The sequence below is a fragment of the Pseudonocardia sp. Ae150A_Ps1 genome, assembly GCF_001932315.1.
In the GTDB taxonomy this organism is placed as follows: domain Bacteria; phylum Actinomycetota; class Actinomycetes; order Mycobacteriales; family Pseudonocardiaceae; genus Pseudonocardia.
In genome coordinates this window covers 126,700-182,113 of the sequence record NZ_MCIJ01000001.1, presented here as the reverse complement: position 1 = coordinate 182,113, position 55,414 = coordinate 126,700, and the positions used below count along the sequence as shown (strand labels likewise).

The following is a 55,414-nucleotide window of genomic DNA, read 5'->3' as shown; positions in this document are numbered from 1 at the left end:
GCGGTAGAGGAACTGCTCGATCGCGTTCTGGGTGATGAGCGTGCTCGGACGCTCCGTGGTGGGGGTGGTCATCTCGGGCTCCTTCGACCGGGTGCGGCGGGGGTCAGCTCTGCGGCGACTCGGCGTCGATCGCGCGGCGCATCACGTCGCGCCAGTAGCCGTGCTGGACCGGGTAGAGGCCCTCGTCCTCGTTCTTGACCCCGGCCGAGATCACGCCGTTCATGTCCAGGGCCTTCGCGACGTCGTCGGGGCCGGTCAGCCAGTGCTGCGCGCCGCGCGACATGTCGTTCCACGGGGCCGCGGTCGCCTCGAAGGTCAGCTGGCAGGCCCGGAACTCCTCCAGGTCGTCCGGGGTGGCCATGCCGGAGGCGTTGAAGAAGTCCTCGTACTGCCGGATCCGGTGGGCGCGGGCCGCGTCGCTCTCCCCCTTCGGCGCGATGCAGTGGATCGTCACCTCGGTCCTGTCCGGCGCGATCGGCCGGAAGTGCCGGATCTGGGTGGAGAACTGGTCCATCAGGTAGACGTTCGGGTAGAGGCACAGGTTCCGGGAGCCCTTGACCATGAACTCGCCCTTGGCGTCGCCGAACTCCTCCTTGAGCGCCTCGAGCGAGCTCCACAACGGACGGTCCTCGGGGTTCGCCGCCCAGATCCACAGGCAGAGGTGGCCGTTCGGGTAGGACCAGTAGCCGCCGCCGGACTTCCCCCACCCACCGGCGTCGAGCGCCTTGGTGTCGTTCGCCGACTCGCCGGAGCCCCGCCGCGAGGTGGTGGCCGCGTAGTTCCAGTGCAGCGCGGAGACGTGGTAGCCGTCGGCGCCGTTCTCGGCCTGCACCTTCCAGTTGCCGTCGTAGGTGTAGGTCGACGAGCCGCGCAGCACCTCCAGCCCCTCCGGGGACTGGTCGACGAGCATGTCGATGACCTTCGTCGTGTCGCCGAGGTGCTCGTCCAGCGACAGCACGTCCGGGTTCAGCGACCCGAACAGGAACCCGCGGTACTCGTCGAACCGGGCGACCCGGGTGAGGTCGTGCGAGCCGTCCTTGCCGAAGCCCTCCGGGTAGCCGGCGCCGTCCGGGTCCTTGACCTTGAGCAGCGTGCCGTCGTTGCGGAAGGTCCAGCCGTGGAACGGGCAGGTGAGGGTCATCCGGTTGTCGGTCTTGCGGCGGCACAGCATCGATCCGCGGTGCGCGCAGGCGTTGATGAGGCAGTGCAGCTCGCCGTCGCGGTCCCGCGTGATCATCACCGGCTGCCTGCCGATGTAGGTGGTCACGTAGTCGCCGGGCTCCGGGAGCTGGCTGGTGTGGGCGAGGTAGACCCAGTTGCCCTCGAAGATGTGCTTCATCTCGAGCTCGAAGACGTCGGCGTCGGTGAAGATCCGCCGGTTGGCGCGGTAGACACCGGCCTCGGGGTCCTCGACGACGGCGTCGTCGAGCACGCGGCGGATGTGGGTGGAGTGGGCGACGGCGGTCATCGACGTCCTCCTGGGTCGTGGTCCGGGAACGCCGCTCACTGTCGCGGCCGGCCGCCGTCCGGCGCCCCGGGCAGGTACCCAGTCCTGACCCAGGGTGGGTCGAGACGTACAGCGTCCTGATCGCGCGCTACTCGGTCTTTGTGGCTCTGACCGGAGCGGTTCTACGCTGCTCGACGTCTGGACGACCCGGCTCGCAGGGAGGGGGCAGGAGATGGATCTGCGACAGCTCCGCTACTTCGTCGCCGTCGCCGAGACCCGGCACTTCGGCCGGGCCGCGGAGCGGCTGCACATGGCGCAGTCGCCGCTGTCCCAGGCCATCCGGCAGCTGGAGAGCCAGGTCGGGGCGACGCTGTTCGAGCGCACCACGCGCCGGGTCGACCTGACCCCGGCCGGGGAGTCGCTGCTCTCCGACGCCTACCGGATCCTCGCCTCGGTCGACGACGCCCGCCGCCGCGTCGAGCGGGTCGCCGCGGGCGCCGACGCCGTCGTCACCGTCGGGGCGACCGACCTCGCCGCCTACCGGCTGCTGCCCCGGCTCGCCCGGGTCGTCTCCCGCCGGATGCCCGCCGTGACCCTGCGCTTCCGTGCCGGGCTGCTCACCAGCGCCCAGGAGGACGCGCTCGACGAGCGGCGCATCGACATCGGCGTGCTGCGGCCGCCGGTCGTGCGGACCGAGCTGTCCACCCGCACGGTCGCCCGCGAACGCCTGGTCGCCGCCCTGCCCGCCGGGCACCGGCTGGCCGCCCGGACGTCGGTGTCGCTCACCGAGCTGCGCGGCGACGACTTCGTCGCCTACGGCGCCCCGGGCTCGGTCGTCGACTCCGTCGCGGTGCAGGGCTGCCTCGGCGCGGGCTTCCTCCCGCGCCGGCACGCCGAGGCCCGCGACACCCCGATCCTGCTGACCCACGTCGCCGCCGGTGAGGGCGTCGCGCTGCTGCCCGAGTCGGTGCGCGCGCTCGGCACCGAGGGCGTGACCTACACCGACCTCGAGGAGGAGCTGCGGGTGGACCTCGCGCTGGCCTGGCGCACCGAGGACCGTTCCCCCGCTCTCGTCCGGCTGCTCGACGTCCTCGCCGACCACGCCCGCGAGCTCGACCCGGCCACCGCACCCACCCCCCTGCTCGGAGGACTCCCGTGAAGATCGTCGCCGTCGAGGCGATCCCGTTCGCCGTCCAGTACCGGAAGCCGCTGCGGTTCGCCAGCGGCGAGGTGCACACCGCCGACCACGTGCTGGTGCGGGTCCACGCCGAGGACGGGATCGTCGGCGTCGCGGAGGCACCGCCGCGGCCCTACACCTACGGCGAGACCCAGGCCGGCATCCGCGCCGTCGTCGACACCGTGTTCGCCCCCGAACTCGTCGGGCTGTCGGTGTTCGAGCGGGAGAAGATCCATGCGGTCCTGGACCGCACGGTCGGCAACCCGGCCGCGAAGGCCGCCGTCGACATGGCGGTCTGGGACGTCATCGGCCGGCGGCTGGACGTGCCCGTCACCGAGCTGCTCGGCGGGTGGACCGACCGGATGCGGGTCGCGCACATGGTCGGCTTCGCCCCCGACGACGTCATGGTCGCCGAGGCGCTCCGGATGCGCGACGAGCACGGCGTCACCACCTTCAAGGTCAAGGTCGGCCGCCGCCCGGTCGCGCTGGACACCGGCGCCTGCCGGGCCCTGCGCGAGGCGCTGGGCCCGGACGCCGAGCTCTACGTCGACGGCAACCGCGGCTGGACCGCCTCCGAGGCGGCCCGGGCCCTGGACGAGATGGCCGATCTCGGGCTGACCCTGTCCGAGGAGCTCATGCCGGCCGACCAGGTGCTCGGCCGGCGCTGGCTGACCGGGCGCACCTCGGTCCCGACGGTCGCCGACGAGTCCGCCACCCGGCCCGGCGAGGTGACCCGCGAGCTCCTCGACGGCGCGGCGACGATGATCAGCATCAAGACCGCGCGGACCGGGTTCACCGGCTCGCAGCGGGTGCTGCACCTGTGCGAGGGCCTCGGTGCCGAGGTCGTGCTGGGCAACCAGATCGACGGCCAGGTCGGCAGCGCCTGCTCGGTCGCCTTCGGCGCCGCGCACCGGCACACGAGTGCGCGGGCCGGTGAGCTCTCGAACTTCCTCGACATGGCCGACGACCTGCTCGCCGAGCCACTGGTGATCACCGGCGGGGAGCTGCGCGTCCCCGCCGGGCCCGGGATCGGCATCGCGATCGACCCGGACAAGCTCGCGCACTACCGCACCGACACCTAGGACATCCGACACCGCAGTCTGGAGACGCACCATGACCACCACAGAGCCGAGCACGGGGTCCGCGACCGCCGCCGGATCCGGCGCCAACGCCACCGCGACCTTCGCGAAGAAGGAGCGCACCGGGGCGCAGGCCGACCCGGCCCGCGTGTCCGCGATCGCCGCCGACACCCTCGCCGCCCTGCACGACGTCATCCGCAGGCACCAGGTCACCTACGCCGAGTACGACGCCCTGAAGTCCTGGCTGATCCGGGTCGGCGAGGACGGCGAGTGGCCGCTGTTCCTCGACGTGTTCGTCGAGCACGTCGTCAAGGAGGTCGCCAACGCCGACCGCAAGGGCGCCGTCGGCACCATCGAGGGCCCGTACTACGTGCCGGGCGCCCCGGAGTTCGAGTCCACGGCCACGGTGCCCATGCGCGAGGACGAGAAGGGCACCCCGCTGCTGTTCCAGGGCACCGTCACCGACCTCGACGGCAACCCGGTCGCCGGGGCGACGGTCGACCTCTGGCACGCCGACGACGACGGCTACTACTCGCAGTTCGCGCCCGGCATCCCGGAGTGGAACCTGCGCGCCGTGATCACCACCGGCGCCGACGGCCACTACGCCTTCCGCACCATGCAGCCCGCGCCCTACCAGATCCCGACCGACGGCTCGACCGGCGCGTTCATCGGTGCGGCCGGCTGGCACCCGTGGCGTCCCGCGCACCTGCACCTCAAGGTCTCCGCGCCCGGCAAGGACCTGGTCACCACCCAGCTGTACTTCGACGGCGGCGACTACGTCGCCGACGACGTCGCCCAGGCCGTGAAGCCGGAGCTGATCCTGCGTCCGGGCCCGGCCGCCGACGGCCACGGCAACGAGGTCACCTACGACTTCGCGCTGGACCCCGCCTGATGGCGCGGTTCGCGGTCCGGATGGAGGTCGCCCTCCCGCAGGACATGGACCCCGCGGCCAAGGCCGACCTGCTGGCCCGGGAGAAGGCCTACTCGCAGGACTGGCAGCGCTCCGGTGAGTGGGTGAGCATCTGGCGCTGCGTCGGCGAGTACGCCAACCTGTCGATCTTCGACGTCAAGGACAACGAGCAGCTGCACGAGATCCTGTGGGGGCTGCCGCTGTTCCCGTACATGACGATGCAGGTCACGGCACTGGCCACGCACCCGTCGGACATCGACGCCTGAGACCGCGGGAACCGGCCCGCGCCCGGGTCCTCGGAGGACCGGGCGCGGGTCAGTTCTCGCAGATCAGCCCGAACAACGCCCCCGACGGGTCCTGCGCGCAGCTCGACGGTCCACCGGCCGGTGTCGCGGCCGACGAGCCGGCGCCGGGTTCGGCCGGGGCCATCGTCAGCAGCAGGGCGGCGACGGCGACCAGCAGCGCCGACAGCGCCGCGGCGAGACCGACCGCGCCGCCGAACGTCCCCTCGCCGCTCCGTCCCGAAGCGCCTCGCACCGCGTCCCCGCCCACGTGGTCCCCCTCCGTCGCCGGACACATACTCCCATGGGGAGTACTCCCTTGGGGAGTATGGGAAGGTCACCGGATGCCCCGGGGCCAGACGCCGACGACGACGTCCTACGCGATGCTGGGGCTGCTGGCCGTCCGGCCGTGGAGCACCTACGAGCTGACCAACCAGATCCGGCGCAGCCTCGCCCGGTTCTGGCCCCGCGCCTCCAGCAAGCTCTACGAGGAACCCCGCAAGCTCGTCGCACTCGGCTACGCCACCGCCGAGTCGCAGAACCAGGGCCGCCGCCGGCGCACCGTCTACACGATCACCGAGGACGGCCGCCGGGCGCTCGCCGCCTGGCTGACCGAGCCCGGATCGCCCCCCCCCCCCGCACTGGAGTCCGAGCAGCTCCTGCGGGTGTTCCTCGCCGACAACGGCACCAAGGGGGACCTGCTGCGCACCATCGAGGCGACCCGGCGGTGGGCACGCGAGACCGCCGCGGTCGACGCCGCGATCGCCCGGTCCTACCTGGAGGGCGACGCGCCGTTCCCCGACCGCGCCGGGCTGAACACGCTGGTGGGGCGCTATCTCTCGGACATGTCGGCGGCCACCGAGCGGTGGGCCGACTGGGCGGGCGAGGTCGTCGCGTCCTGGCCGGACGACCTCTCCGACCTGCCGGTGGAGACCGAGGCGCTGCGCGACGTCGTCGCGCGCGACCCCCGCGACCGCTAGCCGCCGGGCATGGCGCCGGCCGGTACCGGATGCCTAGCGTGACCGGAGTCCACGACGCGAGAGGCGGCTGCGATGGCGACGATCGGCGAGGCCGGCTGGCAGGTGCTGCACGGCCACGGCATCGACACCGTGTTCGGCAACCCGGGGTCCAACGAGCTGCCGTTCCTGGCGGCGATGCCCGACGGCACCCGCTACGTGCTCGGCCTGCACGAGGGCGTGGTCGTCGGCATGGCCGACGGGTACGCCCAGGCGACCGGCCGCCCGGCGCTGGTCAACCTGCACGCGGCGTCCGGCTCCGGGAACGCGATGGGCGCGCTGACCAACGCGGTCTACTCGCACTCGCCGCTGGTGCTGACCGCCGGGCAGCAGGTCCGCTCCACCGTCGGCCAGGAGGTGATGCTCACCAACGTCGACGCGGCGGCGCTCCCGCGCCCGCTCGTGAAGTGGTCAGCCGAGCCGGTCGACGCACAGGACGTGCCCCGGGCGCTGTCCCAGGCCGTGCACACCGCCTGCCTGGAACCGCGCGGCCCGGTCTACCTCTCGGTCCCCTACGACGACTGGGCCGCCCCCGCCGGCCCGCACACCGCGCACCTGCCCGGCAGGCGCACCGTGTCCGCGGCGGCACTCGACCCCGCACACACGGCGACGATCGCCGGCACGCTCGCGTCGGCACGGAACCCGGTCCTGGTGCTCGGCCCGCAGGTCGACGCGGACCGTGCCGCCGCCGACGCCGTCGCCCTCGCAGAGCGGCTGGCGTGCCCGGTGTGGGTGGCGCCGTCGGCGTCGCGGTGCCCGTTCCCGACCCGGCACCCGTCGTTCCGCGGGGTGCTCCCGGCGTCGGTGCGGGACGTGACCGAGCGGCTGGCCGGGCACGACGTCGTGCTGGTCGCGGGGGCCCCGGTGTTCCGCTACCACCAGTTCCTGCCCGGTGACCTGCTCCCCGAGGGGGCCCGGCTGCTGCACCTGACCGCCGACCCGGCCGAGGCCGCGCGGGCCCCGATGGGCGACGCCTGGGTGGCTCCGGTCGGTGCGGCGCTCGCCGCGCTGGCCGCGGCCGTGCCGGACTCCGGCCGCGACCCGCTCCCGCCCCGACCGGCCTTCGCGACCCCGGCGGGCGCCGACGACCACGTCCCCCCGGAGCAGCTGTTCGCGCTGCTCCGCGAGGCGGCACCGGCCGGGACGGTGCACGTCTGCGAGTCGACGTCGACGATCGACGCGTTCTTCGCCCAGGCCGACCTGACCGAGCCGGGCAGCTACCTGTTCCCCGCGTCGGGCGGCCTCGGGTTCGGGCTGCCCGCCGCCGTCGGCGCGCAGCTGGCGCACACCGACGAGGGCGGGGCCGCCGGGCGCCGGGTCGTGGCGCTCGTCGGCGACGGCTCGGCCAACTACGGGATCACCGCACTCTGGACCGCCGCGCAGTACCGGGTCCCGGTCGTCTTCGTGATCCTCAAGAACGGCACCTACGGCGCGCTGCGCGGGTTCGCCGGGCTGCTGGGCACCGGGGAGACCCCGGGGCTGGACGTGCCAGGGCTGGACTTCGTGCGGATCGCCGAGGGCTACGGGGTGCCTGCCGTGTCGGCCCGGGACGCCGGGTCCGTGGCCGCCGCGCTGAAGGAGGCGTTCGACGACGACGGGCCCCGGCTGGTCGAGGTCGTCACCGCGCCCGGGATCGGCTGACCCGCACGACCGCCCGCACCGACAGCCCGGCGGCCAGGACGACCACCCCGGTCAGCACCGGCACCGGCCGCCGCCGGTGCCGGGTGTCCTCGTCAGTACGGACGAGACGCGAAGAGGATCCGGGAGTCCGGTGGTACACCGCGCGGTATGGACGTGTCCGAGAACGACCGCACCATCACGCTCACCGTGGGCCACGCGGAGCTCGTGATCCGGCGTCGGTACGAGCTGGTCAGCATCAGCAACGACGTCCTCATCGGCATCTGGTTCCTGATCGGCAGCATCCTGTTCCTGCACGAGGCGACGACCTACGCCGGGACGTGGATGTTCATCGCGGGGTCCATCGAGATGCTGGTCCGGCCGGTGATCCGGCTGAGCCGCCGGGTGCACCTCCAGCACATATCGGGGAACCCGGCGGAGGCCGATCACGACTTCTGAACGGCCCCCACCAGATCGGGCAGCGCCGCCACCCCGGCGACGACGTGGGTCGGCCCGGCCGCGGTCAGCTCGTCCCGGGTCTGGCCGCCGGTGAGGACACCGACGACCCAGCCGGCTCCGGCCCGCCGCCCGGCCTCGACGTCGAGCACGGTGTCGCCCGCGGCGAGCACCCGGGCCGGGTCGGTGACGGCGGTCAGCGCCATCGCCCGGTGGATCATCGCCGGGTCGGGGCGGCCGGCGCCGACCTCCTCGGCGCACACGACGCCGTCGAGCTCCCCGGTGAACTCCGGGGGCAGCGACGCGAGCAGCGGGTCGGTGACCTGCCGGTCGAAGCCGGTGGTGAGCACGACCGACGTCCCGGTCGTGCGCAGCGCGGCGAGTGCCGCGGGTACCCCGGGGAGCGGGCGCGGCGGGGTCGCGGCGTAGGCGGCGGCGAGGCGGGCGACGAACGTGTCGTGCAGGTCCTCGATCCGGTCGCGGCCGGTGAGCGCGGCGAGCGCCTCCCGCTTGTCGGCACCCATCCACCGGCGGATGTCGGCGGCGGAGGCGGGGTGCCCGGCGTCGGCGACGACGTCGGCGAGCACCCGGTAGACGGCGCCGCCCTCGTCCACCGTGGTCCCGGCGACGTCGAGGACGGCCAGGTGCGGGGTCGGCTGGGGGGTCATGCGGCACTCCCGAGGCGGCGGCGGACCAGCGCGGACAGCTGGTCGACGGCGACGATCAGCACGAGGACGACGAGGATGTGGGTCAGCATCTCGTCGAACCGGAACAGCTGGATCGACTGGTTGATCAGGAACCCGATGCCGCCGGCGCCGACCAGGCCGAGCACCAGCGACGAGCGGACGTTGACGTCGAAGCGGTAGAGGAGCAGGCCCACCAGCTGCGGGGTGACCGTCGGCAGCAGGGCGTGCGCGGCGACCTGCAGCCGTCCGGCGCCCGCCGAGCGCAGCGCGGTGGCGGGGCCCGGGTCGGCGTCCTCGATCGTCTCGGCCCACAGCTTGCCCATCACGCCGACGTTGTGGAACACGAGCGCGAGCACACCGGGGAACGGGCCGAGGCCCACCGCGGTCACGAACACCAGTGCGAAGACGACGTCGGGGACGGCACGCAGGAACGACAGCAGCCCGCGGGCGGCCTGGTAGACGACCGGGCCGGGCGCGGTGCCGCGGGCCGCGGCGAGCGCGAGCAGCAGCGCGAACGGGATCGACAGCGTGGTGCCGAGCAGCCCGATCCACAGCGTGACGAGCGCACCCTCCAGGCTCGGCCCGAGCACCTCCCACGAGACGTCGGGCGGGATCGACTCGGCCAGGAACTCCCCCATGCCGCCCGCGCCGTCGAGCAGCGACGCGAACGACATCTCGGTGGTGCGCCAGGCGATCACGTGCACCACGAGCAGCACGGCGACGATCCCGGCGCCGAGGGCGAGCGTGCGCGGCTCGCGCCGCCGGGGCGGTACCGCGACGCGGCGGATCTCCGGTTCGGTGACGGTCACGACGCGGTCTCCAGTGCGGTGTCCAGCGGGGTGTCCAGTGCGGTGTCCGGTGCGGTGTCGCCTGCCGGGTGGCCGGCCCGCTCCGCGGCCGGGTAGAGCGCGCCGACGTCCGTGCCGGGCGGCCCGTCGAGTGCGACGCGGCCGTCCTTCAGCCCGACGACGCGGTCGGCGTAGCGCGCGGCGAGCCCGGGCTGGTGCAGGACGGCGAGCACCGCGAGCCGCTCGGTGTGCGCCAGCTCGGCCAGCAGGCCCAGCACCTGCTCGGCCGCCGCCGGGTCCAGCGCCGACACCGGCTCGTCGGCGAGCAGCACCCGGGCCCGCTGGCACAGCGCCCGGGCCACGGCGACCCGCTGCTGCTGCCCGCCGGACAGCGAACCGGCCCGGTCGTGGGCGCGGTCGGCGAGCCCGACCCGATCCAGGCAGCCCATGGCCTCCTCCCGGACGGCGCGCGGGAACAGCGCCGGGACCAGCGACGAGCGCAGCGGCAGCCGCCCGAGGGCACCGGCGCAGACGTTCTCCAGCACGGTCCGCCGCTGCACGAGGTGGATCCGCTGGAAGACCAGGGCGACGTCGAGGCGGTCGCGCGGCTCCCCGCCGACCCGCACCTCGCCGCCCGCCCGTACGTCGCCCCCGTCGGTGACGAGCCCGGCGGCGGCCCGGAGCAGGGTGGACTTGCCCGAGCCGTTGGCGCCGAGCACGGCGAGCAGCTCCCCGGCCTCGACGTGCACGTCGACGTCGTGCAGGACCTCGCGGTCGCCGTAGCGGACCCGCGCACCGGTGACCCGGAGCATCGGCGTCGTCGTCATTCGACGTCCTCCTCAGTCAGGCCGAGCTTCTGCGCCAGCTCGAACAGGGGGGCGTAGGTCTCGTGGGTGACGGGCACGAGCTTCCCGGGCGGGTCGACGTCGAGCAGGGCACCGATCTCGCCGACGGCCTGCGCGTCGAGGTTCAGCAGGGCGTCGGTGACCGCGGCCTTGAACTCCGGCGAGGTGTTCCCGCGGACGGTGACCGGGTCGTTCGGGATCGGCGCGGACGTCCAGATCTGCCGGAACCGCGACGGGTCGAAGATCCCCGACTCGACCGCGGACGCGAGCTGCTGGGTGTTGATCTCCGCGGCGTCGACCTTGCCGTTGGTCAGCGCGAGGAGCGCCTCGGGGTGCCCGCCCGCGTAGTCGACGCGGACGTCACCCTCGCGCAGCCCGGCGTCGAGCAGGGCCTGGCGGGGCAGTGCGTCGCCCGAGGTGGAGCCGACGGCGCCGAGCGCCAGGGTGCGGTCGCGCAGCTGCGCGACCTCGCGGACGTCGGAGTCCGCGGGCACCCAGAGCCCGGCCGTGTAGGTCGACAGCGCACCGTCCGCGGTCCCGAACGACGCGACCGCCTCGGCACCGGCCCGCTGCTCGGCGAAGACGAAGCCGAGCGGGCCGAAGATCCCCAGCTCCAGCTCGTCGTTGCGCATGGCCAGGACCTCGGCCGAGTAGTCGTCGGTGACCTGCACCTCGACCGGGCAGCCCAGCCGGCGCTCCAGGGCGTCACCGAGCACCTCGGCGGCGGGGATCAGCTTCTGCGGGTCCTCGAAGGGTTCGACGCCCATCCGGATCCGGCCGTCCGCGCAGGTGGGCGAGGCGGCGGCGGAGTCCTCTCCGGACGGGCCGCCGCAGGCGGTGAGGCCGAGTGTCGCTGCCAGCAGCACGCCGGCGAGCAGTCGGGGTCGCATCAGGGCTCCTCGGTGGAACGGGTGGCGGGGACGGCGGGGTGGTGCCGGTCCCGGAGGCTGTCGAGCACGGCCGGGGCGAGACCGAACGCGGTGGTCATGCCGATCCCGGAGGTGACGGACACGGCCGTCGTCGCGGGCCCGGCCGGGCGGACGAGGAACTCGCCGGGGGCGTCGGCGTAGACGCCCTGCCAGCGACGGGTGACGCGCACGTCGGTCCCGAGCAGCGCCCGGGTCTCGGCGAGCAGCAGCTCGTCGAGGGACTCGTCGCCCCACGGTGCGGGTGTGCGGTCGTAGGCGTGGGTGTCCCCGACGACGAGGTCGCCGCCGGGCAGCTGGGTGAGCATGTGGTTGACGACGGCGTCGAGCAGCTCGGGCCGCTCGGTGCTCCACCGTGCGCGCAGCGCGGCCGCGCCCGCCGTCCCGGAGAGGGCCGGGTAGCGGAGCATCGAGCTGCCGGTGAGGACCGCGGGTCCGACCGTGACGGGCCTGGCCGTCCGGACCTGCAGCATCTGCAGGGTGCACCGGCGCAGGTCTGCCTCGTCGGCCAGGTCCGGGAGGAGGCGGTCCAGGTCGTGACCGACGCACAGGAGGACCTGCCGGGCGCGGACGTCCCCGCGGCCGGTGCGGACGACGACGGGGCCGTCGTCGTCGGTGCCGGTGGACCCGATGCCGGTGGACCCGGCACCACCGTCGATGCCGAGCAGCGGGGTCCCGAACCGGATCTCGGCCCCCGGCTGCTCCGCCAGCCAGGCGGCGACCGCACCGACCGCCCGGCGCTGCTCGACCCGCAGGTCCCGGGGCAGGAACGCGCCCCCGTGCAGGCCGTCGGGGGCGACCGGGACGCGGGCGGTGACCCCGGCCGGGTCCAGCAGTTCGACGTCGTCGCCGCGCACGGACGCGAGCTCCTCCAGTGCCGCACGCTCCTCGCCGGACCGGGCGACCACGACGGTGCCGCACTCCGCGACGCCGAACCCGGCCTCCTTCCCGAGCCGCAACCAGGTGTCCCGGCCGCGGGTGGCGTAGGCGAGCGCGTCGCCGGTCTGCGCGGTGAGGCAGCCGTGGCCGAAGTTCCGCACCGAGGCGCCGACGGCACGCTCGTCGCGCTCCAGCACGGTGACGGTCAGGCCACGCGCCACGGCCTCCACCGCATGGGCGAGGCCGACGACGCCGGCCCCGACGATCACGAGATCACTCGTCCGGGTCACGGCACCGACCGTGCCAGCGCCGCCGGGACTGGGCAACGACTTGTCGATACAAGTCGACGACTGTTCACCTGCCATATCCGTGGAAGCCGTGCTCGGAGGCTGCGCACTTGTAGAGTCGGGCTCGTGGGTACACCGTTGCACCGGACCCTGGCCGACGAGCTCCGCGCGCGGATCCGCGGCGGCACGCTCGCCGTCGGGGAGATGCTGCCGTCGGAGGCGGAGCTGTGCCGGGAGTTCGAGACCTCGCGCGGCCCCGTCCGGCAGGCGCTGGCCGCGCTGCGCGACGAGGGGTTGATCGGCGGCGGGCAGGGCAGGCGGCCGGTGGTGCTCGACGCCGTGCCGGCGCAGCCCTTCGAGTCGTTCCTGTCCTTCACCCGGCGCGCGGAGCTGACCGGGCACATGCCGGGCCAGCGGCTGCAGGAGATCGCCCTGCGTCACCCGGGCCCCGCGGTCGCCGCCGCCCTGCACCTCGACCCGGACGACTACGCGGTCCAGCTGATCCGCCTCCGGCTCCTCGACGACCGGCCCGCGATGCTCGAGCGGATGACCTACGTGGAGAAGGTCGGCCGCCCCCTGCTCGACGCGGACCTGAACGCGGGCTCGATCTACGCGCTGCTCACGGCGACCGGCGTCGACCTGCACGCCGCCCGCCACACCTTCGACGCGGTCGCCGCCGACGACCTGGACGCCGAGCTGCTCGGCGTCGAGGCCGGGCACCCGCTGCTGCGCGAGCGCCGCCTGACCTGGAACTCCGCCGGCGAGATCCTGGAGTGGTCCGAGGACCGCTACCGCCCGGACGTCGCGACGGTGACGATCACGAACATGCGGCACGGACGGGGCGCCGTGACCAGGGAGTAGCCCGGCCACGACTCACCGCGTGACCGCCGCCGACACCCCCGGTTCCGGCGGATCGCCCGCCGAGCAGCGGCGCCGGCACCGTCCGCCGCCCCGCTGCGGCTCACGACAGGCTCGGACCGAACGTGGCATTCTGTCCACGAGGCCCCCCGACCGCGGACGTCCGCCGCCCCGAGGATCCGGGAATCGCTTCCTCGCGCAGCGATCTCAGCCGACCCACTGCCGACAGCACCTCACGACCGGACCGGCTCGCACGAGCCCGGCGCCCTGTCCGGAGAGTCGCTGCCTCACGCAGCGATTCCCGCCGACCCCCGGAACCCGGAACCCGGCACCCGGCACCCGGCCCACCCTTCCGTCCGACCGGCCGGCCGGCCCTCCAGGCTCTCCCTCCGGAGAATCGCCTACCCGAGCAGCGATCTCCGCGAGGACCCGACCTCACCGCACGAGCGGTCGTCGAGCCCGGCTCCCACCGAGCCGGCCGCTCAGGGCCGCACGCCCTGTCGCGGTGCCGCACCGGGTTCCCCGGCGGCGGCGAAGGCGGCGTCGATGTCGTCGAGGTCCCACGGACCGCCGGTGAGCTCGGCGAACGGGAACCGGGCATGCTCGGCGGCGAGGAACCCGACGGCCGTGGCGAGGTGCCGGGGCGCGTAGTTGTGCACGCCGACGACGGTGTGCAGCCCACGGACGACGCGCTCGGGATCCAGCGCGACCGCGGGGCCGGGCGACACCGACCCGGCGAGGACGACGGTCCCGCCCACGTCCAGGTTGTCGAGACAGGCCTGCACGGCCGACGGAGCCCCCGACAGTTCGAGCGCCACGTCGACGCGATCGAAGCCCGGCGCGGCGGGAGCGCCCGGTGAGCCCGGTGAGCCCGGTGCGGCCGGCGGTCCCGGCACCGCGGCCACCGCGCCGAACCGCAGGGCGCGGTCACGGCGGTCGGCGTGCGGGTCCACGACGACGTCCGCGCCGGCCCGGGAGGCCATCGCCGCGGCGGTCACGCCGAGCATGCCTGCCCCGGTGACGAGCACCCGCAGCCCGGCGGCGGACGGGCCGAGCCCGGCCGCGTCGAGCACCGCGGCGACCGTGGCGGTCGCGCAGGAGGCGGGCGCGGCGACGGTGTCGGGCACCGCGTCCGGGACGACGACGGTCGCCGTCCCCGGCCCGAGCACGCAGTGGCTGGCGAACCCGCCGGTGAGGGGCCGGGTCTCGTCGAGCGGCTCGTGGCCGTACTTGTGCAGGTCGGTGCACTTCTGCGGGATCCCGCGGCGGCACCGGCCGCAGGACCCGCAGGACGCGGCGACCGACCAGACGACCCGGTCGCCGACCCGGACCAGGCTGCCGTCGACGTGCCGGGCCGTCGCGCCCGGGCCGAGGGCCAGTACCCGTCCGACCTGCTCGTGGCCGAGCACCCCGGGCGCGGGCGAGGGCCGCCGTCCGCGGGTGGTGTGCAGGTCCGAGCCGCAGACGGTCGCGAGATCGATCGCCACGAGGAGCTCGCCGGGTCCGGGCGTCTCCGGGAGCGGTGTGCCGACGACGCGGAACGGCTCCCCGACGCCGTCCCAGCGGGCGTAGCGGGCGGTGGGTTCGGTGACCGTCATGCACGGATGCTCGCACCGGTCCACGCGCGGAACGACGAACTTGTCTTTACAGGTTGGTGAACGGTCCGGCGTGGTTCCGCGGGCGGCGGGGCGGGTACGCCCGGACCGACCCCGTCCTCGACCCCGATACGTGCGAGGTTCTCGTGACCGACCAGGCGACCCTGAGCAAGGAGCCGACGCCCGACACCGCCGAGCACGAGGCGTACTTCCCGTCGCCGTACTCGCTGGATGCCTACACCGCGCCGCGCACCGACTTCGACGGTCTCGCGACGGAGCGCCACGCGTGGACCGGTGGGCGCTGGAAGATCCTCGTCCTCGCCACCGACGAGCGCTACCTCCTCATGGGGAACGGCACCATGTTCTCCACCGGCAACCACCCGGTGGAGACGCTGCTGCCGCTGCACCATGTGCTCGGGGCCGGCTTCGGCGTCGAGATCGCCACGCTGACCGGCAACCCGGCGAAGTTCGAGTGGTGGGCCTACCCAAGCGAGGACGAGGCCGTGCGCAGCACCCGCGACGCCCTGCTGCCGCAGTGGCGGAAGCCGAAGTCGCTGGCCGACGTCGTCGAGCACGAGCTGGGCCCGGACTCGGACTACCTCGGGGTCTTCGTCCCCGGCGGTCACGGCGCCCTGTCCGGCCTGCCGTTCAGCACGGACGTGCGCGACACCCTGGAGTGGGCGACGGGCGCCGGTCGGCTCGTCGTGTCGCTGTGCCACGGCCCGGCCGCGTTCCTGTCGACCCGCATCGGCCGGGAGCGGTCGCTGTTCGAGGGCTACGAGATGTGCGTGTTTCCCGACGCGCTCGACGCCGGTGCGAACGTCGACATCGGCTACCTGCCCGGCCCGATGCCGTGGATGCTGGGCAGGGCCCTGCAGGACGACGGCGTCCGCGTCGTCAACGACGACATGTCCGGCCGCTGCACCACCGACCGTGACGTGATCACCGGGGACAGCCCGCTCGCGGCGAACGAGCTCGGCAGGCTCACCGCCACCGCGATGCTCGCGAAGGCACGCGAACTCGGCTGACCCGGCTACCCCTCGGCAGCACCGGCCGCCAGCCGCCACACCCGGTCCCGGGTGAACGGCTGGTGGTACGGCCGCACCCCCAGCGCGCGCCGGATCGCGTTCCCGATCGCGGGCGCCACGGGGTTGTAGGGGGCCTCGCTCATCGACTTGGCGCCGAACGTGCCGAGCGCGTCCGAGGTCGCGGCGAACAGCACCTCGACCGGCGGCACGTCGGCCATCTGCGGGACCCGGTAGGTGCGGAACGCAGGGTTGAGCAGCCGGCCGTCGTCGCCGACGTACACCTCCTCGTACAGCGCGCTGCCGAGCCCCATCGCGGCGCCGCCCTCGACCTGCCCGCGCAGCTGCTCGGGGTTGAGGACGGTGCCGGCGTCGACGGCCTGCACCGACCGCAGCACCCGCACCTCGCCCGTCTCGACGTTCACCGCGACCCGGACGCCGTGCACGTTCGCCGTGATCGCCCGCTCCTCCCCCGGCTCGGTGCCCTCGCAGGTCAGCCCGCCGGGCGAGCCGGCCAGCAGCTCGTCGAAGCCGATCGGGCCGTCCGGCGTGCGGACGCCGTCGGCGTGCAGCTCCGCACCGGGACCGGCGAGGGTGTGGATCCGTTCCCGCAGCGCCAGCGCTGCCCGGTGCAGCGCCTTGCCCGCGACGGTCGTCCCGGCGGACGCGAACGCCCCGGTGTCGTAGCCGCACGCGTCGGTGTCGCCGTGGTGCAGCTCGATCCGGTCCGGCGTCGTCGCCAGCACGGACGCGACGACCTGGCGGTGCGTCGTCGTCGTGCCGTTGCCGAACTCCACGGTCCCGACGCCGAGCCGGTAGCGCCCGCCGGGCAGCAGCGTCACCGAGGCGGTCGCGGCGTGCCCGAACGGCGCCATCGTCGTCATCATGCCCAGCGCCATGCCGTCGGCGGCCCGCCACTGCGGCCCCTCCGGCACGGGGTCGCCCGGGTTCCGGGCCAGCGCGTCCTGCACGAGGTCCAGGCACTGGTCCATGCCGTAGCTCGTCCAGTGCAGGTCGTGCTCGGGTTCCGGGTGGTGCGCGACGTGCAGCGGGTCCCCGGCGCGCACCATGTTGATCCGGCGCAGCTCGAACGGGTCGATGCCGAGCCGGATCGCGAGCTCGTCCATCGCGGACTCCACCGCGAGCAGCACCTGCCCGAGCCCGTACCCGCGGAACGCCCCGCTGGGCACGTTGTGGGTGTAGACGACCTCGGCGTCGAGGTGCTTGACCGGACAGTTGTAGACGCTCACCGACTCGGCGACCGAATGGAACAGCACCCCGCGGGAGTGGTTGCCGTAGGCGCCGGTGTCGGACAGGACGTCGAGCTTCATCGCGGTGAGCCGCCCGGACGCGTCGGCGCCGAGCTCGACGCCCACCCGCATGGGATGGCGCAGCGCGGTGCGCTCGAACTCGTCGGCCCGGGTGAACTCGTGGACGACGGTGCGCCCGGTGCGCAGCACGGCGAGCCCGACGAGGCCCTCGGCGAACATCTCCTGCTTCCCGCCGAACCCGCCACCGACCCGCGCGGTGTGCACCCGGACCCGGTCCGGGTCGAGGTCCAGCAGCCGGGCCAGCTCCCGGCGGGTGAGGAACGGGACCTGGGTGCCGGCGCGGATGTCGAGGCGGCCGCGGTCGTCGAGCCGTCCGACCGCGCCGTGGCACTCCAGCTGGGCGTGGCTGACCCGCGACGTCCGCCACGTCCCGGACACGGTGACGGCGGAGCCGCGCAGCGCCGCGGCGACGTCGCCGCCGTGCCCGCCGTGCAGGGCCAGGACGACGTTGCGGGAGGCGTCGTCGACCCGGTCGTCCGGCGTCCGGTCCGGGTGCACGAGCGGTGCACCCGGCCGGCGGGCCTCCTCCGGGTCGAGCACCGCGGGCAGGACGTCGTAGTCGACGGCGATCAGCCGGCAGGCCGCCTCGGCCTCGGCGGGGCTCTCCGCGACGACGGCGGCGACCCGCTGCCCGACGTGCCGGACGACGTCGTCGAGCATCCGGGTGTCGTCCGGGTCGTCGGTGCGGTGCTCGTGCCGGGCCGTGGAGTAGCGGGTCGCCGGGACGTCGTGGTGGGTCAGCACCAGGCGGACGCCCGGTGCGGCGCGCGCGGCGGTGGCGTCGATCGCGCGGATCCGGGCGTGCGCGTGCGGGGAGGCAAGGATCCGCAGGTGCAGGGCACCGGTGAGGTCGGTGTCGACGGTGAAGGGTTCGGTCCCGGTGACGATGCGCTCCGCGGCCGGGGGGCGCGCCGCGGTGCCGATGCTCCCGCCGTCGGGCGCGCTGCCGCACCCGGGGCCGGTACCGGGGCCGCACGCGGTCGCGCCGCCGTCCCGTGCCGCGTCGCATCCGGGCGCGTCCCCGGCGGCCGCGGCCCGCACCCCGGTCTCGATCGCCTCGCGGATCGATCGGTAGCCGGTGCAGCGGCAGAGGTTGCCCTTCATCCTGCGGGGCAGGTCGTCGAGGTCGTCCTCGGTCAGCGTCGACGCGGTCACGATCTGCCCGGCCGTGCAGAAGCCGCACTGGAACCCGAAGCGGTCCACGAACGCCTGCTGCACCGGGTGCAGTCCCCGCTCGGTGGCGAGCCCGGACACGGTGGTGACCTCCGCGACGTCGAGGCGCTGCGCGGGGATCAGGCAGGAGTGGACGGGGCGGCCGTCGAGCAGGACGGTGCAGGCGCCGCAGTCGCCGGCGTCGCACCCCTTCTTGACCTCGGAGTGCCCGTGCTCGCGCAGCAGGGTCCGTGTGCACTGGCCCGGGCGCGGCTCGCCGGACACCTCGACGTCGTTGATCCGGAACTTCATGCGGCGAGCTCCTCGTGGATCTCGGCCAGCAGGACGCCGCTGACCTGGCGCCGCCAGCCGGCCGTGCCGAGCGGATCGGTGTACCAGCCGTCCAGTGCGGCGACGTCGGCGCGCAGCCGCCCGGTGCCCGGCAGCGCCGGGTAGCGCAGCACCGTCGGTGCGGCCGTCGCGGCGGTGATGCCGAAGACGCAGCCGCCGTCGTCGTGCAGCCGCCCGGTCAGCACGGCACCGGACCGGCCCAGCTCGGCGAGGGCGATCTTCCGGAACGCGGTGCGGGCCGACAGCGCGTGCGCGGGCAGCTCCAGCGACCGCAGGACCTCGCCGGGGCGCAGCGCGTTCGTCCCGTTGCCGGTGACGAGCTGCGCGACGGGGACGCGGTACGTGCCGCCGTCGGGGGTCCAGACGAGCGCGGCGCCGTCGAGCGCGACGCACAGCGCGACCATCCCGGCCGCGGCGAACGACCGGCAGACGTTCCCGCCGACGGTCGCGGTGTGCCAGATCTTGTACGACGCCAGCAGCGCGTGCGCGCACTGCGCGAGCAGCGGGCGCCCGGTGCGCTCCCCGAACGCGGCGAGCTCGGCGATCGTGCAGGTCGCGGCGATCTCCAGCCCGTCGTCCGGCCGGACGACGACCGGTTCCCAGCCCATCGTCGTCAGGTCGACCAGGCCGGTCGTGTCCGGCTGCGGCTCGGAGAACAGCCAGGTCCCGCCGCCGAGGATCCGCTCCCCCGGCGCCAGCGCGAGGTCGCCGCGCGAGCGGGCCCGGCGGAACGTCGTGACGGTGTGCAGGTCCATCCGCTCACCCGGCCTTCGCGACCAGGTCGCGGTGCACCGCCGCGCAGCGCTCGGCGACGGCGCCGGTGTCGACGGTGACGACCCGGTCCCGCTCGACGACGGTCCGGCCGTTCACCAGCAGCCGCTCCAACGGCGGCGCCGCACCGAGGACGAGCGCCGCGACGGGGTCGGCGATCCCGGCGTGCCCGAGCCCGTCGAGCCGCCACAGCGCGAGATCGGCGAGCTTGCCGGGCTCGATCGAGCCGATCTCGGCCTCGCGGCCGAGGACCGTCGCGCCACCGAGCGTGCCGAGCTCCAGGGCGGCGCGCACGGACAGCGCGGTCGGCCCGCCGACGGCGCGGGCGAACAGGACCGCGTGCTTGACCTCCTCCAGCAGGTTCGTGCCCTCGTTCGACGCGGCCCCGTCGACGCCCAGCCCGACCCGCGCACCGGCGTCGGCCAGGTCCCGGAGCCGGGCGATGCCGGCCCCGAGCCGCCCGTTGGAGGTCGGGCAGTGCGCGACGCCGGTGCCGGAGGCACCGATCGCCTTCACGGCGTCGTCGTCGAGGTGGACGGTGTGGGCGAACCAGACGTCCGGGCCCGTCCAGCCGAGACCGGCGACGTACTCGGTCGGGGAGCAGCCGAACCGCTCGCGGCAGAAGTCCTCCTCGTCGGCGGTCTCGGCGAGGTGGGTGTGCAGCCGGACGCCGAGGTCGCGGGCCAGCTCGGCGGACTCCCGCATGAGGTCGCCGGTGACGGAAAACGGCGAGCACGGCGCCAGTGCGATCCGCAGCATCGAGTCCGGCGCCGGGTCGTGCCAGCGGGCGACGGCGTCGGCGGACGCCGCCAGGATCGCGTCGCGGTCCTCGACGACGTGGTCCGGGGGCAGCCCGCCCGCGCTGCGCCCCAGGTCCATCGAGCCGCGGGTCGGGTGGAACCGCAGCCCCACCTCGGCGGCGGCGCGGATCTCGGCGCCGAGGACGTCACCGCCCTCGCGGGGGAAGACGTAGTGGTGGTCGGTCGAGGTCGTGCACCCGGACAGCGCGAGCGTCGCGAGCGCACCGGTGGCGCCGGTGTGCACGGCGTGCTCGTCGATCCCGGCCCACACCGGGTACAGCGTGGTCAGCCACTCGAACAGCGTGTGGTCGACGGCGAGCCCGCGGGTCACCCACTGGTAGAGGTGGTGGTGGGTGTTGACCAGTCCCGGGGTGAGCAGGCAGCCGCGGCCGTCGACCACCCGGCCCGGCCCGGCGGGTGCCGGGCCCGGCCCCACGGCGGTGATCCGGTTCCCCTCGACGACGACGTGCCCGCCCGGGAACTCCTGCCCGCTGACGGTGACGACGTGCGCCCCGTCGATGACGATCCGCTCCATGTGCTCAGGGAACCGCTCCGGGGTCACGGGTAGAAGGCACCACCGTGACGAATCGTCGCCGTCCCCTGCCCGGACGGTTGTAGGTTCCTCCAATGCTGCTCTCCGAGCTGGTGGACCGCCGTGAGCTGCGGCTGCGCGTGCTGCACGGCACCGCGGCGGATCTGGACCGTCCGGTGCGCTGGGTCTACACGACGGACCTGCCGGACCCGTCGCGCTACCTCGGCGGAGGCGAGCTGGTCGTGTCCGGCCTGGTGTGGCGGCGGTCGGCGGCCGATTCCGAGCGGTTCGTCGCGGCTGTCGCGCGGTCCGGGGCGGCCGCGCTCGTCGCGGGCGAGGCGGTGTTCGAGGAGGTCCCGGACGACGTCGTCGACGCCTGCCGCCGGCACGGCCTCGTGCTGATCGCGGTACCGGTCGACGTGTCGTTCGGAACGGTCACGGAGACGGTCGTCGGCGCGTTGTCCGCGGCCCGCGGCGACCGGCTCGCACACACGCTCGGGCGGCACCGGCGCCTGCTCGACGCGTTCGCGGGCGGTGCGGCGCTCACCGAGCTGGCCGGCTCGGTGTCCGCGGGTACCGGCCTGACCTGCCGGGTCCTGACGGCCGGCGGCCGGCTGCTCGCCGGTCCCCCACTGCCCGACGACGACCGGGACGCCGTCGTCGCGGCCTTCCTCACCGCCGGACGGCTCCCGGTCTCCGCCGGACGGCACCTGCTCGTCCCGGCCGCGCCGGGCACGGCGCGCGCGGAGAGCTGGCTGGTGGCGGCGGAGTCGGCCCCCGGCCACGATCCCGGCGGCCCGGGGCCCGAGGCGGTCGACGCCGTCGGGGAGCTGGCGGCGATCGCCGCGCTCGACCGGGCCCGGCGGCGGGAGGGCGTCGCGGTGGCCCGGCCGATCGCCGACGACGCGCTGGCCCGGATCGCCGCCGGTGAGGGTGACCGGCCAGAGACGCGGGTCCGGCTGCGGCAGGCCGGGGTGGAACCGGACGGCACGCTCGTCGTACTCGTGCTGCGGGCCGACGGCACCCCGGACCCGGCGGGCACGGCGCACACCGTGCTGGTCGACGCGCTGGCCGGGGCCGGGCCGGTCGCCGTCGGGGTGCACGACGACGCGGCCGTCGCCGTGCTCGCCGACACCGGGGAGCCGGACCCGGTCCCCGCGGTGCTGGCCGCGTTGCACCGGCTCGGGCCGGGACTGGGCGGGCGCCGGCTGCACGCCGGGGTGTCGCGGCCGTCGTCCGCGGAGGCGCTGTCCGGTGCGCTCGGCGAGGCCGGACACGCCGCGGGGCTCGCCGCGACCCGACCCGGCCCGGCCCGGTCGCGTCCGCCCGGGCCGGGGAGATCACCTCGCACGTGGCGCTGCTGGCCGGGGTGCCCGACGACGTCCGCCGCGGTTTCGCCGCCCAGGTGCTCGGCCCGGTGCTGGACCACGACGTCCGCTCCGGGACCGGGCTCGCCGAGACGCTCGCGACGTTCCTGGACGAGTCCGGTTCGTGGAGCAGGACCGCGGCGCGACTGCACCTGCACGTCAACACGGTGCGGTACCGGATCGGGCGGGTCGAGGAACTCACCGGTCGTGACCTGGGCTCGTTCTCCGACCGCGTCGACCTGTACCTCGCGCTGCGGTCGCGGTGACGGTTCAGCGCCGGACCGCACCGGCCTTCCCGGGCCGCACGGGCTGCGCGCCCGGCCGCGGTGCCCGGGCCCGCGCACGAGCGGGGGCGGGGCGGGAGCGGCGACGACCGGGGCGGGCCGCCGGTCCAGCAGTCTCGTGATCACCAGCTGCTGCACCAGCGTCGCGAGGCTGCCGGTCATCCAGTACAGCAGCAGCGCGATCGGCACCGGGAAGAACAGCCCGCCCACGAGCACGCCGAGCGGCGCGACCCACGGCATCGCCGCCAGCACCCGTCAGACGACCGCGGGCTGTCCGCTGGGGTCGACCCGGGCGAACCGCATGCTCAGGTGGGTGCAGACGGCGGCGAGCACCGCCAGCGGCACGACGACCGCGGCCACCGCACCGGCCGCGACCGGTGCCCCGCCGAACGACGCGAGCTGGTCGGCGGGCATGGTCAGCCACGCCGACAGCGGCGCCCCGAACAGCCTGGCCTGCAGGAACGAGGCGACCTGGTCGGGTCCGAACGCGTAGTTGGCGATCGCCGCGTTCTGCTCGAAGCTCAGCCCGGGGCGGTTGAACGAGCGCAGGACGTGCAGCAACGCGACGAACACCGGGATCTGCAGCAGCGCCGTCCCGAGCCCGGCGACCGGCGACGAGCCGTGCTCGCGGTGCAGCGCGGCGGTCGCCTCGGCGAGCCTGCGGGAGTCGTGGCGGTGCTTCTCCCGCAACGCGGTGAGCTGCGGGCCGAGCGCACGCGTGATCCGCGCCGACCGCATCCGGGTCCAGGCGGGGCGCACCAGGAGCGCGCGCACGGTGAGCACGAGGAACACGACGGACAGCGCCCAGGCGAGGCCGGAGGCCGGGCCGAGCAGGGCACCGAACAGCTCGTGCCAGAGGCGCATGACGAAGGAGACGGGGTAGTAGAGGAAGTCGAGCACAGGGAACTCCAGGGACGTCCGGTCGAAGGGCGGGACGGACGCCGGAGCAGGCGGATCGGCGGGGGCGCGGGGCGGGGCCGGGAGTGGCGCGCGGGGCCGGCAGTGGCGCGCGGACGGTGACACGGGCCGTGACGCGTGCGCGGCGGGCGCACCGCCGACAGTCCCGCGGGCCGCCGGGTGCTCCCTTCCCGAGAATCGCTGCCTGAGGAAGCGATTTTCCGAACAGGACCAACTCCGTGGGGCGACGAGCCACCGCGCCGGGCGCGACATCTGCGATCGCCACGCGTGTCGACAGCGCTGACGACACCGGCCGACGGCACCCGACCGCGACACCCGCGGACGAGACCCGACGAGACCCGACGGTCACCACCGGTCGTCGGCGGCTCCCGACCGGCTCAGCCGATCGTCTGCTCCAGCGGGACCGGGAGCCCCGGGGCCCGGGGGCGCGGCCGCCCGTCGGCGTCGGGATCGCACTGGCGGGACGCACCGGCCCGGTGCGCGCCGCGGAGTGCCTCGCGGACGGGAGTCGTCGCCGTGGTCGCGAGGAGACGCAGCGAGCCGAGCTCGCGCCCGCCGGTCCAGGCCAGGACGGCCAGCGCGACGACGGCGCCGACGAGTCCGGCGTCGCCGTCGACCGGGAGCAGGACCGGGACCAGCACCAGGAGCGACGCGAGTACGGACGCGAGCAGCACCGCCGCCGCGTCACGCACCCGGTCCACCCGGTACGCGGTCCCCTCCACCATGCCCGCCACCGTACCGCCCCGGACGGTGGCGGGCCGGGGATCAGCGCGCGACGAGGTCGTCGAACCGGTGCCCGGCGACCTTCGCGATCTCGACGAGGGCGGCGGCGTGTTCCTGCGCGGGCGGGTGGGTGAGCCGGCGGCGGGCGGTCGCGAGCAGCGCGGACCGGTCACCGGCGTCGCGCAGGCAGACGATCAGCGGGAAGCCGAACCGCTCCCGGTACGACGCCGCGAGCGCGGCGAGCTCGTCCCGGTCGTCGGCACCGAGCAGCGCCAGGCCCGCCCGGTCCCGGGACACGGCCCGGTCCCCGAGCGCGTCCCCGACCGTGTCCCCGGTTCCCTGCCCCGCCCGGCCAGCGGGTGCCCGCCCGCCCGGCCCGACGCCGTCGCCGGTCCCGCTCCCGCTCGTCACGAGCCCACCAAGATCGGGGTAGTGCCCCATCAGCTCCCGCTGCTCCCCCGCCGGTGCGGCGAACAGCTCCTCCTGGACCGCGGCCCGCAGCGCGTCGGTGTCCGGGAACGGCCCGCGCGCGTGCACCCGGGCGGGCACCGGCGTCGGCCCCTCGAAGAGCCGGCCGAAGACGTCGGCGAACTCGGCCCGCCCCATCGTCTCGATCCGGCCGGCCGCGATCCCGGCCGGCAACGGGTCCCCGGCCGGCCGGCGTCCGGTGTGGAAGAACAGCAGGTTCAGGCCGATCGCCACCACGCTGCCGGCCGTGATGCCGGAGCCGAGCACGATCTGCGCCCAGCCCGGCAGCGCCTGCGCGACGTCCGGCTGCACCGTGACGAACAGCGCCACCCCGAGGCCGGAGCCGACCACCACGACGTTGCGGTGGTCCCGGAAGTCCACCGCGGTCAGCGTCTGGATCCCGACGACGGCGACCGTCGCGAACATCGCGAGCGCCGCTCCGCCGAGGACCGGGTGCGGGACCGCGGCGACCAACGCCCCCGCCTTCGGGACCAGCCCGATGAGGATCATGAACCCACCGGCGGCCGCGACCACCCATCGGCTCGACACCCGGGTCAGCCGCACCAGGCCGACGTTCTCGGCGAAGCAGGTGTAGGGGAACGAGTTCAGGACCCCGCCCAGCGTGGTGGCGGCGCCGTCGGCGCGCAGGGCGCGGGCGACGTCGTCCGGCCCCACCCGCTTCCCGACGATCTCGCCCGTCGCGACGACGTCCCCGGTCGTCTCCACCGCCGTGATCATCATGACCACGATCATCGAGAGGATCGCGGCCAGTGAGAACTGCGGCCAGCCGAAGTGGAACGGCGTCGTCACCCCGACCCACGCCGACTCCCCCACCCCCGAGGTGTCGACGAGCCCGAACGGCACCGCGGCGAGCGTCCCGATCACGAGCCCCGCCAGCACCGCGACGGTGGCCAGGAAGCCCCGGAAGATCCGCTGGATCAGCACGATCACCGCCAGCGTGCCGAGCGCGAGCGCCAGGTACAGCGGGTTGCCCGGATCGGGGGCGTTCGCACCGCCGACGGCGTCCTGCGCCGCGACCGGCAGCAGCGCCAGCCCGATCACCGTGATCACCGTGCCGGTGACGACCGGCGGGAAGAACCGCAGCAGCCGGGCCACGTAGGGCGCCGCGAAGAACGTCACGAGCCCGGCGACGATCACGGCGCCGTAGATCGTCGTCAGCCCCTCGGTCCCGCCACCCGCGGCGAGCCCGATCGCGATCATCGGGGACACCGCGGTGAAGGTGACGCCCTGCAGCAGCGGGAGCCGCACACCGATCTTCCGGCCGATCCCGACCGCCTGGATGATCGAGGCGATCCCGCAGGTGAAGAGGTCCGCGTTGATGAGGTGGATCAGCTGCCGCTCGTCCAGCCCGATCGCGTTCGCCAGCAGGATCGGGACGACGACGGCGCCCGCGTAGAACGCGAGCACGTGCTGCAGGCCGTAGACGGTGAGACGGCCCGGCGGTGGCACGGCGTCGACGGGGTGGACGGGCTGGGTGGACGGGCGGCGGCGCGGACGCGGCAGCGGACTCATCGGATCCTCGTTCCGGACGGGATTGCGACCTGCATCACCATGCGCCCGCCGTCGCCGGGCCCGGCACGGCCACGGACGACGAACGCACCGGGCCGGTGACCGGGAGATTCGTGCGATCCCACAGTCGACCGGCCCGCCGCGGGACAGCGGCGTGATCGCTCGAAACCGCGCCGAAACCCGTGGGAAACGCGCTCCGGAGAGAGTTCCGGGATGCACCTCAGCCCCCAGGAGCGCGACAAGCTGCTCGTCCACGTCGCCGCCGACGTCGCCCGCAGACGGCGCGAGCGGGGCCTGCGGATGAACTACCCGGAGGCGGTCGCATTGATCACCGAGCACGTCCTGGAGGGCGCCCGGGACGGGCGGACGGTCGCCGAGCTCATGTCGAGCGGCCGGGAGGTGCTGACCCGCGACGACGTCCTCGACGGCATCGGGGACATGCTCGACTCGGTGCAGGTGGAGGCCACCTTCCCGGACGGCACCAAGCTCGTCACCGTGCACGGGCCGATCGCGTGAGCGGCGGGGGTGGCGGGAGCACGGCGGGCTCGCCGGGCGAGATCCTCCTCGGCGAGGAGCCGGTCGCGCTGAACCCGGGACGCGAGCGGATCGTCCTGACCGTCGAGAACGTCGCCGACCGGCCGGTCCAGGTCGGCTCGCACTACCACTTCGCGGCGGCCAACCCCGGTCTCGAGTTCGACCGCGACCTGGCCTGGGGGCACCGGCTCGACGTGCCGGCCGGGACGTCGGTGCGCTTCGAGCCGGGCGTGGCGCGCGAGGTGACGCTGGTACCGATCGCCGGTGTCCGCCGGGTGCCGGGTCTGCGCCCGGAACGGGCCGGCGCCCTGGACGAGCGGGGGTACGCACGATGAGCGGCACCATCGGGCGGGCCCGCTACGCCGACCTCTACGGCCCCACGGTCGGCGACCGGATCCGGCTGGCCGACACGAACCTCGTCGTCGAGGTGACCGAGGACCGCTCCCGCGGTCCCGCGTCGGGCGACGAGGTCATGTTCGGCGGCGGCAAGGTGATCCGTGAGTCGATGGGCCAGGCCGCCGTGACCGCGGAGCAGTGCCCCGACCTGGTGATCACCGGCGCCGTCGTGCTGGACCACTGGGGCGTGGTGAAGGCCGACGTCGGCGTGAAGGACGGCCGGATCGTCGGCATCGGCAAGGCCGGGAACCCCGACACGATGGACGGCGTCGACCCGGCGCTGGTGATCGGCCCGGGCACCGAGGTGCTCTCCGGCAACGGGAAGATCCTCACCGCGGGCGGGATCGACGCCCACGTGCACTTCATCTGCCCGCAGCTGGTCGAGACCGCGCTCGCGTCCGGTGTGACCACGCTGATGGGCGGTGGCACCGGGCCGGTCGACGGATCGAAGGCCACCACCGTCACCCCCGGCCCGTGGAACATCGGCCGGATGCTGGGCGCGATGGACCACCAGCCGGTGAACGTCCTGCTCATGGGCAAGGGCAATACGGTGAGCTCCGCGGCGCTGCACGAGCAGCTCCGCGCCGGGGCGGGCGGGTTCAAGCTCCACGAGGACTGGGGCACCACCCCCGCCGCGATCGACGCCTGCCTGCGGGTCTGCGAGGAGACCGGCGTCCAGGCCGCGATCCACACCGACACGCTCAACGAGGCCGGCTTCCTGCAGTCCACCCTGGACGCCATCGGGGGCCGCTCGATCAACGCGTTCCACACCGAGGGCGCGGGCGGCGGGCACGCCCCGGACATCATCGAGGTCGTCGGCACCGGACACGTGCTGCCGTCGTCGACGAACCCGACCCGGCCGCACACCGTGAACACCCTCGACGAGCACCTCGACATGCTCATGGTGTGCCATCACCTGAACCCGTCGGTGCCCGAGGACCTGGCGTTCGCCGAGTCCCGGATCCGCCCGACGACGATCGCCGCCGAGGACGTCCTGCACGACCTGGGCGCGATCTCGATGATGAGCAGCGACTCGCAGGCGATGGGCCGGATCGGCGAGGTGGTCGTCCGGACCTGGCAGACCGCGCACGTCATGAAGGCCGCCCGCGGGCCGCTGCCCGGTGACTCGGACCGCGCGGACAACCTGCGGGCCCGGCGCTACGTCGCCAAGTACACGATCAACCCGGCGCTGGCGCACGGCGCCGCGGAGCACGTGGGGTCGGTCGAGGCCGGCAAGCTCGCCAACCTGGTGCTGTGGGAGCCGAAGCTCTTCGGGGTGCGGCCCGCGGTCGTGCTGAAGGGCGGGTTCGCCGTCTGGGCGCAGATGGGCGACGCGAACGCCTCCATCCCGACGCCCGGCCCGGTCTACGGCCGCCCGATGTTCGGCTACGCCCCCACCCCGGCCGCGCTGGGCTCACTGACCTTCATGGCACCGTCCGCCCTCGACGACGGCGTCCCCGACCGTCTCGGCCTCGCGACCCCGTGCGTGCCGGTCGCCGACACCCGCTCCGTGCGCAAGGCGGCGATGGTGCTCAACGACGCGACGCCGGAGGTGCGGGTCGACCCGGACTCGTTCGGGGTGACGATCGACGGCGCCGTCGTCGAACCCGCGCCGGTCGGCGAGCTGCCGATGGCCCAGCGCTACTTCCTGTTCTGATGACGGGCCTCGCCTCGCTCGTGCTCGCCGACGCCCGGTTCCCCGGTGGCGGGCACGTCCACTCCGGCGGCCTGGAGGAGGCCGTGTCCCGCGGCCTGGTGACCGACGTGGACTCGCTCGCCACGTTCCTGCGCGGGCGCTTGCGCACCGCGGGCCGGGTCGCCGCCACCGCCGCGGGGCGCTCCGCGCTCGTGAGTGGAAAAGTCGGCTCCGACCACGGTTTCCACTCACGGGCGCTCCGCGCCCTGGACGCCGCGCTCGACGCGCGCACCCCGTCGGCGGCGCAGCGCGACGCCTCGCGGGCACAGGGCCGGGCGGCGCTGCGGGCGGTGCGGGCGGCCTGGCCGTCGCCGGTGCTGGACGCGCTCGTCGCCGTCCACCCCCGCCCGCACCACCCGCTGCTGGCCGGCGCAGTGATCGGGTACGCCGGGGAGGACCCCGCCGCGGCGGCGCGCTGTGTCGGTTACCTGGCCGTCAGCGGTCCCGCCTCGGCCGCGGTGCGGCTGCTCGGGCTGGACCCGTTCGCCGTCAACGCCGTGCTCGTCGCGCTCGGCCCCGACCTCGCCGCGCTCGTGAGCGAGGCCGCGGGCCTCGCGGCGGGCCCGGTCACCGATCTGCCGGCGCCGGGTGCGCCGGTCCTCGACCTCATGGCCGAGGCCCACGTCCACCACCACCGCGAGAGGGTGCGTCTCTTTGCCTCCTGACGCAGGCCACGGTCACGGCCACGTGATCAGCTTCGATCCGACCGTCACCGACCACGACCACCACTCCCCCGCCCCGCACGCCGGACGCGCGGTGCGGATCGGGATCGGCGGGCCGGTCGGTTCCGGCAAGACCGCGCTGGTCGCGGCGCTGGCCCGCAGCCTGGCCGGGCGGGTCCGGCTGGCCGTGGTCACCAACGACATCTACACCACCGAGGACGCCGACTTCCTGCGTCGCGCGGGCGTCCTGGCACCGGAGCGGGTCGAGGCGGTGCAGACCGGGTGCTGCCCGCACACGGCGATCCGCGACGACATCACCGCGAACCTCGACGCGATCGACCTGCTCGAGGAACGGTTCGGCGACCTGGAGCTGGTGCTCGTCGAGTCCGGCGGGGACAACCTCACCGCCGTGTTCTCCCGGGGGCTGGTCGACCGGCAGATCTTCGTCGTCGACGTCGCCGGTGGGGACAAGGTGCCCCGCAAGGGCGGCCCCGGGGTGACCACCGCGGACCTCCTGGTGATCAACAAGACCGACCTCGCCCCGCTGGTCGGCGCCGATCTCGGGGTGATGACCGGCGACGCGGCGCGGATCCGGGGCGAGCTCCCGGTCCTCGCACAGTCGCTGGTCGAGGACCCGGCCGCCGGTGACGCCTGCGCCTGGGTGCTGGAGCAGGTCGCCGCGGTCCGCGCGACGGTCTGAGGTGCGCGCCCGCGCGAGCCTCGCCGTCGAGCTGCGGGACGGCCGGACCGTCGTGACGGTCCTGCGCGCCCAGGCGCCGCTGGCGCTGGTCCCGCGGCGGGGCGCGGCCGCGGCGGCGAGCCCGGACGCCGTCGTCCACCTGGTCGGGTCGGCGTCCACCCCGCTCGCCGGCGACGACGTGCGGCTCGACGTCACCGTCGGACCCGGCGCACGGCTGGTGCTGACCGGCGTCGCGGCGACCGTCGCGCTGCCCGGCGCCGGGCGTCCGAGCCGGACGGTCCTGTCCTGCACCGTCGGCGACGGCGGCGCACTGACGTACCTGCCCGAGCCGACCGTCGTCACCGGGCGGGCCGACCACGAGACGGTGCTGGACGCCGACCTGGCCCCGACGGCGTCGCTGCGGGCACGGGACCTCCTGGTCGGCGGCCGCACCGGCGAGCGCCCCGGGCGCTACCGCGGCACGGTCCGGATCACCGAACGGGGGCTCCCGCTGCTGGTGCAGACCCAGGAGATCGGCGACCCGGATCTCGACGGCTCACCCGCCCACCTGGCCGGGCACCGCGTGCTGGGCACCGAGGTCCTGATCGGGGACGACGACGGCGACACCCGCCCCGCCGCGGGCGAGGGCTGGAGCCTGTCCCCGCTCGCCGTCCGGGGCGTGCTCGCGACCGCCGTCGCGCACGACGCGGTCACCGCGGGCCGCCGGCTCGCCGAGGCCCTGTCCTGCATGGAGGGCGCGGAGGGCGCGGTGGCCGCCACCGGAACGGGCCGGTGACGGCCACCGCTTCGACGACCGGGGAGCCCCGGTCCGGTCCGTGGGGTGGTCACCCCTGGGCGGGCAGCACGTGCTCCTTGCGCCGGTCCGTGCTCAGGCAGAGCGAGCAGACGTAGGCGTCGTGCGCGACGCACGCCGTCATGTCCGGGCGCTCCAGGTCCTGCCCGCAGACGTGACAGGGCAGCACCGCGTCCGACGGGTTGCCGTGCTCGTCGTACATCGGCAGTTCGATGCCGTCGTCGGTCCGGCGCAGGTAGTACCGGCCCCCGGTGGCGACCGCCAGCACCGGGGGAATCACGAGCCCGAGCGCGATCGCGACCAGCGGGGAGAACGGCTGGATCGCCGTCCCGAGCGCCCCGAAGAACGTCGCGATCGACAGTCCGCCGGCCAGCACGACCGAGACGAACCCGACCGGGTTGACCGCGTAGAGCATCCCGCGGCGGAACTCGGGGTGCTTCGGGGAGAGCCTCAGCAGGTACTTGTTGACCGCGATGTCGGTGGCGACGACGACGATCCACGCGATGGCGATGTTCGCGTAGAAGCCGAGGATCGCGTTGAGGAAGTCGAACATGTTCGCCTCCATCAGCACCAGCGCGATCAGCAGGTTGACGCCGAGGAACACGAGCCGGCCGGGATAGGTCCCGGTGATCCGGGTGAAGGAGTTCGTCCAGGCCAGCGACCCGGAGTACGCGTTCGTCACGTTGATCTTGACCTGGCTGACGACGACCAGCACCACCGCGAGGGTGATCGCCAGCCAGCCCGGCACGAGGTCCTGGTAGATCAGCAGGAACTGCTGCACGGGCTCGTTCGCCACCGCGGCGCCCCCGGCGACGTTCGCGATGAAGTACACGGCCAGGAACAGGCCGACGACCTGCTTCGCGGCGCCGAACAGGACCCAGCCCGGCCCGGCCAGTAGCGTCGCCGTCCACCACCGGCGGCGGTTCTCCGGCGTCTTCGGCGGCATGAACCGGAGGTAGTCGATCTGTTCGGCGATCTGCGCGATCAGCGACAGGCAGACCCCCGCGGCGAGCATGACCGAGCCGATGCTCGGCGCACCCAGGCCGTCCTCGCCCTGGTAGGCCAGGAACGTCGCGACCGAGTCCGGGTGGGCCAGCACCAGGTAGCCGAACGGCAGGACCATCAGCACCAGCCAGAGCGGCGTCGTCCAGAGCTGGAGCGTCGACAGCAGCGACATCCCGTACACGACGAGCGGGAAGATGATCACCGTGGAGACGGCGTAGCCGATCCACAGCGGGACGCCGAGCCCGAGCTCGAGCCCCTGCGCCATGATCGAGCCCTCGAGCGCGAAGAAGATGAAGGTGAACGTCGCGAAGATGATGTTGGTGAGGATCGAGCCGTAGTAGCCGAATCCGGAGCCGCGGGTCACCAGGTCGAGGTCCAGGTTGTACCGCGCGGCGTAGTAGGCCACGGGCGTGCCGGTCGCGATCACGACGAGCGCGAAGACCGCGATCCCCCACAGCGCGTTCGTCGTGCCGTAGGCGATGCCGATGTTGGCGCCGATCGAGAAGTCGGCGAGGTAGGCGATCCCGCCCAGCGCCGTCACCCCGACGACGCCCGGTGACCACCTGCGGTAGCTGCGTGGCGCGTACCGGAGTGTGTAGTCCTCGAGCGTCTCCCGCGCTGCGCCGACCGCGGCCGGCGCCGCCGTGGCCGGCGGGTCCATCTCCTGGGTCACGTCCCCCACCTCCGACGACGGCCGGGTCGGCGGCCGCCGCACGGAATGCTGCGTGCCCGGACCACCGTCCCGGGTTGCCCCGCTGTCACGAGTGGGTGTCGCATGGATCGGGCCAATGGGGCGAACCGGACCCGAGATGACGGGCGGTCGTCGCCGCGGAACGACTGCGTGAAGAACGGGGCCGCCCGGCGTCCGCCGGAGCGGAGCCGGGTCAAACGAACGGCGGCGCACCGACGACGAGCGGCGGTCGTGGCGTCACGGGAGGGAATGCGGGGCCCGTCACCACCGCCTGATTCCGGCACCGTCCCGTAGGTGACCTGCCGCACACCGTTCATGCGCGCGCAGCGTGCGTTCGTCTCGGCCGCCTTGACCACCCGAACCGGTGTGCCCAATCTCGCTGCGTACCGCGAGTCGCAGGTCAGCGAGAGGGATGAATCCAATGGTGCTTCCGTCCAAGATGCCTCAGCTCGCCGACCTCGATCTGCTGCTGTCGGTCGGGAGTCACGGCAGCGTGGGGAAAGCGGCGCAGGCGCACAGTCTCTCCCAGCCGGCCGCGAGCATCCGGATCAGCGCGATGGAACGCCGCCTCGGAATTCAGCTGCTGGAACGTTCTCCCGCGGGTTCGAAGCTCACCGAGGACGGGGAGATTCTCGCGAAGTACGCCCGGAACGTGATCGAGGCGGCGCGGGAGCTGCTGGAGTTCGGCTCCGGTGCCCGGAGCGGCGAGACGAAGCGCCTCCGGGTCGCGGGCAGTCCGGCGATCTCGGAGCACCTGCTTCCCGAGTGGCTGAACCGTTCCCGGTTCTCGTTCGGCGAGGTGCGGGTCGAGGTGCAGAGCGGCGGTGTCGACGCGCTGCGCGGGATGATCCAGACGGGCCTGGCCGATCTCGCGTTCATCGACGGCTGGTGCGAGGCGGGCGACCGCGGGCAGCGCCACGATCGCAACGACCTGGTGACCCGCAACATCTGTGACGACGAGCTGGCCGTCGTGGTCGGGTCGGACCACCCGTGGGCCACGCGGAGCACTCCGCTGACGGTGGCGGAGCTGGCGGGCGCGCCCCTGGTGGTGCGCGAGCGTGGTTCCGGGCTGCGGGAGTTCACCGACGAGCTGCTGGACGCCGCGCACGCCCCGCAGAGCCACGTGGAGCTGCCGTTCAACGCCGCGATCAAGCAGGCGGTCGCGACCAGCCGGCGGGTGACGGTGCTGAACGTCTCCACCGTCCGGGCCGAGCTCGCGGAGGGGCGGCTGCACCTGGTGGCCGTCGACCAGGACATGCCTGCCAAGCCCATCTACGCGGCCTGGAGCGAGCGCCGCGGCCTTCCGGGGTACGCGGCGGAGCTGGTGGAGGTCGCCGCGGCGAAGGGCTCCCCGGTGCCGGTCGTCGGGGCGGGCCAGAGATCGAGGAAGGCCGGCTCGCGATCGCGGCTGCGGCCCCAGCAGTCGCCGGCCATCGACGTCCACGAGGCGATCGCCTGATCGCCGCACCCTTTTCGTACCTACAGGAGGATCGACGACAGTGTCTGCTCTGAACAAGATCGCACGGACCCTGGTGTCCAACAGGCGCGGCATCCTCGCCGCCGACGAGAGCATCGGGACGATGTCGGCACGGCTGGAGAACGTCGGCGTCGAGCCGACCGCGGAGAACCGCCGGGTGTACCGGGAGTTGATCGTCACCACTCCGCGGCTGGCCGAGTCGGTCAGCGGTGTCATCCTCGCGGACGAGACGTTCCACCAGAAGCTGAGCAACGGCCGCACGTTCCCGGAGTACCTCGAGGACATCGGGATCCTCGCCGGGATCAAGGTCGACACCGGGGCGAAGCCGCTCGCGGGGGCGGCCGAGGAGAAGATCACCGAGGGTCTCGACGGGCTGCGGGAGCGGGTCGCGGAGTACGTGCGGCTCGGCGCGACGTTCGCGAAGTGGCGCGCGGTGATCACGATCGGCGACAACACGCCGTCGTCCCGGGCGGTGCGCGCGAACCTGCATGCGCTGGCGCGCTACGCCGGGCTGTGCCAGGAGGGTGGCCTGGTGCCCATCGTGGAGCCCGAGGTCCTGATGGACGGTGCCCACTCGCTGGACCGCTGCCGGGAGGTGTCGACCGCCGTGCTGAGGTCGCTGTTCGAGGAGCTCGCCCTGATGGAGGTGGAGCTCGACGGCATCGTCCTCAAGCCGAACATGGTGGTCGCCGGGACCGGTAGTCCCGAGCAGCCCACGGTGGCGGACGTCGCCCGGGCCACGGTGGAGACGCTGCGGGAGACCGTCCCCGCGTCCGTGCCGGGCATCGCCTTCCTCTCCGGCGGGCAGCGCCCTGAGGTCGCGACGCAGCACCTCGGGGCGATGCAGCACCTCGACCCGCTGCCCTGGGAGCTCACCTATTCGTTCGGGCGGGCCCTGGTCGGGCCGGCGCTGGAGGTGTGGCGGGGCGACCAGGACAGCTGGGGCGCCGCCCAGGACGCGCTGTCCGAGCACGCCGTCGCGAACGCCGCCGCACGATGAGTGCCTGACGGCGGAGGGCGGTCGGAGCAGCCGGCCGCCCTCCGCGTCCGCGTCGGAGCGCGCGCCGGAGCTCGTGCCGGTCACGGGGATCGAGGGTGATGAGTACTCAGGAGTGGTTCGCCACCGCGTCGTGCCCGGGACCGGATGCGGATCTCGGGCTGGAGCTCGTGCGGGCGACCGAGGCCGCCGCGCTCGCGGCCGGTCGAGGGGCCGGCCGCGAGCGGTCGGGCCGCGACAGGGCCGCCGCCACCCTGGCGATGCACGAGCACCTCCGGTCCGTGCCCGTGCACGGCACCGTGGTGATCGGCGAGGGCGAGCGGGACGACTCCCCCGTCCTGCGCACGGGCGACGCCGCGGGCGCCGGTGCGGGGCCGCTGTGCGACCTCGGCATCAGGGTGGGTGGCGGCGACCGGTCACCGGCCGGGGACGTACCGGACTCGCTGGTGGCGATCGCCGTGGCCGGGCACGGCGCGCTGTACACGCCGCGGGTGCCCTCCGACGTGGAGATGCTGGCCGTGGGCCCCGACTGCGCCGACGCCGTCGACATCACCAGGCCGGTGGCGGAGAACCTGCGCGCGGTCGCCGCGGTCAAGGGCGTGCGGGTGTCGGACGTGGAGGTCGCCGTACTCGACCGGTTCCGGCACCGCGGCGTCGTGGACGAGGTCCGCGACGCCGGGGCCCGGGTCCACGCCCTGCAGGGCGGCGCCCTCGCGGGAGCGATCGCCGCGGCCCTCCCCGAGTGCTCGGTGGACGTGCTCCTGTGCACCGCCGGGGTGGCGGAGGGGGTCATGGCCGCCGCCGCCCTGTCCTGCACGGGCGGTTCGCTGCAGCTCCGGCTGCGCTCCCACGGCGCCGGCCCGGTCCTGCACACCGCGGACCTGGTCCGCGGTGGGCGCGTCCTGTTCTGCGCCACCGGGGTGGTCACCAGCGAGCTGCTCGACGGTGTCCGGTACCGCGCCGGCCGCGCCACCACGCGGTCGATTCTGCTGTGCTCGGAGCCGGACACGGTGCGGATGGTCGGATCCGAGCACCGGTTCGCCTGACGGGGTGACCGGGTGACCGCCTGCCCCGAGGAGAGAGATGAGCCTGCGTACCGACGACGGCGTCCGGTCGCTGCTGGCCGAAGCGCCGCTGATCGACGGCCACAACGACATGATCTCGAAGATCCGCGACGAGGCGGGGCTGGACTCCGGCACGCTCGACCTCGCTCTCGCCCGGCCCCGCACCCTGCAGACGGACCTGGTCCGGCTCGCCGCGGGTGGGGTGGGTGCCCAGTTCTGGTCGGTGTGGATGCCCTGCTCCACGACGGGTGCGGCGCTGACGGCAGGGACGCTGGAGCAGTTCGAGGGGATCCACCGCCTCCAGGCGCTCCACCCGGACCGGACCGCCCTCGCACGCACCGCCGACGACATCGACAGGATCAACGGCGAGGGCCGGATCGCGTCGCTGATCGGGGTGGAGGGCGGGCACCAGATCCTCGACTCGCTCGAGGTCCTGCGCCTGTTCCACCGGCTCGGCGCCCGGTACCTGACGTTGACGCACACGCGGAACACCGGCTGGGCCGACAGCTGCACCGATGTCGTCGACACCGGCGGGCTGAGCGACTTCGGACGGATGGTCGTGACCGAGCTCAACGACCTCGGGATGCTCGTCGACCTGTCGCACACCGCACACGCCACCATGGACGCGGCGCTCGACGTGTCACGGGCACCGGCGTTCTTCTCCCACTCCGGGGCCTACTCCGTGTGCCGGCACTCCCGCAACGTCCCGGATCGCGTCCTCGAACGCGTCGGGTCGACCGGCGGCATCGTCATGGCCGTGTTCCTGCCGACCTTCCTCAGCGAGGACCTCCGGCGGTGGGGCCTCGCGCGGAGAGAGGTCCGTGACGACGCCGTAGCGGGGTGGGAGCGCAGGCCCCCCCGCGGTCGGGATCGCCGACATCGTGCGCCACCTCGACCACCTCCGCGAGGTCATGGGCGTGGACCACGTCGGGATCGGCAGCGACTTCGACGGCATGACGCCCCCGCCCGACATTCCGAGCGTCGAGTACTACCCCCGCCTGTTCGACGCGCTCGATGCCGGCGGCTGGAGCCGCGACGACCTGCGGAAGCTCGCCCGGGGCAACGCCCTCCGCGTGCTGCGCGACACCGAGGACGCGGCGCGCGCCTGACCCCGCCCCACCCCGGGGGGACGGAGGCCGGTGTGCGCCGCGCCCGGCGCGGGAGCCGCTACGGCGTCATCGCCTCCGTGCCGACACCGTCGGACGGCGGTGCACGAGCTCCTGCCCCCGGGTCCCGGCGTCGTCCTGGTTGGCCCGGTCCAGCGCGTCCTGCACCAGGTGGTGGTCCGGCGAGTGCCGGCACACCGGGTCGGTGCGCCCCGCGTCGCCGGTCAGGGCGAAGGCCTGGCAGCGGCAGCCGCCGAAGTCCAGTTCCTTGCGCACGCAGCTGCGGCACGGGTCGGGCATCCACTCGGTGCCGCGGAACGCCGCGAACGCGGCGGACGTCGTCCAGATCCGGTCGAGGTCGTGGTCGCGGACGGAGTCGAACTCCATGGTCGTGATCTCCGAGGCCGCCGGGCACGGATACACGCGACCGTCGGGGGCGACGGTCAGCGCGGTCTGCGCCCAGCCCCCCATGCACGGCTTCGGGTAGGGCTCGTAGTAGTCCGGGAGGATCCAGAGCAGCTCCGTCCGCCCGGCCAGCTCCGCCTTGCGACGCCGGTAGACCTCGACCGCCCGGTCCAGCTGGGCGGTGCCGGGCATCAGTGCCTCGCGGTTGCGCAGCGCCCAGCCGTAGTACTGGGTGTTGGCGAGCTCGAGCCGTTCGGCGCCCCACTGCACGCAGACGTCGATGATCGCGTCCAGCCGGTCGAGGTTGAGCCGGTGCAGCACGACGTCCATGTTCAACGGCAGCCCGGCGTCACGGATGAGGCGCGCGGCCACTTCCTTCTTGTCGAACCGCTTGCTCGCCGCGACCAGGTCCGTCGACTCGGCGGCGTCGCCCTGGATGCTCAGCTGGGCACTGTTGAGCCCGGCGGCGACCAGCGACTCCACCCTGCGCTCGGTGAGCCCGAGACCGCTGGTGATCAGGTTCGTGTACAGGCCGAGGCGGCGGCACTCGGCGACCAGCGTCTCCAGGTCGCCGCGGACGAGGGGTTCCCCGCCCGACAGGTGGACCTGCACGACGCCGAGCCCGGCCGCCTGCCCGATCACCCGCAGCCAGTCGTCGGTGGCGAGCTCGTCGTGGCGCTCCAGCAGCGCCAGCGGGTTCGAGCAGTAGACGCAGTGCAACGGGCACCGGTGGGTGACCTCGGCCAGCAGGCCGTAGGGCTGGGGCGGGCCGTTCACGACACCACCACCGCCCAGCCCCGCCCACTGGCGTCGTCGAGGAACGTCATGACGTCGTTCACGAGGTCGGTCGCGGCGAAGTCCCGTTCGAGCTGGTCGACCAGCTGCCGCACGGTCCGGTTGCCGTCGCACAGGCCGAGTATCGCCGCACCAGACTGGTTGAGGACCACGACCCGCTCGGGCAGCAGCAGCAGCTCCACACCCCGGACGCGGTCGTGCTTGAGCATCGCCCTGGTCGCCAGCCGGGGGGGTGGCGGTCAGATCGTCGTCGGTCATCAGCGGCTCCTGCCGTAGGCGAGTTCCACGGCGTCGAGCAGGCTCCAGAGGACGTCGCACTTGAACTCCAGCGCCCGAGCGCACGCGTCCTGCTGCTCGCGGGTCATTGCGTGGTCGAGGACCAGTTCGAGCAGGTGCTCGATGTCCTTGGGCTGCTGGGTGAGCCGTGCCCGGAAGTACTCGAGGCCGTCGGTCGCGATCCACGGGTAGTGGTGGGTGACGTCGGTGATCCGCCGGCTGAGCAGGTCCGGCGCGAACAGCTCGGTCAGCGCCGAGGCGACCGACTCCAGCCACGGTTGCCGGCGGCAGAAGTCGACGTAGGCGTCCACCGCGAACCGTGTGCCGGGCAGGACCGTGTCGTCGTCGAACAGGTGCTCACGGGTCAGGCCGACGGCCTCGCCGAGGCGGATCCACTTCTCGATGCCGTCCTCGTCGCCGGTACGCCCGTCGTGGTCGATGATGCGCTGGATCCAGCGCCGCCGGTCGTCGCGGCCGGGGAGCTTGGTCAGGATGAACGCGTCCTTCACCGGGAGGTTCACCTGGTAGTAGAAGCGGTTCCGCACCCAGCCCCGGAATTCGTTCTCGGTCAGCGTGCCCGCGTGCATCCGTTCGTTGAACGGGTGCAGATGGTGATACCGCTTCTCCCCGATGGACCGCAGCCGCGCTTCGAACTCGTTCGCGGACCAGGCGTTCATTTCCCCCACCTCCACACCGGCTCTGCCGGACTTGTCCACTCACCGTGATACCCACGCCGATGCCTGACAACCGGGTGGGAACGACCGGCGCCGGACCGCGGACGAACGGCGACGAGCCCGCCACGAGCGGATCGGGATCATCTGCGGCCCCGGACGGTTATGTGGAAGGTGTATCGGGGGATTGGTTTTCCGCATGTGCTGCGGCGTTGCCGGTTTTCGGTGGTGGCGGTGATGGTGGTGGGGACATACATCGGAGTCGTGACGTTGGGAGTTCTGCGGTTCCCCCATGATCGGGGAGGCATCAGCTATAAGGGGTAGCGATGCCAGAGGTACGGAAGCGATACGACCGGGAGTTCCGTGACGGGGCGGTCCGGATCGTCGAGGAGACGGGCAAGCCGATCGCCCAGGTCGCCAGAGACCTGGGGGTCAACGAGGGCACGCTGGGCAACTGGGTGGCCCGCGCCCGTGAGGCCCGTGAGGAGACCGAGGGCCTGTCCCGCGGGGACGTCGAGGAGCTCAAGCGGTTGCGTGCGGAGAACGCCGAGCTGCGGATGGAGCGTGATGTCCTCAAGCGATCCGTGGTCCTGTGGGTCAAGGAGGCGACGAGGTGAGCGTGGCCCGTTTCATCGCCGACCAGAGGACCTTCCACCGGGTGCCGCACACGCTGGCCTGTGCCCTGCTCGGGGTGTCGATCTCGTGGCTGTACAAGTGGCTGCAGCGCGCCGGCAGCCCCGACGGTGGCACGACCGCGACCGAGCAGCGGCGGACCCGGCTCGACGCCGCGGTGGGCGTGGCGTTCGACGCTGCCCAGCGGTTGCACGGCTCGCCGAGGTTGCACGCGGACCTGCGTGAGGCCGGCTGGCAGGTCTCGGAGAAGACTGTGGCGGACTCGATGCGTCGCCAGGGCCTGGTCGCGCGCCGGATCAAGAGACGCAACGGGCTGGCCCGTCAGGACCGCGCAGCGCCGAAGTTCCCCGACCTGCTCAGACGCGACTTCACCGCGGCCGAGCCGAACCGCCGCTGGGTCGGGGACATGACCGAGATCCCCACCGCGGCCGGGAAGCTGTATCTGGCCACGGTGATCGACCTGTACTCGCGGCGGTTGCTCGGCGCGGCCACCGGACTGCACCCGAACGCCGAGCTGGCGTGTGAGGCCATCCGGATGGCCACCGCGGCCCGCGGTGGGGCGGGCTAGATCCGAGGAGTGATCTTTCACACCGACCGCGGGTCGACCTACACCGCCGGGGCGTTCACCGCGCTGTGTCGGCGGCTGGAGATCCGCCAGTCGATGGGTCGGGTCGGGTCGTGTTTCGACAACGCCGCGGCGGAGGCGTTCTTCTCCAGCCTGGAGTGGGAAGTATTGTCCCGCAACGACTTCGACACCACCAGCAGGGCGCGGGCGGTGGTCATCGACTGGTGCTACGGCTTCTACAACCACCGCCGGCGACACAGCGCCGCGGGCGGGCTCTCACCGATCAACTACGAGAACGCCGCTCTCACCCGAGACGCGGCATAGGGAACCCTCCACGATCTTGGGGGAACCACAGTGAGGATCAGACACGAGGTCAGATCCCGGGCGGCGAGCTCGAGCCCGATCTCGTCGATCGCGCCGTCCCCGAACTTCAGCGGGGGCGCGGCCCAGGTGAAGACGCTCTCGTTCTGCTTGCGTGCCTCGCTCATCGTTGAGCCCTTCGTCGGGTGACACTATGTGGGCGCATTCCCAACTATGCGGTGCTCAAGGTAACCCGAGCCACACCAGTTGTGAACCCCATCGGGGGACATCGGCGTCGACATCGACTGCATCCGCGCAGCTCAGCGCCGCTCCGCACGCCCCACACCCACCCGGCGGCGAGCAGGACGTCCGCACGACCGTGAACCGACCGCGCTCCTCGCGCGACGCCTGCCGCCCGCAGCCCTCAGGCCCGCCGATCGGTCGGTCGGGTTCCACCCCGCCCGCAGCGCGCTGCGACGGCGAGGCCACATCGGGCGCGGGTGCACGACCAGCCGGCCGTGATCGGCCAGGACGGGTCCGGTCAGCCCGACCGCTCGACGTGCCCGCCGGCGGCGACGTCGCGGACGGAGTGCACACCGAGGCGCTCGACCAGGAGACGACCGGTCCGTTCCAGGTGGTCCCGCATGGCCACCTCGGCCGACGTGTCGTCGCGGAGCACCACCGCGGCCACGACCGGCTCGTGTTCGGCGACGATCTCGGCCAGGGTGCGCCCACCGGCGGTCGTCGGCGGACCGAGCAGGGCGGTGGTGGCCCGCAGCCGCTCGACGATCGCGGCCGCACGCGCGTTGCCCGCAGCGCGCAGCAGGCGGTCGTGCAGGGTCCGGTCGGCCGCCCAGAACGCCTGTTCGTCGTCCCGGGCCGCGGCATCGGTCATGTCCGCCAGCGCCGCGCGCACGGTGTCGTGGTCGGCGTCCGAGCCCTCCCGCGCGGCGCGCCCGGCCGCCGCGGGCTCGAGGGCGAGCCGGATCTCGATGATCTCCTCGATGTCGTGCGCGGTCGGCACGACGATCTGGAAACCCCGGTTGCGCGCGATCCGCACCAGCCCGGCCTCGGCGAGCTGCAGCAACGCCTCCCGCACCGGGCTGCGGGAGACACCGAGCTCGTCGGCGAGCTGGTAGACCGAGTACGTCTCGCCGGCGACGAGCTCGCCCGCGGCCACCGCGTCCCGGACCGCCTGAGCCACCCCGGCGGCCAGCGAGGGCGCATCGGTGGACAGCACGAGCCTCGGCATGAGTAACATGTTAGCCGTGGGAAGTAACATGTTACTTGCGGGCGCAGGGACGGACGGGGTCGAGGCGGCGCTGCGGGGTGCCGGCCTGGAGGTGCGGGCCGACGCAGCCACCCGGGGGATGTACGCCTCCGACGCCTCGCTGTACCGGATCCCGCCGCTGGCGGTCGTGCGCCCCCGCGACGTCGACGAGGTCGCCGCGGTGCTCGCCGTGGCGCGCGAGACCGGGGTGCCCGTCACCTCCCGCGGAGCGGGGACCTCGGTGGCGGGCAACGCCGTGGGCCGCGGGATCGTCATCGACTTCTCCCGCCACCTCGGGCGGGTGCTCTCGGTCGATCCCGACTCGCGCACCGCCGTGGTCGAGCCCGGCACGGTGCACGCGGTCCTGCAGCGTGCCGCCGCCCCGTTCGGTGTCCGGTTCGGGCCGGACCCCTCCACCCACCCCCGGTGCACGATCGGCGGGATGATCGGCAACAACGCGTGCGGGTCGCGTTCGCTGGCCTACGGGCGCACCTCGGACAACGTCGCCGGCATGGAACTGCTCACCGCCGCCGGTGACCGTCTGGTCACCGGCTACGAGGACGGCGTCCCGTACGCCCGCGGCTCGGAGACCGTCGTCTCCGGCGTCCGGGCCGCGGTCTCGCGGCACCTGCAGACCGCCCGCCTGGAGTTCGACCGGTTCGGCAGGCAGGTCTCCGGCTACGCCGCCCAGCACCTGCTGCCCGAACGCTTCGACCTCACCCGGGCTCTCGTCGGGTCCGAGGGCACCCTCGGGGTGATCACCCGGGCGACGGTGAATCTGGTGGAGGACGCACCGGTGCGGGTCGTGGTGGTGCTCGGCTTCTCCGACATCGTCGCCGCCGGTCACGCCGCACCGTCGGTCGTGGCCCACGGCCCCACCTCGTGCGAGGGGCTAGACTCACGGCTGCTCGACGTCCTGCGCGCCCGCCGCGGCCCCGACGCCGTCCCGCCCCTGCCGCGGGGCAAGGCGTGGCTGTTCGTCGAGCTCGCCGGCCACGAGCCCGGCGAGGTCCTCGACCGGGCCCGCCGCCTCGCCGCCGACGGGATCGGCGACGACTCCACCGTCGTCGAGGACCCCGCGGTCCAGGCCCGGCTGTGGCGCATCCGCGAGGACGGCGCCGGCCTCGCCGGGCGCGCCCCGTCCGACCGGCCCGCCTGGCCCGGGTGGGAGGACGCCGCCGTGCCGCCCGAGCAGCTCGGCCGCTACCTGGCCCGCTTCGACGAGCTGGTCGACTCCTACGGCATGACCTCGGCCCCGTTCGGGCACTTCGGGGACGGTTGCATGCACGTCCGGCTCGACGTGCCCCTCGACCGGCCCGACGGCAGCACCGTGCTGCGCCGCTTCCTCACCGACGCCGCGCAGCTGGTCGGCGAGTTCGGTGGCTCGCTGTCCGGGGAGCACGGCGACGGCCGCGCCCGCTCCGAGCTGCTGCCCCACATGTACTCGGCCGACGCGATCGCCCTGTTCGGCGCCGTCAAGCACGCCTTCGACCCCGGCAACCTGCTCAACCCCGGCGTCCTGGTCGACCCCGACCCGGTCGACGCCGACGTCCGCGTCGCCGGAACCTTCCCGCTGGGCCGACGACACCTGGCGATGGCCTACCCCCACGACGACGGCGACCTCGCCCAGGCCGTCCACCGCTGCACCGGTGTCGGCAAGTGCCGGGCCGACAACTCCGCCTCGGGCGGGGTCATGTGCCCCTCCTACCTCGCCACCCGCGAGGAGAAGGACTCCACCCGCGGACGCGCACGCGTCCTGCAGGAGGTCGTGCGCGGAGAGCTCGCGTGGTCCGACCCGGCCGTGCACGACTCCCTGGATCTGTGCCTGTCCTGCAAGGGATGCGCCTCGGACTGCCCGACCGGCATCGACATGGCCACCTACAAGTCCGAGGCGCTCCACCAGACCTACCGCCGGCGGCTGCGCCCACGCTCGCACTACACCCTCGGCAAGCTGCCGTTCTGGGCCCGCATCGCCGGACGGACCCCGCGCCTGGCCAACGCCGCGGTACGCCTGCCCGGCCTCGGCCCGGTTCTGCTGTGGCTCGCCGGTGTCGACGGCCGCCGCTCGGTCCCGGCCTTCGCCCGCCGCCCCTTCCGCCGGCTCTTCCGCCCCACGGCATCCGACCGGACCCCGGTGGTGCTGTTCGCCGACTCGTTCTCCGACGCCTTCTCCCCCGAGGTCGCCGAGGCCACCGTCCGCGTCCTGCGATCGGCGGGCTACGAGCCGCGGCTGCCGTCCTCCACCGTGTGCTGCGGCCTGACCTGGATCACCACCGGGCAGCTCGACCCGGCCAAGAAGATCCTGCGCCGGACCGTGGCCACGCTCGCCGACGACGCCCGCGCCGGCATCCCCATCGTGGGCATCGAGCCCTCGTGCACCGCGGTGCTGCGCTCCGACGTCCGCGAGCTGCTGCCCGACGACCCGGACGCCGCACCCGTCGCCTCGGCGGTGCGGACCCTGTCCGAGCTGCTCGCCGAGACCCCCGGCTGGACCCCGCCGGACCTGTCGGACCTCGACCTCGTCGTCCAGCCCCACTGCCACCACCACGCCGTACTGGGCTGGAAACCCGACGCCGACCTGCTGGCCTCGACCGGTGCCCGGGTCCGGAACCTGGCCGGATGCTGCGGGCTCGCCGGCAACTTCGGCGTCGAACGCGGCCACTACGAGGTGTCGGTCGCCGTGGCCGGACAGAACCTGCTCCCCGCACTCGACACGGACCCCGACGCCGTCGTACTCGCCGACGGCTTCTCCTGCCGCACGCAGATCGCCGATCTGCGCGACCGGCCGGCGCTGCACCTGGCCCAGCTGCTCGACCGGTGATCCGCGCCTAGGATCGGTCCCGCCGCCACCTCGACCGAGGACCGTCATGCCCGCTCCCGTCCCGCCGTCGCGCACCGGTGCCGCACCGCGCTCACCGCACGTCCCGTCGGAGCAGACGTCCCAGCCCCGCTACGCCGCCGGGGCCCGCGGCCCGGCGCCGCACCTGGTGGTCACCGTGGGCGGTGCCCCCGCGCCGGAGGTCCGGCCGCAGGACCGGCTCGTGGAGATCGCGCCCGGGGCCGCCACCGGGGACCGGCTCGGCACCGAGCTGGCCGGCGTGACGACCGGCTGGCGGATCCTCGTCACCGGCCCCGAGCTGGAGCTGCAGGAGGTCCGGGCCGCCGCCCTGGCCCGGGGCGCACTGGACGAGGAACTGCTGCTCGTGCCGACCGACGTCACCGGCACCGGGGACGCCGCCGTCGAGGGCGTCCGGCGCCGGGCCGTCCACTGCGGTCACTGCCACGCCCGGTTCGTCTCGGAGACCGCACCCGGCGACGCCCTCGGCTGCCCCGGCTGCCGCTCGGAGCTCGTCGTCGCCCACCACCACTCCCGCACGCACGCCGCGTTCCTCGGCGTCCCCACCGGCACCCGGGTCGCGGGGCCCGGCGCGTGACGCTCGATCTCGTCGTCGCCGCGCTCGGGACGCCGTGCCCGGGAGTGCGCAGCCTGGAGCTGGCGCCGGCCGGCGGCGGGCCGCTGCCGTCGTACCCGCCGGGCAGCCACGTCGCGGTGCGGTGGGCGCCGCACCGGTGGAACCCGTACTCGCTCACCGGCCCGTCGGTCGCGCCCGAGCGGCTGCACCTCGCGGTGGCGCTGCGCCCGGACGGACACGGCGGGTCCCGGTGGATGCACGCACTCGCCGTCGGGGACCGGGTCCGGGCGAGCCGGCCGCGCGCGACGTTCCGGCCGGTCGAGACCGCGACGCACCACCTGCTCGTCGCCGGCGGCATCGGGGTGACGCCGGTGCTCTCGCACGCCCGCTGGCACGCGTTCTGGGGGCACCGGTTCACCGTGCTGTTCGTGCACCGGCCGGGCGTCGCCCCGCACCTCGAGGAGCTGCGCGCCGTCTGCGGCGACCGGCTGGAGGCGGTGACCGGTCGCGCCGCGGCGCTCGTCGCGCTCCGCAGGCTCCTCGGGTCGGCACCGTTCGGCAGCCACCTCCACGTCTGCGGGCCGCCCGGGCTGATCGCCGCCGCCGCGGACGCCGCCCGGGCCGCGCACTGGCCGGACGCGCGGATCCACGCCGAGGCGTTCGTCCACGCCCCGGAGCCGGGCCGCCCGTTCCGGGCGGTGCTACGGCGCAGCGGCCGCACCGTCGACGTCGGCGCCCGGGAGTCGCTGCTCGACGCGCTCGACCGCGCCGGGATCCCGGTACCGCGGATGTGCCGGCAGGGGGTGTGCGGCGAGTGCGCCACCACGGTGCACGCCGGCGCGGTGGACCACCGCGACTCCGTCCTCGATCCGGCGGACCGCGACCACCGGATGACACCGTGCGTGTCCCGCGCCGGCGGCGACTCCCTGGAGCTGGACCTGTGAGCAGCTACCCGGCCGACGTCGCGTCCTACCCGTTCCCGCTGCCGCACCCCACGTACCGGATCAGCGCCAACGTCGAACCGGCCGGTGTGGAGCGCCGCACCGAGGCCGGGTCCTGGGGCGCGACGGTGCTGCACCCCGGTGACGACCGGGCGGCGGTCGCGGCCGGGCGCACCGCGGTCCTCGACCGCGAACCGGCCCGGTTCGTCGCCGCCCCGCACGCCCGCGCCGCCTCCTGGGACGCGCTGCTCCACCTCACCGGGCTGCTCGCCGCGGAGCGGCCGGACGAGTGCTCCCTCACCCGCGACGGCGACCGGTACCGCTTCCGCGACGACGGGACCGGCGGCGACCAGGAGTTCGTGTTCGGCGACGAATCGACGCTGCCGGAGCACCCGCTGCGGTTCGCCTCCCGCCTGCTCGCCGAGGACGTCGTCGTCCTCGGGGCCCGCGACGACCGGCTCTGGCTCGACGCCGGCGCCGTCGCGGCCGCGTCGGTCTGGTCGATCGGGTTCGACGCCGGCATGAGCTTCCGCGAACTGCACGGCCCGGTCCCCGGCAACGGCCCCGGCGGGGTGTTCGAGCGCGCCGAGCGGTTCCTGCTGCGGCTGGCCCCCGGCGAGGCGTACCGGCGGCTGAACTGGGGTCTGCAGCCCGGCGACCGGCTCGACCTCTCCCTCGACGCCTCCCCGGAGTGGCTGCCCGCGCGCGACGCGCTCGACGGTCTCGACCCCGGCCGGGACCTGCACCTGCGGACCGAGGTGCAGCACCTCGTCCGGCTGCCCCTCACCGGGTCGCTGCTGTTCCTCATCGGGATCCGGCTGCTCCCGCTGGGACGGGTCGCGCTCGTCCCGGCGTGGCGGGACCGGCTGGCGTCGGTGCTGGAGACACTGCCGCCCGAGGTGGCCGGGTACAAGGAGCTCGACCGGCTCGCCGCGCTCGCGGCGCCCTGGCTGCGCGGCCGCAGCGTGCCCGAGCGGTAACGGAGCGCGACGATCACACGATCTGTCCGATGAGGAACCGGGCGAAGGGGGAACCACGAGGATGTCGGCCAGCAACCTGTCGGTGCACGGCGTGGACGTGCAGACGGTCGAGGAGGTCGTCGAGGCGCTGCGCGCGATCCGCGACGCCGCCGCCGAGGACATCCGGGCACCCCGGATCGACGGCATCTCCTGCTTCAGCAGGCTCTACACGACCATCACCGAGAACGTGCTGGCCACCCTGCAGGGCGCCCACCCCGGCCGGTCGTTCGACGACCCGGAGTTCCTCACCCGGCTCGACGTCGCGTTCGCCCGCCGCTACTTCGCCGCGATCCACGCCCACGAGCGCCGGGACGGCTCGGTCCCCGCGTGCTGGAAGGTCCTGTTCGACCATCGCCGCGACCCCTCGGTGGGACACGTCAACTTCGCGGCCTGCGGCGTCAACGCCCACGTGAACCACGATCTCGCGCTCGCGCTGCTGGACACCTGGGAGGACTTCCCCCCGACCCCCGCCCGGCGTGCGGACTACGACCGGGTCAACGACATCTTCGCCGAGGAGATGGACGACCTGCGGGAGGACTTCGACGCGTTCCTCGCCGGCACCACCGAGGGCGGGCTGCTGGACCGCCTCGGCAACGCGCTGTCCGACCTGCTCGTGCGCGCGACCCGCGGGCAGGCGTGGGAGGCGGCCGAGCGGGTGTGGCGGCACCGCGGCGACGACGAGGCCTACCGGCGGGCGCTGGCGGCGGAGACGGCGCGGCTGGACAGCGCGGCGGCCGTGCTGGGCTGGATGATCCTGCGGGCCCCCGACCTGCCCTGATCAGCCGGTGGGCAGGCCGCGGTGCAGGACGTCGAGCGCGGCGTTCTCCCGGGAGCCGCCCCCGGCGTGGTCGTCGAGACGGTGCGCGAGATCGGCCGGCAGGTCCAGGACGAGTCGCACCGTCTCCCCCGCGGGCTCCGGCGCCGGTGCCCCCGGTGCCGTGACCGGCTCCGGGCGGCGCAGCACGAGCCCGAGGACCGGCAGCGCGATCGTGCCGAGCGCGTCGACGATCCCGGCGACGCCGAACCAGCGCCAGTACCACTCGTCGGACGAGCCGGGGATCTCGCCGTCGGTCACCACCGGGATCGCGAGCATCACCGCGACCACGGCGATCGCGGCCAGGGTGACGGCGAACCCGGTCCGGATCGCCGGGTGCGGGCGCCCGGCGAGCAGCAGGAGCAGGTTCGCGTGAGCCAGGCTCACCGCGGCGATCGTCAGCAGGGCGAGCGACTTCCACCAGCCCTCCCCCGGTCCCGGGCCCGACCAGTCCTGCCAGATCAGCACCAGCGCACAGACCGCTGCCCCGAGACTCGCCGCGAGCCCGCCGAAGCCGACCGCCCGCACCGCCCGGGTGACGACGGCGAGGTGGCACAGCGCCGTCGTCCCGAACGCGGCGACGACGAGCGTGGTGACCACGATCCGGCCCTGCAGCTCGCCGAACTCGCCGGTGAGCAGGGCGACGATGCCGAGCAGCGACGCCACCACCAGCGAGGCGACGACCAGCACGATCATCCCGCGGCGGGCGCCGCGGGCCGTCGTGACAGGACCGGTCCCGGGTCGCGTGGTCTGCGGTGCGGTGGACATGGGGGGACCGTAGGCCCGCCCCACCCGCCACGGCCTGCGTAGCGCTACCGAGATCACCCACCGGTGGTGGTCCGCGCCGGAGGCTCAGGCGTGGGTCGCCGGGCGCCGGTCCGCGCCGAAGTGCTTGTCCACCAGGGCGAGGATCGTCTCCCGCTGCCGCACGCTGATCTCCTCCGCGTGCTCCTCCCAGCCGAACACACAGCTGGAGAGCACGCCGTCGAAGCCGGTCGCGGCGAGCGCGGCGAACACCTCGTCGAAGTCGACCTCGCCGCGGCCGATCTCGGCGTGCTGGTGCACCCGCACCGTCGAGCCGGGTGGGTTGACGATGTAGCGCAACCCGTTCGACGCCGTGTGGTCCAGGGTGTCCGCCAGGTGCACGGAGGCCAGCTTCCCCGCGGCTGCGGTGATGATCCCGGCGGCGTCGTCGCCCTGGTGGAAGGTGTGCGGGGTGCAGTACAGGAAGTCGATCCAGTCGGCGTTGAGCCCGCGGACGAGGTTCAGCGCGGCGTGGCCGTCCTCGACGAAGTCGTCGGGGTGCGGTTCGAGCACCAGCCGGACACCCTCCCGCTCGAACACCGGTGCCAGCTCGTCGAGCGAGCGGAGGAACTGGCTCTCGGCGTGCTCCGGCGCCTCCGGGCGGCCGTTGAACTCGGAGTTCATGACGTCCACCCCGAGGTCGACGGTCATCCGGATCGCCCGCTTCCAGGCCCGGACGGCGGCCTGCCGCTCGTCCTCGCCCGGGCCGGACCAGCGCAGCACCGGCAGCACCGAGGCGATGCCGACACCGGCGTCGGCGGCCCGCTTGCGCAGCGAGGCGACGGCGTCGTCGTCGGCGCGGGGGTGGCGGAAGAACGGGATGAAGTCGTCCTTCGGGGAGAGCTCCATCCAGCAGTAGCCCATCCGCGCGACGACGTCGGGCAGCTCCTGGACCGGGTGCGTCGCGTAGAACATCTGGGGGTCGAGCGCGAGCTTCACAGTCGCTCCCCCAGACGGACCTCGACCCGTTTCCCGCTGGTCACGGCCTCGACCCCGGCCGCGCAGACCGCGACGGCGGCGTAGCCGTCCCAGGCGCCGGGCCCGGTGACGGTGCCCTGCGCGGCGGCGTCGACGAAGGCCTGCATCTGGGAGTCGTAGGCCTGGCCGAACCGGACGACGAAGTCCGGTGCGATCTCCCCGCCCCAGCGGCCGGCGCGCCGCAGCAGCAGGTTCTGGTCGAGGCCGATCGTCGCCATGCCGTGCTCGGCGACCAGCTCGGTGCGGACCTCGTAGGCGACGCCGGTCCGGACGAACGACTCGACGTCGACCAGGCGTCCGGACTCGGTCTCGAAGAGCACGAGCATCGGGTCGGCGTTCCCCGCTGGCGACGACGACGTGGCGGCCGGCTTCAGCACGGTGACGGCGGTGATCTCCTCGCCGAGCAGGAACCGGGTGCAGTCGACCTCGTGGACGACCGAGTCGGCCATCGCGAACACCGAGGTGAAGTGCTCGGGGACCGCCGGGTTGCGGTGCACGCAGTGCAGCATCAGCGGGTCGCCCAGCTCGCCGCCGGTGACCATCTCGCGCAGGCGGGCGTACTCGGCGTCGAACCGGCGCATGAAGCCGACCTGGATCAGCCGTCGTCCGGTCGCGGACTCCGCCCGCACGACGGCGTGCGCGCTCGGCTCGTCCATCGTCAGCGGCTTCTCGCAGAGCACCGGTTTCCCCGCGTCGAGGCAGGCGAGCACCTGCTTCTCGTGCGCGGCCCCGGGGCTGGCGAGCACGACGGCGTCCACGTCGGACGCCCCGATCGCCGTGACGGGATCGGGCTCGACCCGGGCCCCGGCGACGGCGGCGACCTCGGCGGCCCGGTCGGCGTCGGCGTCGCTGACGACCGTGACCCGGGCGCCGCGGACCCGCCGGGACAGCGAGTCGACGTGGAACGCGCCCATCTTCCCGACGCCGACGACGGCGACGCGCAGCTCCTCGCTCATCGTGGGCTCCCGATCTCGACGGCCGCGGTGCCGCAGCCGGACAGGTAGGTGTGGGTGCGCCGGGCGATCGGCAGCGGGGCGTCCGGCGCGCAGGGGTACATGTCCTGCTCGACGATGGCGTACACGTCCCGCCCGAGGCCCGCGACGGCGTCGAGCAGCGGGCCCATCTCGGGCACGCCGCGCGGCGGCTCCGTCATCACGCCGCGTCGTACGGCCTCGGGGAAGGTCAGGTCCTCGGCCTCTACCTCATCCAGCACGGCCGGATCGACCTGCTTGAGGTGCAGGTAGCCGATCCGGTCGGGGTAGCGGCGGACCAGGTCGAGGTTGTCGCCGCGGTAGTACGAGACGTGCCCGGTGTCGAGGCACAGGTTCACGTACGCCGGGTCGGTGTCGGCGAGGAAGCGCTCGATGTCGCGCTGGTACCCGACGTGCGAGTCGGCGTGGCTGTGGAACTGCACGTGCAGCCCGTACTCGTCGAGGATGCGCCTGCCCAGCTCGTTCATGCCGTCCGTGAGGCTGCGCCACTGCTCGGGGGCGAGCTCGGGGCTCTCCAGGGCGTCGCCGGTCCGGTGGTCGCGCCACGGCTCCGGGATGACGATGATGTGGCCGCCGCCGGTGGCCCGGGTCAGGGCGGCGACGTCGGTGACCTGCTTCCAGACGTCCTCCCAGGAGCCCGGTCGGTGCAGGTGCTCGAAGACGGTGCCGGCGGACACCTTCAGGCCGTGCTTCCCGAGCTGGTCGGTGAGCTCGTCCGGGTCGGTCGGCAGGTAGCCGTACGGACCGAGCTCGATCCAGTCGTAGCCGGCCGCCGAGACCTCGGCGAGGAACCGGTCCGCGGGGGTCTGGTCGGGGTCGGATGCGAACCAGACCCCCCACGAGTCGGGTGCCGACCCGACCCTGATGCGCCCTGTGCTGACCACGCTGTCGCCTCCTCGTCTACGCTGAACTAGAGCGCGCTAGTAGCGCCTGGCCGGGAACTATCCAGGCCGTCCGGAACTATGTCAAGACAAAGATCGGCCCAGGAGGTGCCCGTGGCCGCACCGAGGCGTCCGACGATGCTCGACGTCGCCGCGCGCGCCGGGGTCTCCCGCGCCCTGGTGTCGATCGTGTTCCGGGACCGGCCCGGCGCCTCGGAGCGGACCCGGGCCCGGGTGCTCGCCGCGGCCGAGGAGCTCGGTTACCGGCCGGACGGGGCGGCCCGGCTGCTGGCCCGCGGGCGCAGCCGCACCGTCGGCGTCGTGACGACCGTCGGCGAGCCCTACGAGGCCGACATGCTCGAGTCGATCTACGACGAGGCGGCCCGGCTCGGCTACGACGTCCTGCTCTCCGCGCGCACCCCGACCCACCCGGAGGCCGACGCCGTCGAGGGGCTCCTCGCCCACCGGTGCGAGGCGCTCGTCCTGCTCGGTCCCACGCTCGGCGACACCGCGCTGACCGCACTCGCCGGGCGGACGACGGTCGCCCTCGTCGGCCGCGCAGCGCCCGCCGGCGAGGCGATGGACAGCCTCCGCACCGCCGACGACGTCGGCCTGCGCCAGGCCGTCGACCACCTCGTCGGGCTCGGGCACCGCGCGGTCGCCCACGTCGACGGCGGCGACGGCCCGAACGCCGGGGTCCGCCGGGACGGCTACCGGGACGCCATGGCCGCGCACGGGCTCGGCGCGTCGGCCCGCGTCCTCGAGGGCGGGTACGACGAGCAGGCCGGGATCGCCGCGGCACGCGCCCTGCTCGACGCACCGGACCCGCCGACCGCGGTGGTCGCCGCGAACGACCGCTGCGCGCTCGGCCTGCTCGACACCCTGCGCCGCTCCGGAGTGGACGTCCCGAGGACCCTGTCGGTGGTCGGCTACAACGACGACCGACTCGCCCGGCTCGCGCACGTCGACCTGACCACCGTCCGCCAGGACGCCGGCGCACTCGCCCGCGGCGCCGTCCGGGCCGTCGCGACCCGCCTGGACGACACCACCGCCACCCCCGAGGACCGCCTCCTCCCCCCGGACCTGGTGGTCCGGGGAACGACCGCACCCCCGCCCAGCCCCCGCCGGTGATCACGGATCCGGAAGCAGGACGGCCGGATGTGGCCGGGTCCCTTCCCGATCCGTGATCACCGGGTCTCTCAGCGGGTCGTCGCCGCGGTCACGAAATCGGTGATCGCGGCGGTGAAGGCGCGGCGGCTGTCGTCCCACAGGTAGAACATGTGCCCGCCGTCGAAGTGCTGCGCGGTCAGGCGGGAGGCCACCCCCGGGGTCAGCCGCATCTGGTTCCGCAACCGGTCACCGGCGTGGTACGGGGTCACGAGGTCGTGGTGGCCGTGCGTGATGATCGCGCGGACGCCCGGGTTGAGGGCGAGCCCGTAGCGGAGGTCGTCGGTCGCGCCCTTCGGCGGGTGGTTGTAGACGGCGCGGGTGTCGTCCTGCCAGGCGGCGACCACCGTGGGGTCGAGCAGCGTGTACGTCCGCTCGGTCCGCACCCCGAGCTCACCCCGCAGGTACTGGTTGATGCCGGCACCGAACGCCGCGGCGATGCCGGTCAGGGTCGGGTCGGCGCCCATGTACAGCTCGCGGTCGGGGTACGGGTCCGTGGTGGTGACCGTGGCGTCGTAGATCCCGAGGGCCAGCCGGTCCGCGCGGATCAGGTCGCGGGTGAACCGGGTGATGCGGATCCGTCCCTCGGCCCGGGCGACGTCCTCGACGTCGAGTCCGGTCAGGGCGGCGTGGCGCTCGAACACCCACTGCCGGTCCGCAGGGTCCGTCGCGGCACCGCGGACGAGGAACGTCGCGAACTCGCCGGCGGCGAACTCCTCGGCGGCGCGGCGGATCTCGGACGGCGGGGTGTCCGAGCGTCCGTGGTGGGCGGCGGCCAGCGCCATCGTGGGCAGCGTGTCGACCCACGGCAGCACGTCGTAGTCACCGAGCTCCAGCCCGATGGTGGACAGACCCGCGAACTCCAGCGCGGGGGAGATCAGGATCGACCCGGACACGCCGATCCCGGCGTTCTCCTGCAGGCGGCGGATCAGCCGGGCCGCGCGGTAACCGCCGTAGCTCTCCCCCGCGACCAGCACGGGCGAGTGCCACCGGCCGTTGTCCCCCAGCCACCGAGTGATGACCTCGACCAGCGCGTCGAGATCACGCTCGGTGCCGTAGTACGAGGTGGGCTCGGCGCCCGGTGCGCTGCGGCTGAAGCCGGTGTCCACCGCGTCGACGACGACGAGGTCGGTGAACGCCAGCCACGACTCCGGGTTGTCGACCAGGCGCGCGGGCGGGGAGGGCATGGTCCCGTCCCCGGGGAAGGCGATGCGCCGCGGCCCGACGACGCCCAGGTGCAGGTACGCCGACGCGCCACCGGGCCCGCCGCCGAACACGAACGTCACCGGCCGCTCGCCCCGGTCCTCCGCGACGTAGGAGACCGTGAAGATCTCCGCCGCGGGCTTCTCCTCCTGACGCAGCACGATCCACTGCGCGTCGGCGCGGTAGCCGAGACCGTTCCAGACGCCGGTCGTCGACACCCCCGCCGGCGGCTCGTGGGCGGGCGGGGTCGGTCCAGGTTGCTCCATACCCCCGATGAAACGCCGTGCCGTAACGGCATGGTCAAGCCACGACGACCGCTGATCACCGATCCGGAAGCCGCCCGGTCACATATGGCCGCGTGGCTTCCCGATCCGTGATCACTGGTGTCAGGTCCAGGTCACCGGGAGCTCGTGCAGGCCGAAGTGTCAAGTGCCGGGTTTGGTAGAGGCTGAGTTCTCATGCTCCGGCGGGCTGCCGGGCGGTCGTGGTGGTGGCGTTATGGATCTCGTACTCGACCGGCGGGACGAAGCCGAGTTCGCCGTGTAGTCGGCGGTGGTTGTACCAGTCGACGTACTCGGCGACCGCGAGTTCAAGGTCGCTGATCCCCGCCCACGGCCCCTTGTTGCGGATCAATTCGGCCTTGAACAACGAGTTGAATGCCTCCGCCATCGCGTTATCATAGGAATCGCCGACCGACCCGACGGAAGCGACGACACCAGCTTCGCCGAGCCGCTCAGTGTAGCGAATGGCAACGTATTGGACACCGCGGTCCGAATGATGCGTTAACCGCGACAGATCTGCACCGCTGCGTTCCCTGATCCAGATCCCCATGTTGAGTGCGTCTAGGGCGAGATCGGTGTAGAGATGACGTGACAGCTGCCAACCCACGATCCTCCGGGAGAACGCGTCCAAGACGAACGAGGCATACACCCAACCGGAATGCGTCTAGATGTAGGTGATGTCGGCGACCCACAACCGGTTCGGGGCCGTCGCGGTGAAGTCGCGCTCGACCAGGTCCGGGCGCAGGTCGGGGCTGTCGGCACGGATGGTGGTCCGCGGCACCCGCT

At 73.9% G+C, this 55,414-nt stretch carries 53 protein-coding genes and 3 pseudogenes (1 of these 56 cut by a window edge); 30 read left to right on the top strand and 26 right to left on the bottom strand.

Annotated features, from left to right (window positions below; genetic code table 11):
* Together benB and benA are read right to left on the bottom strand one after the other, a co-directional pair.
* Positions 1–72: the start of a benzoate 1,2-dioxygenase small subunit gene (benB, locus tag Ae150APs1_RS00760; protein WP_060572157.1), read on the bottom strand. Its footprint begins 450 nt before the window's first position; 72 of the gene's 522 nt are visible here — the first part of the coding sequence; its start codon is at positions 70–72; its stop codon lies off the left edge, out of view.
* Between the two features lie 31 nt (positions 73–103).
* On the bottom strand, positions 104–1,468 hold the full coding sequence (gene benA / locus Ae150APs1_RS00755) for a benzoate 1,2-dioxygenase large subunit (RefSeq protein WP_075295077.1): 1,365 nt from the start codon (positions 1,466–1,468) through the stop codon (positions 104–106).
* A gap of 211 nt (positions 1,469–1,679) precedes the next feature.
* Between benA and Ae150APs1_RS00750 the strand changes: the two genes are divergently transcribed.
* From Ae150APs1_RS00750 to catC, 4 genes are read left to right on the top strand one after another with little or no spacing between them, the layout of a single operon-like run.
* Positions 1,680–2,606 (top strand): LysR substrate-binding domain-containing protein, encoded by a 927-nt coding sequence (locus Ae150APs1_RS00750; protein WP_075295076.1) that lies wholly within the window; start codon positions 1,680–1,682, stop codon positions 2,604–2,606.
* Positions 2,603–3,706: an enolase C-terminal domain-like protein gene (locus tag Ae150APs1_RS00745; RefSeq protein ID WP_075295075.1), complete on the top strand. Its 1,104-nt coding sequence runs from the start codon at positions 2,603–2,605 to the stop codon at positions 3,704–3,706. The genes Ae150APs1_RS00750 and Ae150APs1_RS00745 overlap by 4 nt, the downstream gene beginning before the upstream one ends.
* 31 nt (positions 3,707–3,737) lie before the next feature.
* Positions 3,738–4,595 carry a catechol 1,2-dioxygenase gene (catA, locus tag Ae150APs1_RS00740; protein WP_075295073.1) on the top strand — a complete coding sequence of 286 codons (858 nt, stop codon included), beginning with the start codon at positions 3,738–3,740 and terminating at the stop codon, positions 4,593–4,595.
* Positions 4,595–4,879, top strand: coding sequence for a muconolactone Delta-isomerase (catC, locus tag Ae150APs1_RS00735; protein ID WP_010225188.1), 285 nt, complete (start codon positions 4,595–4,597; stop codon positions 4,877–4,879). The genes catA and catC overlap by 1 nt, the downstream gene beginning before the upstream one ends.
* Positions 4,880–4,928: 49 nt before the next feature.
* Here catC and Ae150APs1_RS00730 read toward each other — a convergent pair whose 3' ends face one another.
* A complete protein-coding gene (locus Ae150APs1_RS00730; protein ID WP_139316765.1) occupies positions 4,929–5,150 on the bottom strand; it encodes a hypothetical protein in 222 nt (73 codons plus the stop codon).
* Positions 5,151–5,238: 88 nt separating this feature from the next.
* Here Ae150APs1_RS00730 and Ae150APs1_RS00725 point away from each other — a divergent pair, with 88 nt between their 5' ends.
* The 3 genes from Ae150APs1_RS00725 (at position 5,239) to Ae150APs1_RS00715 (ending at position 7,986) form a co-directional block, all read left to right on the top strand.
* A complete protein-coding gene (locus tag Ae150APs1_RS00725) occupies positions 5,239–5,874 on the top strand; it encodes a PadR family transcriptional regulator (RefSeq protein ID WP_075295069.1) in 636 nt (211 codons plus the stop codon).
* Between the two features lie 72 nt (positions 5,875–5,946).
* Complete coding sequence (gene mdlC / locus Ae150APs1_RS00720; RefSeq protein WP_075295067.1) at positions 5,947–7,551, top strand: benzoylformate decarboxylase; 1,605 nt, start codon at positions 5,947–5,949, stop codon at positions 7,549–7,551.
* Between the two features lie 147 nt (positions 7,552–7,698).
* Positions 7,699–7,986 carry a YrhK family protein gene (locus Ae150APs1_RS00715; protein ID WP_060572166.1) on the top strand — a complete coding sequence of 96 codons (288 nt, stop codon included), beginning with the start codon at positions 7,699–7,701 and terminating at the stop codon, positions 7,984–7,986.
* Here the strand turns inward: Ae150APs1_RS00715 and Ae150APs1_RS00710 are convergent.
* Genes Ae150APs1_RS00710 through Ae150APs1_RS00690 form a run of 5 tightly spaced genes read right to left on the bottom strand, consistent with a single transcriptional unit; the run spans position 7,974 to position 12,397 of the window.
* A complete protein-coding gene (locus tag Ae150APs1_RS00710; RefSeq protein WP_075295065.1) occupies positions 7,974–8,651 on the bottom strand; it encodes a phosphonatase-like hydrolase in 678 nt (225 codons plus the stop codon). The genes Ae150APs1_RS00715 and Ae150APs1_RS00710 overlap by 13 nt on opposite strands.
* Complete coding sequence (gene phnE, locus Ae150APs1_RS00705) at positions 8,648–9,478, bottom strand: phosphonate ABC transporter, permease protein PhnE (RefSeq protein WP_010236912.1); 831 nt, start codon at positions 9,476–9,478, stop codon at positions 8,648–8,650. Before phnE ends, Ae150APs1_RS00710 begins: the two co-directional genes overlap by 4 nt.
* Positions 9,475–10,284, bottom strand: a complete 810-nt coding sequence (locus Ae150APs1_RS00700) for an ATP-binding cassette domain-containing protein (protein WP_212567131.1) — start codon at positions 10,282–10,284, stop codon at positions 9,475–9,477. Before Ae150APs1_RS00700 ends, phnE begins: the two co-directional genes overlap by 4 nt.
* A complete protein-coding gene (locus tag Ae150APs1_RS00695) occupies positions 10,281–11,192 on the bottom strand; it encodes a phosphate/phosphite/phosphonate ABC transporter substrate-binding protein (RefSeq protein ID WP_075295063.1) in 912 nt (303 codons plus the stop codon). Before Ae150APs1_RS00695 ends, Ae150APs1_RS00700 begins: the two co-directional genes overlap by 4 nt.
* The gene (locus Ae150APs1_RS00690; RefSeq protein ID WP_249266163.1) at positions 11,192–12,397 is read right to left on the bottom strand and encodes a TIGR03364 family FAD-dependent oxidoreductase; all 1,206 of its coding nucleotides are present in this window, start codon (positions 12,395–12,397) and stop codon (positions 11,192–11,194) included. Before Ae150APs1_RS00690 ends, Ae150APs1_RS00695 begins: the two co-directional genes overlap by 1 nt.
* 123 nt (positions 12,398–12,520) lie before the next feature.
* Here Ae150APs1_RS00690 and Ae150APs1_RS00685 point away from each other — a divergent pair, with 123 nt between their 5' ends.
* Positions 12,521–13,255, top strand: a complete 735-nt coding sequence (locus Ae150APs1_RS00685) for a GntR family transcriptional regulator (protein WP_170918022.1) — start codon at positions 12,521–12,523, stop codon at positions 13,253–13,255.
* A gap of 479 nt (positions 13,256–13,734) precedes the next feature.
* On the opposite strand, the gene Ae150APs1_RS00680 is transcribed toward Ae150APs1_RS00685, so the two are convergent.
* Positions 13,735–14,850, bottom strand: a complete 1,116-nt coding sequence (locus Ae150APs1_RS00680; RefSeq protein WP_075295059.1) for an alcohol dehydrogenase catalytic domain-containing protein — start codon at positions 14,848–14,850, stop codon at positions 13,735–13,737.
* A gap of 143 nt (positions 14,851–14,993) precedes the next feature.
* Between Ae150APs1_RS00680 and hchA the strand changes: the two genes are divergently transcribed.
* Entirely contained in the window at positions 14,994–15,875 is an 882-nt protein-coding gene (gene hchA, locus Ae150APs1_RS00675) for a glyoxalase III HchA (RefSeq protein WP_075301524.1), read from the top strand.
* Positions 15,876–15,880: 5 nt separating this feature from the next.
* On the opposite strand, the gene Ae150APs1_RS00670 is transcribed toward hchA, so the two are convergent.
* The 3 genes from Ae150APs1_RS00670 to Ae150APs1_RS00660 are packed head-to-tail and all read right to left on the bottom strand — an operon-like array spanning position 15,881 to position 20,812.
* Positions 15,881–18,667, bottom strand: a complete 2,787-nt coding sequence (locus Ae150APs1_RS00670) for a molybdopterin cofactor-binding domain-containing protein (protein ID WP_075295057.1) — start codon at positions 18,665–18,667, stop codon at positions 15,881–15,883.
* A complete protein-coding gene (locus Ae150APs1_RS00665; protein ID WP_075295055.1) occupies positions 18,664–19,461 on the bottom strand; it encodes an FAD binding domain-containing protein in 798 nt (265 codons plus the stop codon). Before Ae150APs1_RS00665 ends, Ae150APs1_RS00670 begins: the two co-directional genes overlap by 4 nt.
* A 4-nt stretch (positions 19,462–19,465) precedes the next feature.
* Complete coding sequence (locus Ae150APs1_RS00660; RefSeq protein WP_075301522.1) at positions 19,466–20,812, bottom strand: 8-oxoguanine deaminase; 1,347 nt, start codon at positions 20,810–20,812, stop codon at positions 19,466–19,468.
* 92 nt (positions 20,813–20,904) lie between these two features.
* Here Ae150APs1_RS00660 and Ae150APs1_RS33135 point away from each other — a divergent pair.
* A pseudogene (locus Ae150APs1_RS33135) lies at positions 20,905–22,032 on the top strand (PucR family transcriptional regulator ligand-binding domain-containing protein); the annotation flags it as partial.
* A 683-nt stretch (positions 22,033–22,715) separates the two neighbouring features.
* On the opposite strand, the gene yidC reads toward Ae150APs1_RS33135, so the two are convergent.
* The 3 genes from yidC to Ae150APs1_RS00640 all read right to left on the bottom strand — a co-directional run bounded on the left by yidC (position 22,716) and on the right by Ae150APs1_RS00640 (position 26,102).
* Positions 22,716–23,360, bottom strand: coding sequence for a membrane protein insertase YidC (gene yidC, locus Ae150APs1_RS33130; protein ID WP_075295053.1), 645 nt, complete (start codon positions 23,358–23,360; stop codon positions 22,716–22,718).
* A 395-nt stretch (positions 23,361–23,755) separates the two neighbouring features.
* Positions 23,756–24,103: a DUF6412 domain-containing protein gene (locus Ae150APs1_RS00645; protein ID WP_075295051.1), complete on the bottom strand. Its 348-nt coding sequence runs from the start codon at positions 24,101–24,103 to the stop codon at positions 23,756–23,758.
* A gap of 40 nt (positions 24,104–24,143) precedes the next feature.
* Positions 24,144–26,102 (bottom strand): solute carrier family 23 protein, encoded by a 1,959-nt coding sequence (locus tag Ae150APs1_RS00640; protein ID WP_075295049.1) that lies wholly within the window; start codon positions 26,100–26,102, stop codon positions 24,144–24,146.
* Between the two features lie 210 nt (positions 26,103–26,312).
* Between Ae150APs1_RS00640 and Ae150APs1_RS00635 the strand changes: the two genes are divergently transcribed.
* Genes Ae150APs1_RS00635 through Ae150APs1_RS00610 form a run of 6 tightly spaced genes read left to right on the top strand, consistent with a single transcriptional unit; the run spans position 26,313 to position 30,862 of the window.
* A complete protein-coding gene (locus Ae150APs1_RS00635) occupies positions 26,313–26,615 on the top strand; it encodes an urease subunit gamma (RefSeq protein ID WP_010233705.1) in 303 nt (100 codons plus the stop codon).
* Positions 26,612–26,968 carry an urease subunit beta gene (locus Ae150APs1_RS00630; protein WP_075295047.1) on the top strand — a complete coding sequence of 119 codons (357 nt, stop codon included), beginning with the start codon at positions 26,612–26,614 and terminating at the stop codon, positions 26,966–26,968. Before Ae150APs1_RS00635 ends, Ae150APs1_RS00630 begins: the two co-directional genes overlap by 4 nt.
* The gene (locus tag Ae150APs1_RS00625) at positions 26,965–28,686 is read left to right on the top strand and encodes an urease subunit alpha (protein ID WP_075295045.1); all 1,722 of its coding nucleotides are present in this window, start codon (positions 26,965–26,967) and stop codon (positions 28,684–28,686) included. The genes Ae150APs1_RS00630 and Ae150APs1_RS00625 overlap by 4 nt, the downstream gene beginning before the upstream one ends.
* Positions 28,686–29,390: an urease accessory UreF family protein gene (locus Ae150APs1_RS00620; RefSeq protein WP_075295043.1), complete on the top strand. Its 705-nt coding sequence runs from the start codon at positions 28,686–28,688 to the stop codon at positions 29,388–29,390. The genes Ae150APs1_RS00625 and Ae150APs1_RS00620 overlap by 1 nt, the downstream gene beginning before the upstream one ends.
* Positions 29,380–30,087, top strand: a complete 708-nt coding sequence (gene ureG / locus Ae150APs1_RS00615; protein WP_060572192.1) for an urease accessory protein UreG — start codon at positions 29,380–29,382, stop codon at positions 30,085–30,087. The genes Ae150APs1_RS00620 and ureG overlap by 11 nt, the downstream gene beginning before the upstream one ends.
* A gap of 1 nt (position 30,088) precedes the next feature.
* On the top strand, positions 30,089–30,862 hold the full coding sequence (locus Ae150APs1_RS00610; protein ID WP_075295041.1) for an urease accessory protein UreD: 774 nt from the start codon (positions 30,089–30,091) through the stop codon (positions 30,860–30,862).
* 49 nt (positions 30,863–30,911) lie between these two features.
* Here Ae150APs1_RS00610 and Ae150APs1_RS00605 read toward each other — a convergent pair whose 3' ends face one another.
* Positions 30,912–32,546, bottom strand: a complete 1,635-nt coding sequence (locus Ae150APs1_RS00605) for a hypothetical protein (RefSeq protein WP_075301520.1) — start codon at positions 32,544–32,546, stop codon at positions 30,912–30,914.
* Positions 32,547–33,015: 469 nt separating this feature from the next.
* Between Ae150APs1_RS00605 and Ae150APs1_RS00600 the strand changes: the two genes are divergently transcribed.
* The 5 genes and pseudogenes from Ae150APs1_RS00600 (at position 33,016) to Ae150APs1_RS34130 (ending at position 37,223) form a co-directional block, all read left to right on the top strand.
* Positions 33,016–34,035 carry a LysR family transcriptional regulator gene (locus Ae150APs1_RS00600; RefSeq protein WP_249266162.1) on the top strand — a complete coding sequence of 340 codons (1,020 nt, stop codon included), beginning with the start codon at positions 33,016–33,018 and terminating at the stop codon, positions 34,033–34,035.
* 40 nt (positions 34,036–34,075) lie between these two features.
* Positions 34,076–35,053 (top strand): class I fructose-bisphosphate aldolase, encoded by a 978-nt coding sequence (locus Ae150APs1_RS00595; protein ID WP_075295038.1) that lies wholly within the window; start codon positions 34,076–34,078, stop codon positions 35,051–35,053.
* A 98-nt stretch (positions 35,054–35,151) separates the two neighbouring features.
* Positions 35,152–36,096 (top strand): fructose-bisphosphatase class II, encoded by a 945-nt coding sequence (locus Ae150APs1_RS00590; protein ID WP_075295035.1) that lies wholly within the window; start codon positions 35,152–35,154, stop codon positions 36,094–36,096.
* Between the two features lie 37 nt (positions 36,097–36,133).
* Positions 36,134–36,841: pseudogene (locus Ae150APs1_RS34135) on the top strand (membrane dipeptidase); the annotation flags it as partial.
* Positions 36,842–36,995: 154 nt separating this feature from the next.
* Positions 36,996–37,223 (top strand): membrane dipeptidase, encoded by a 228-nt coding sequence (locus Ae150APs1_RS34130; RefSeq protein ID WP_254849412.1) that lies wholly within the window; start codon positions 36,996–36,998, stop codon positions 37,221–37,223.
* A 66-nt stretch (positions 37,224–37,289) separates the two neighbouring features.
* On the opposite strand, the gene pqqE is transcribed toward Ae150APs1_RS34130, so the two are convergent.
* From pqqE to pqqC, 3 genes are read right to left on the bottom strand one after another with little or no spacing between them, the layout of a single operon-like run.
* On the bottom strand, positions 37,290–38,402 hold the full coding sequence (pqqE, locus tag Ae150APs1_RS00580; RefSeq protein WP_075295033.1) for a pyrroloquinoline quinone biosynthesis protein PqqE: 1,113 nt from the start codon (positions 38,400–38,402) through the stop codon (positions 37,290–37,292).
* The gene (gene pqqD, locus Ae150APs1_RS00575; RefSeq protein ID WP_249266161.1) at positions 38,399–38,629 is read right to left on the bottom strand and encodes a pyrroloquinoline quinone biosynthesis peptide chaperone PqqD; all 231 of its coding nucleotides are present in this window, start codon (positions 38,627–38,629) and stop codon (positions 38,399–38,401) included. Before pqqD ends, pqqE begins: the two co-directional genes overlap by 4 nt.
* 48 nt (positions 38,630–38,677) lie before the next feature.
* Entirely contained in the window at positions 38,678–39,373 is a 696-nt protein-coding gene (gene pqqC, locus Ae150APs1_RS00570; protein ID WP_075295031.1) for a pyrroloquinoline-quinone synthase PqqC, read from the bottom strand.
* Between the two features lie 320 nt (positions 39,374–39,693).
* Here pqqC and Ae150APs1_RS00565 point away from each other — a divergent pair, with 320 nt between their 5' ends.
* The 3 genes from Ae150APs1_RS00565 to Ae150APs1_RS32490 are packed head-to-tail and all read left to right on the top strand — an operon-like array spanning position 39,694 to position 40,889.
* Complete coding sequence (locus tag Ae150APs1_RS00565; protein ID WP_075295029.1) at positions 39,694–39,984, top strand: transposase; 291 nt, start codon at positions 39,694–39,696, stop codon at positions 39,982–39,984.
* Positions 39,981–40,568: a DDE-type integrase/transposase/recombinase gene (locus tag Ae150APs1_RS32495; protein ID WP_212567130.1), complete on the top strand. Its 588-nt coding sequence runs from the start codon at positions 39,981–39,983 to the stop codon at positions 40,566–40,568. The genes Ae150APs1_RS00565 and Ae150APs1_RS32495 overlap by 4 nt, the downstream gene beginning before the upstream one ends.
* 9 nt (positions 40,569–40,577) lie before the next feature.
* On the top strand, positions 40,578–40,889 hold the full coding sequence (locus Ae150APs1_RS32490; protein ID WP_212567129.1) for an integrase core domain-containing protein: 312 nt from the start codon (positions 40,578–40,580) through the stop codon (positions 40,887–40,889).
* A 517-nt stretch (positions 40,890–41,406) separates the two neighbouring features.
* Here Ae150APs1_RS32490 and Ae150APs1_RS00550 read toward each other — a convergent pair.
* A complete protein-coding gene (locus tag Ae150APs1_RS00550) occupies positions 41,407–42,117 on the bottom strand; it encodes a GntR family transcriptional regulator (protein ID WP_083679853.1) in 711 nt (236 codons plus the stop codon).
* A gap of 16 nt (positions 42,118–42,133) precedes the next feature.
* Here Ae150APs1_RS00550 and Ae150APs1_RS00545 point away from each other — a divergent pair, with 16 nt between their 5' ends.
* From Ae150APs1_RS00545 to Ae150APs1_RS00525, 5 genes are all read left to right on the top strand, one after another.
* Positions 42,134–44,956 (top strand): FAD-binding and (Fe-S)-binding domain-containing protein, encoded by a 2,823-nt coding sequence (locus Ae150APs1_RS00545; RefSeq protein WP_249266160.1) that lies wholly within the window; start codon positions 42,134–42,136, stop codon positions 44,954–44,956.
* A gap of 46 nt (positions 44,957–45,002) precedes the next feature.
* Positions 45,003–45,569, top strand: a complete 567-nt coding sequence (locus tag Ae150APs1_RS00540; protein WP_075295021.1) for a dimethylamine monooxygenase subunit DmmA family protein — start codon at positions 45,003–45,005, stop codon at positions 45,567–45,569.
* Positions 45,566–46,492 carry a PDR/VanB family oxidoreductase gene (locus tag Ae150APs1_RS00535; protein WP_075295019.1) on the top strand — a complete coding sequence of 309 codons (927 nt, stop codon included), beginning with the start codon at positions 45,566–45,568 and terminating at the stop codon, positions 46,490–46,492. The genes Ae150APs1_RS00540 and Ae150APs1_RS00535 overlap by 4 nt, the downstream gene beginning before the upstream one ends.
* Positions 46,489–47,469 (top strand): heme-dependent oxidative N-demethylase subunit alpha family protein, encoded by a 981-nt coding sequence (locus tag Ae150APs1_RS00530; RefSeq protein WP_075295017.1) that lies wholly within the window; start codon positions 46,489–46,491, stop codon positions 47,467–47,469. The genes Ae150APs1_RS00535 and Ae150APs1_RS00530 overlap by 4 nt, the downstream gene beginning before the upstream one ends.
* 61 nt (positions 47,470–47,530) lie before the next feature.
* Complete coding sequence (locus Ae150APs1_RS00525; RefSeq protein ID WP_075295015.1) at positions 47,531–48,286, top strand: DUF5995 family protein; 756 nt, start codon at positions 47,531–47,533, stop codon at positions 48,284–48,286.
* Here Ae150APs1_RS00525 and Ae150APs1_RS00520 read toward each other — a convergent pair whose 3' ends face one another.
* The 4 genes from Ae150APs1_RS00520 to Ae150APs1_RS00505 all read right to left on the bottom strand — a co-directional run bounded on the left by Ae150APs1_RS00520 (position 48,287) and on the right by Ae150APs1_RS00505 (position 51,980).
* Positions 48,287–49,090, bottom strand: a complete 804-nt coding sequence (locus Ae150APs1_RS00520) for a hypothetical protein (protein ID WP_075295013.1) — start codon at positions 49,088–49,090, stop codon at positions 48,287–48,289.
* 84 nt (positions 49,091–49,174) lie between these two features.
* Positions 49,175–50,065 (bottom strand): sugar phosphate isomerase/epimerase family protein, encoded by an 891-nt coding sequence (locus Ae150APs1_RS00515; protein WP_075295011.1) that lies wholly within the window; start codon positions 50,063–50,065, stop codon positions 49,175–49,177.
* Positions 50,062–51,060 (bottom strand): Gfo/Idh/MocA family oxidoreductase, encoded by a 999-nt coding sequence (locus Ae150APs1_RS00510; protein ID WP_075295009.1) that lies wholly within the window; start codon positions 51,058–51,060, stop codon positions 50,062–50,064. The genes Ae150APs1_RS00515 and Ae150APs1_RS00510 overlap by 4 nt, the downstream gene beginning before the upstream one ends.
* Positions 51,057–51,980, bottom strand: coding sequence for a sugar phosphate isomerase/epimerase (locus Ae150APs1_RS00505; protein ID WP_060575868.1), 924 nt, complete (start codon positions 51,978–51,980; stop codon positions 51,057–51,059). The genes Ae150APs1_RS00510 and Ae150APs1_RS00505 overlap by 4 nt, the downstream gene beginning before the upstream one ends.
* Before the next feature lie 111 nt (positions 51,981–52,091).
* Between Ae150APs1_RS00505 and Ae150APs1_RS00500 the strand changes: the two genes are divergently transcribed.
* Positions 52,092–53,108, top strand: a complete 1,017-nt coding sequence (locus tag Ae150APs1_RS00500) for a LacI family DNA-binding transcriptional regulator (RefSeq protein WP_249266159.1) — start codon at positions 52,092–52,094, stop codon at positions 53,106–53,108.
* Between the two features lie 68 nt (positions 53,109–53,176).
* Here Ae150APs1_RS00500 and Ae150APs1_RS00495 read toward each other — a convergent pair whose 3' ends face one another.
* Positions 53,177–54,613, bottom strand: a complete 1,437-nt coding sequence (locus tag Ae150APs1_RS00495) for a peptidase S10 (RefSeq protein ID WP_249266158.1) — start codon at positions 54,611–54,613, stop codon at positions 53,177–53,179.
* Positions 54,614–54,803: 190 nt separating this feature from the next.
* Positions 54,804–55,280: pseudogene (locus tag Ae150APs1_RS00490) on the bottom strand (DDE-type integrase/transposase/recombinase); the annotation flags it as partial.
* Positions 55,281–55,414 lie beyond the last annotated feature (134 nt).

Coding starts and splice junctions, on each gene's coding strand:
- benA (WP_075295077.1), bottom strand. CDS start 1,468: ATGACCGCCGTCGCCCACTCCACCCACATCCGCCGCGTGCTCGACGAC.
- Ae150APs1_RS00750 (WP_075295076.1), top strand. CDS start 1,680: ATGGATCTGCGACAGCTCCGCTACTTCGTCGCCGTCGCCGAGACCCGG.
- catA (WP_075295073.1), top strand. CDS start 3,738: ATGACCACCACAGAGCCGAGCACGGGGTCCGCGACCGCCGCCGGATCC.
- catC (WP_010225188.1), top strand. CDS start 4,595: ATGGCGCGGTTCGCGGTCCGGATGGAGGTCGCCCTCCCGCAGGACATG.
- Ae150APs1_RS00725 (WP_075295069.1), top strand. CDS start 5,239: ATGCCCCGGGGCCAGACGCCGACGACGACGTCCTACGCGATGCTGGGG.
- mdlC (WP_075295067.1), top strand. CDS start 5,947: ATGGCGACGATCGGCGAGGCCGGCTGGCAGGTGCTGCACGGCCACGGC.
- Ae150APs1_RS00715 (WP_060572166.1), top strand. CDS start 7,699: ATGGACGTGTCCGAGAACGACCGCACCATCACGCTCACCGTGGGCCAC.
- Ae150APs1_RS00710 (WP_075295065.1), bottom strand. CDS start 8,651: ATGACCCCCCAGCCGACCCCGCACCTGGCCGTCCTCGACGTCGCCGGG.
- Ae150APs1_RS00700 (WP_212567131.1), bottom strand. CDS start 10,284: ATGACGACGACGCCGATGCTCCGGGTCACCGGTGCGCGGGTCCGCTAC.
- Ae150APs1_RS00695 (WP_075295063.1), bottom strand. CDS start 11,192: ATGCGACCCCGACTGCTCGCCGGCGTGCTGCTGGCAGCGACACTCGGC.
- Ae150APs1_RS00680 (WP_075295059.1), bottom strand. CDS start 14,850: ATGACGGTCACCGAACCCACCGCCCGCTACGCCCGCTGGGACGGCGTC.
- Ae150APs1_RS00670 (WP_075295057.1), bottom strand. CDS start 18,667: ATGAAGTTCCGGATCAACGACGTCGAGGTGTCCGGCGAGCCGCGCCCG.
- Ae150APs1_RS00665 (WP_075295055.1), bottom strand. CDS start 19,461: ATGGACCTGCACACCGTCACGACGTTCCGCCGGGCCCGCTCGCGCGGC.
- Ae150APs1_RS00660 (WP_075301522.1), bottom strand. CDS start 20,812: ATGGAGCGGATCGTCATCGACGGGGCGCACGTCGTCACCGTCAGCGGG.
- Ae150APs1_RS00645 (WP_075295051.1), bottom strand. CDS start 24,103: ATGGTGGAGGGGACCGCGTACCGGGTGGACCGGGTGCGTGACGCGGCG.
- Ae150APs1_RS00640 (WP_075295049.1), bottom strand. CDS start 26,102: ATGAGTCCGCTGCCGCGTCCGCGCCGCCGCCCGTCCACCCAGCCCGTC.
- Ae150APs1_RS00635 (WP_010233705.1), top strand. CDS start 26,313: ATGCACCTCAGCCCCCAGGAGCGCGACAAGCTGCTCGTCCACGTCGCC.
- Ae150APs1_RS00625 (WP_075295045.1), top strand. CDS start 26,965: ATGAGCGGCACCATCGGGCGGGCCCGCTACGCCGACCTCTACGGCCCC.
- Ae150APs1_RS00620 (WP_075295043.1), top strand. CDS start 28,686: ATGACGGGCCTCGCCTCGCTCGTGCTCGCCGACGCCCGGTTCCCCGGT.
- Ae150APs1_RS00605 (WP_075301520.1), bottom strand. CDS start 32,546: ATGGACCCGCCGGCCACGGCGGCGCCGGCCGCGGTCGGCGCAGCGCGG.
- Ae150APs1_RS00600 (WP_249266162.1), top strand. CDS start 33,016: ATGCCTCAGCTCGCCGACCTCGATCTGCTGCTGTCGGTCGGGAGTCAC.
- Ae150APs1_RS00590 (WP_075295035.1), top strand. CDS start 35,152: ATGAGTACTCAGGAGTGGTTCGCCACCGCGTCGTGCCCGGGACCGGAT.
- pqqD (WP_249266161.1), bottom strand. CDS start 38,629: ATGCTCAAGCACGACCGCGTCCGGGGTGTGGAGCTGCTGCTGCTGCCC.
- pqqC (WP_075295031.1), bottom strand. CDS start 39,373: ATGAACGCCTGGTCCGCGAACGAGTTCGAAGCGCGGCTGCGGTCCATC.
- Ae150APs1_RS00565 (WP_075295029.1), top strand. CDS start 39,694: ATGCCAGAGGTACGGAAGCGATACGACCGGGAGTTCCGTGACGGGGCG.
- Ae150APs1_RS00550 (WP_083679853.1), bottom strand. CDS start 42,117: ATGCCGAGGCTCGTGCTGTCCACCGATGCGCCCTCGCTGGCCGCCGGG.
- Ae150APs1_RS00540 (WP_075295021.1), top strand. CDS start 45,003: ATGCCCGCTCCCGTCCCGCCGTCGCGCACCGGTGCCGCACCGCGCTCA.
- Ae150APs1_RS00525 (WP_075295015.1), top strand. CDS start 47,531: ATGTCGGCCAGCAACCTGTCGGTGCACGGCGTGGACGTGCAGACGGTC.
- Ae150APs1_RS00520 (WP_075295013.1), bottom strand. CDS start 49,090: ATGTCCACCGCACCGCAGACCACGCGACCCGGGACCGGTCCTGTCACG.
- Ae150APs1_RS00510 (WP_075295009.1), bottom strand. CDS start 51,060: ATGAGCGAGGAGCTGCGCGTCGCCGTCGTCGGCGTCGGGAAGATGGGC.
- Ae150APs1_RS00495 (WP_249266158.1), bottom strand. CDS start 54,613: ATGGAGCAACCTGGACCGACCCCGCCCGCCCACGAGCCGCCGGCGGGG.